This window comes from Stenotrophomonas maltophilia, from assembly GCF_003970865.1.
Taxonomy (GTDB): domain Bacteria; phylum Pseudomonadota; class Gammaproteobacteria; order Xanthomonadales; family Xanthomonadaceae; genus Stenotrophomonas; species Stenotrophomonas maltophilia_AR.
In genome coordinates this window covers 1-54,034 of record NZ_RXLZ01000027.1, presented here as the reverse complement: position 1 = coordinate 54,034, position 54,034 = coordinate 1, and the positions used below count along the sequence as shown (strand labels likewise).

The 54,034-nt window shown below is 66.1% G+C and carries 58 protein-coding genes (1 of these 58 cut by a window edge); 36 read left to right on the top strand and 22 right to left on the bottom strand.

Annotated features, from left to right (window positions below; all coding sequences use genetic code 11):
- The 3 genes in view from pgl to zwf are tightly spaced (each overlapping or abutting the next) and all read right to left on the bottom strand, a layout consistent with a single transcriptional unit that may run on beyond the window.
- Nucleotides 1-493, bottom strand: the 5' portion of a protein-coding gene (pgl, locus tag EKL94_RS10955) for a 6-phosphogluconolactonase (RefSeq protein ID WP_024958624.1). The gene continues 230 nt to the left of window position 1, outside the view; the window shows 493 of its 723 coding nt (coding positions 1-493); its start codon is at nt 491-493; its stop codon lies off the left edge, out of view.
- On the bottom strand, nt 490-1,497 hold the full coding sequence (gene glk, locus EKL94_RS10950; RefSeq protein ID WP_126929119.1) for a glucokinase: 1,008 nt from the start codon (nt 1,495-1,497) through the stop codon (nt 490-492). The genes pgl and glk overlap by 4 nt, the downstream gene beginning before the upstream one ends.
- Nucleotides 1,494-2,930, bottom strand: coding sequence for a glucose-6-phosphate dehydrogenase (zwf, locus tag EKL94_RS10945; RefSeq protein ID WP_010484333.1), 1,437 nt, complete (start codon nt 2,928-2,930; stop codon nt 1,494-1,496). Before zwf ends, glk begins: the two co-directional genes overlap by 4 nt.
- A 352-nt stretch (nt 2,931-3,282) precedes the next feature.
- On the opposite strand from zwf, the gene EKL94_RS10940 reads away from it, so the two are divergent.
- The gene (locus tag EKL94_RS10940) at nt 3,283-4,365 is read left to right on the top strand and encodes an ABC transporter ATP-binding protein (protein WP_126929118.1); all 1,083 of its coding nucleotides are present in this window, start codon (nt 3,283-3,285) and stop codon (nt 4,363-4,365) included.
- Nucleotides 4,366-4,524: 159 nt separating this feature from the next.
- On the opposite strand, the gene ygfZ is transcribed toward EKL94_RS10940, so the two are convergent.
- Entirely contained in the window at nt 4,525-5,400 is an 876-nt protein-coding gene (ygfZ, locus tag EKL94_RS10935) for a CAF17-like 4Fe-4S cluster assembly/insertion protein YgfZ (RefSeq protein ID WP_126929117.1), read from the bottom strand.
- A gap of 39 nt (nt 5,401-5,439) precedes the next feature.
- Between ygfZ and EKL94_RS10930 the strand changes: the two genes are divergently transcribed.
- From EKL94_RS10930 to EKL94_RS10885, 10 genes are all read left to right on the top strand, one after another.
- A complete protein-coding gene (locus EKL94_RS10930) occupies nt 5,440-5,610 on the top strand; it encodes a DUF1674 domain-containing protein (RefSeq protein ID WP_005409075.1) in 171 nt (56 codons plus the stop codon).
- A gap of 56 nt (nt 5,611-5,666) precedes the next feature.
- Nucleotides 5,667-6,059 (top strand): succinate dehydrogenase, cytochrome b556 subunit, encoded by a 393-nt coding sequence (sdhC, locus tag EKL94_RS10925; RefSeq protein WP_024958620.1) that lies wholly within the window; start codon nt 5,667-5,669, stop codon nt 6,057-6,059.
- Complete coding sequence (gene sdhD / locus EKL94_RS10920) at nt 6,056-6,442, top strand: succinate dehydrogenase, hydrophobic membrane anchor protein (RefSeq protein WP_024958619.1); 387 nt, start codon at nt 6,056-6,058, stop codon at nt 6,440-6,442. Before sdhC ends, sdhD begins: the two co-directional genes overlap by 4 nt.
- A gap of 31 nt (nt 6,443-6,473) precedes the next feature.
- Nucleotides 6,474-8,264, top strand: a complete 1,791-nt coding sequence (sdhA, locus tag EKL94_RS10915) for a succinate dehydrogenase flavoprotein subunit (RefSeq protein WP_049434180.1) — start codon at nt 6,474-6,476, stop codon at nt 8,262-8,264.
- Nucleotides 8,265-8,330: 66 nt separating this feature from the next.
- Nucleotides 8,331-9,116, top strand: a complete 786-nt coding sequence (locus tag EKL94_RS10910; protein ID WP_005409079.1) for a succinate dehydrogenase iron-sulfur subunit — start codon at nt 8,331-8,333, stop codon at nt 9,114-9,116.
- Between the two features lie 98 nt (nt 9,117-9,214).
- The gene (locus EKL94_RS10905) at nt 9,215-9,463 is read left to right on the top strand and encodes an FAD assembly factor SdhE (protein WP_126929116.1); all 249 of its coding nucleotides are present in this window, start codon (nt 9,215-9,217) and stop codon (nt 9,461-9,463) included.
- Nucleotides 9,414-9,863, top strand: a complete 450-nt coding sequence (locus tag EKL94_RS10900) for a hypothetical protein (RefSeq protein ID WP_126929115.1) — start codon at nt 9,414-9,416, stop codon at nt 9,861-9,863. The genes EKL94_RS10905 and EKL94_RS10900 overlap by 50 nt, the downstream gene beginning before the upstream one ends.
- 23 nt (nt 9,864-9,886) lie before the next feature.
- Complete coding sequence (locus EKL94_RS10895; RefSeq protein ID WP_126929114.1) at nt 9,887-11,128, top strand: lipoprotein-releasing ABC transporter permease subunit; 1,242 nt, start codon at nt 9,887-9,889, stop codon at nt 11,126-11,128.
- Nucleotides 11,121-11,834 (top strand): lipoprotein-releasing ABC transporter ATP-binding protein LolD, encoded by a 714-nt coding sequence (gene lolD / locus EKL94_RS10890; protein ID WP_126929113.1) that lies wholly within the window; start codon nt 11,121-11,123, stop codon nt 11,832-11,834. The genes EKL94_RS10895 and lolD overlap by 8 nt, the downstream gene beginning before the upstream one ends.
- A gap of 228 nt (nt 11,835-12,062) precedes the next feature.
- Nucleotides 12,063-12,512, top strand: coding sequence for a DUF6491 family protein (locus tag EKL94_RS10885; RefSeq protein ID WP_126929112.1), 450 nt, complete (start codon nt 12,063-12,065; stop codon nt 12,510-12,512).
- A gap of 74 nt (nt 12,513-12,586) precedes the next feature.
- Here EKL94_RS10885 and EKL94_RS10880 read toward each other — a convergent pair whose 3' ends face one another.
- From EKL94_RS10880 to ftsY, 3 genes are all read right to left on the bottom strand, one after another.
- Nucleotides 12,587-12,856 carry an oxidative damage protection protein gene (locus EKL94_RS10880; RefSeq protein ID WP_014036808.1) on the bottom strand — a complete coding sequence of 90 codons (270 nt, stop codon included), beginning with the start codon at nt 12,854-12,856 and terminating at the stop codon, nt 12,587-12,589.
- A gap of 5 nt (nt 12,857-12,861) precedes the next feature.
- The gene (gene mutY / locus EKL94_RS10875; RefSeq protein WP_126929111.1) at nt 12,862-13,986 is read right to left on the bottom strand and encodes an A/G-specific adenine glycosylase; all 1,125 of its coding nucleotides are present in this window, start codon (nt 13,984-13,986) and stop codon (nt 12,862-12,864) included.
- Between the two features lie 120 nt (nt 13,987-14,106).
- Nucleotides 14,107-15,414 carry a signal recognition particle-docking protein FtsY gene (gene ftsY / locus EKL94_RS10870; RefSeq protein WP_126929110.1) on the bottom strand — a complete coding sequence of 436 codons (1,308 nt, stop codon included), beginning with the start codon at nt 15,412-15,414 and terminating at the stop codon, nt 14,107-14,109.
- Between the two features lie 129 nt (nt 15,415-15,543).
- On the opposite strand from ftsY, the gene EKL94_RS10865 reads away from it, so the two are divergent.
- Nucleotides 15,544-15,843 (top strand): hypothetical protein, encoded by a 300-nt coding sequence (locus tag EKL94_RS10865; RefSeq protein WP_126929109.1) that lies wholly within the window; start codon nt 15,544-15,546, stop codon nt 15,841-15,843.
- A 157-nt stretch (nt 15,844-16,000) separates the two neighbouring features.
- On the opposite strand, the gene htpG is transcribed toward EKL94_RS10865, so the two are convergent.
- Nucleotides 16,001-17,890, bottom strand: coding sequence for a molecular chaperone HtpG (gene htpG / locus EKL94_RS10860; RefSeq protein WP_126929108.1), 1,890 nt, complete (start codon nt 17,888-17,890; stop codon nt 16,001-16,003).
- A 727-nt stretch (nt 17,891-18,617) separates the two neighbouring features.
- On the opposite strand from htpG, the gene rsmD reads away from it, so the two are divergent.
- The 6 genes from rsmD to EKL94_RS10825 all read left to right on the top strand — a co-directional run bounded on the left by rsmD (nt 18,618) and on the right by EKL94_RS10825 (nt 23,435).
- Nucleotides 18,618-19,196 (top strand): 16S rRNA (guanine(966)-N(2))-methyltransferase RsmD, encoded by a 579-nt coding sequence (gene rsmD, locus EKL94_RS10850; RefSeq protein WP_126929107.1) that lies wholly within the window; start codon nt 18,618-18,620, stop codon nt 19,194-19,196.
- A gap of 26 nt (nt 19,197-19,222) precedes the next feature.
- Nucleotides 19,223-19,732 (top strand): pantetheine-phosphate adenylyltransferase, encoded by a 510-nt coding sequence (gene coaD, locus EKL94_RS10845; protein WP_008267036.1) that lies wholly within the window; start codon nt 19,223-19,225, stop codon nt 19,730-19,732.
- A 61-nt stretch (nt 19,733-19,793) separates the two neighbouring features.
- A complete protein-coding gene (locus EKL94_RS10840; RefSeq protein ID WP_004153167.1) occupies nt 19,794-20,285 on the top strand; it encodes a hypothetical protein in 492 nt (163 codons plus the stop codon).
- 132 nt (nt 20,286-20,417) lie between these two features.
- Nucleotides 20,418-20,699 carry a YfhL family 4Fe-4S dicluster ferredoxin gene (locus EKL94_RS10835; protein ID WP_004153175.1) on the top strand — a complete coding sequence of 94 codons (282 nt, stop codon included), beginning with the start codon at nt 20,418-20,420 and terminating at the stop codon, nt 20,697-20,699.
- Entirely contained in the window at nt 20,696-22,426 is a 1,731-nt protein-coding gene (ggt, locus tag EKL94_RS10830) for a gamma-glutamyltransferase (protein WP_126929106.1), read from the top strand. Before EKL94_RS10835 ends, ggt begins: the two co-directional genes overlap by 4 nt.
- A gap of 121 nt (nt 22,427-22,547) precedes the next feature.
- Complete coding sequence (locus tag EKL94_RS10825; protein ID WP_019338337.1) at nt 22,548-23,435, top strand: MBL fold metallo-hydrolase; 888 nt, start codon at nt 22,548-22,550, stop codon at nt 23,433-23,435.
- 85 nt (nt 23,436-23,520) lie between these two features.
- On the opposite strand, the gene EKL94_RS10820 is transcribed toward EKL94_RS10825, so the two are convergent.
- On the bottom strand, nt 23,521-23,814 hold the full coding sequence (locus EKL94_RS10820; RefSeq protein ID WP_126929105.1) for a PsiF family protein: 294 nt from the start codon (nt 23,812-23,814) through the stop codon (nt 23,521-23,523).
- A 57-nt stretch (nt 23,815-23,871) separates the two neighbouring features.
- Here EKL94_RS10820 and EKL94_RS10815 point away from each other — a divergent pair, with 57 nt between their 5' ends.
- Nucleotides 23,872-24,306, top strand: coding sequence for an ArsR/SmtB family transcription factor (locus EKL94_RS10815; protein ID WP_260473416.1), 435 nt, complete (start codon nt 23,872-23,874; stop codon nt 24,304-24,306).
- Entirely contained in the window at nt 24,278-24,757 is a 480-nt protein-coding gene (locus EKL94_RS10810) for an SRPBCC family protein (RefSeq protein ID WP_126929104.1), read from the top strand. Before EKL94_RS10815 ends, EKL94_RS10810 begins: the two co-directional genes overlap by 29 nt.
- Before the next feature lie 60 nt (nt 24,758-24,817).
- Here the strand turns inward: EKL94_RS10810 and upp are convergent, their stop codons facing one another.
- Complete coding sequence (upp, locus tag EKL94_RS10805; protein ID WP_126929103.1) at nt 24,818-25,450, bottom strand: uracil phosphoribosyltransferase; 633 nt, start codon at nt 25,448-25,450, stop codon at nt 24,818-24,820.
- Between the two features lie 216 nt (nt 25,451-25,666).
- Between upp and EKL94_RS10800 the strand changes: the two genes are divergently transcribed.
- The 6 genes from EKL94_RS10800 to EKL94_RS10775 all read left to right on the top strand — a co-directional run bounded on the left by EKL94_RS10800 (nt 25,667) and on the right by EKL94_RS10775 (nt 33,642).
- Nucleotides 25,667-28,198 (top strand): TonB-dependent receptor, encoded by a 2,532-nt coding sequence (locus tag EKL94_RS10800; RefSeq protein WP_440087542.1) that lies wholly within the window; start codon nt 25,667-25,669, stop codon nt 28,196-28,198.
- The gene (locus EKL94_RS10795; RefSeq protein WP_126929101.1) at nt 28,198-29,313 is read left to right on the top strand and encodes an NHL repeat-containing protein; all 1,116 of its coding nucleotides are present in this window, start codon (nt 28,198-28,200) and stop codon (nt 29,311-29,313) included. Before EKL94_RS10800 ends, EKL94_RS10795 begins: the two co-directional genes overlap by 1 nt.
- Entirely contained in the window at nt 29,310-30,677 is a 1,368-nt protein-coding gene (locus EKL94_RS10790; protein WP_126929100.1) for a purple acid phosphatase family protein, read from the top strand. Before EKL94_RS10795 ends, EKL94_RS10790 begins: the two co-directional genes overlap by 4 nt.
- 10 nt (nt 30,678-30,687) lie before the next feature.
- On the top strand, nt 30,688-31,302 hold the full coding sequence (locus EKL94_RS10785; protein WP_126929099.1) for an inorganic diphosphatase: 615 nt from the start codon (nt 30,688-30,690) through the stop codon (nt 31,300-31,302).
- An 89-nt stretch (nt 31,303-31,391) separates the two neighbouring features.
- Complete coding sequence (locus EKL94_RS10780; RefSeq protein ID WP_126929098.1) at nt 31,392-32,807, top strand: cryptochrome/photolyase family protein; 1,416 nt, start codon at nt 31,392-31,394, stop codon at nt 32,805-32,807.
- A gap of 139 nt (nt 32,808-32,946) precedes the next feature.
- Nucleotides 32,947-33,642 (top strand): YiaD family glycine zipper/OmpA-like lipoprotein, encoded by a 696-nt coding sequence (locus tag EKL94_RS10775; RefSeq protein WP_008267948.1) that lies wholly within the window; start codon nt 32,947-32,949, stop codon nt 33,640-33,642.
- 198 nt (nt 33,643-33,840) lie between these two features.
- On the opposite strand, the gene EKL94_RS10770 is transcribed toward EKL94_RS10775, so the two are convergent.
- Nucleotides 33,841-34,872: a LysR family transcriptional regulator gene (locus EKL94_RS10770; RefSeq protein WP_005409107.1), complete on the bottom strand. Its 1,032-nt coding sequence runs from the start codon at nt 34,870-34,872 to the stop codon at nt 33,841-33,843.
- Between the two features lie 147 nt (nt 34,873-35,019).
- Here EKL94_RS10770 and EKL94_RS10765 point away from each other — a divergent pair, with 147 nt between their 5' ends.
- From EKL94_RS10765 to EKL94_RS10740, 6 genes are all read left to right on the top strand, one after another.
- Nucleotides 35,020-35,247: a hypothetical protein gene (locus EKL94_RS10765; protein ID WP_012510726.1), complete on the top strand. Its 228-nt coding sequence runs from the start codon at nt 35,020-35,022 to the stop codon at nt 35,245-35,247.
- Nucleotides 35,244-36,014 carry an SDR family NAD(P)-dependent oxidoreductase gene (locus EKL94_RS10760; protein WP_049400332.1) on the top strand — a complete coding sequence of 257 codons (771 nt, stop codon included), beginning with the start codon at nt 35,244-35,246 and terminating at the stop codon, nt 36,012-36,014. The genes EKL94_RS10765 and EKL94_RS10760 overlap by 4 nt, the downstream gene beginning before the upstream one ends.
- 91 nt (nt 36,015-36,105) lie before the next feature.
- Nucleotides 36,106-37,332, top strand: coding sequence for an efflux RND transporter periplasmic adaptor subunit (locus EKL94_RS10755; RefSeq protein WP_126929097.1), 1,227 nt, complete (start codon nt 36,106-36,108; stop codon nt 37,330-37,332).
- 112 nt (nt 37,333-37,444) lie between these two features.
- A complete protein-coding gene (locus EKL94_RS10750) occupies nt 37,445-40,615 on the top strand; it encodes an efflux RND transporter permease subunit (protein ID WP_126929096.1) in 3,171 nt (1,056 codons plus the stop codon).
- 64 nt (nt 40,616-40,679) lie between these two features.
- Complete coding sequence (locus EKL94_RS10745; RefSeq protein ID WP_126929095.1) at nt 40,680-41,417, top strand: SDR family oxidoreductase; 738 nt, start codon at nt 40,680-40,682, stop codon at nt 41,415-41,417.
- On the top strand, nt 41,411-42,832 hold the full coding sequence (locus EKL94_RS10740) for an efflux transporter outer membrane subunit (RefSeq protein ID WP_126929094.1): 1,422 nt from the start codon (nt 41,411-41,413) through the stop codon (nt 42,830-42,832). The genes EKL94_RS10745 and EKL94_RS10740 overlap by 7 nt, the downstream gene beginning before the upstream one ends.
- Nucleotides 42,833-42,873: 41 nt before the next feature.
- Here the strand turns inward: EKL94_RS10740 and EKL94_RS10735 are convergent, their stop codons facing one another.
- Nucleotides 42,874-43,251, bottom strand: coding sequence for a VOC family protein (locus EKL94_RS10735; protein ID WP_126929093.1), 378 nt, complete (start codon nt 43,249-43,251; stop codon nt 42,874-42,876).
- A 140-nt stretch (nt 43,252-43,391) separates the two neighbouring features.
- Between EKL94_RS10735 and EKL94_RS10730 the strand changes: the two genes are divergently transcribed.
- Nucleotides 43,392-43,655 carry a hypothetical protein gene (locus EKL94_RS10730; protein ID WP_126929092.1) on the top strand — a complete coding sequence of 88 codons (264 nt, stop codon included), beginning with the start codon at nt 43,392-43,394 and terminating at the stop codon, nt 43,653-43,655.
- Between the two features lie 19 nt (nt 43,656-43,674).
- Here the strand turns inward: EKL94_RS10730 and EKL94_RS10725 are convergent, their stop codons facing one another.
- The 7 genes from EKL94_RS10725 to EKL94_RS10695 all read right to left on the bottom strand — a co-directional run bounded on the left by EKL94_RS10725 (nt 43,675) and on the right by EKL94_RS10695 (nt 48,193).
- Complete coding sequence (locus EKL94_RS10725; protein ID WP_126929091.1) at nt 43,675-44,529, bottom strand: endonuclease/exonuclease/phosphatase family protein; 855 nt, start codon at nt 44,527-44,529, stop codon at nt 43,675-43,677.
- Between the two features lie 135 nt (nt 44,530-44,664).
- Nucleotides 44,665-44,889: a hypothetical protein gene (locus tag EKL94_RS10720; protein ID WP_260473415.1), complete on the bottom strand. Its 225-nt coding sequence runs from the start codon at nt 44,887-44,889 to the stop codon at nt 44,665-44,667.
- A 43-nt stretch (nt 44,890-44,932) separates the two neighbouring features.
- The gene (locus EKL94_RS10715) at nt 44,933-45,172 is read right to left on the bottom strand and encodes a hypothetical protein (protein ID WP_312023659.1); all 240 of its coding nucleotides are present in this window, start codon (nt 45,170-45,172) and stop codon (nt 44,933-44,935) included.
- Between the two features lie 135 nt (nt 45,173-45,307).
- A complete protein-coding gene (locus tag EKL94_RS10710; RefSeq protein WP_006433851.1) occupies nt 45,308-45,541 on the bottom strand; it encodes a hypothetical protein in 234 nt (77 codons plus the stop codon).
- An 87-nt stretch (nt 45,542-45,628) separates the two neighbouring features.
- Nucleotides 45,629-46,333 carry a PA1136 family autoinducer-binding transcriptional regulator gene (locus EKL94_RS10705; RefSeq protein ID WP_126929088.1) on the bottom strand — a complete coding sequence of 235 codons (705 nt, stop codon included), beginning with the start codon at nt 46,331-46,333 and terminating at the stop codon, nt 45,629-45,631.
- 5 nt (nt 46,334-46,338) lie between these two features.
- Nucleotides 46,339-47,211, bottom strand: a complete 873-nt coding sequence (gene hchA / locus EKL94_RS10700; RefSeq protein WP_126929087.1) for a glyoxalase III HchA — start codon at nt 47,209-47,211, stop codon at nt 46,339-46,341.
- Nucleotides 47,212-47,281: 70 nt separating this feature from the next.
- Nucleotides 47,282-48,193 (bottom strand): AraC family transcriptional regulator, encoded by a 912-nt coding sequence (locus EKL94_RS10695; RefSeq protein ID WP_126929086.1) that lies wholly within the window; start codon nt 48,191-48,193, stop codon nt 47,282-47,284.
- A gap of 119 nt (nt 48,194-48,312) precedes the next feature.
- On the opposite strand from EKL94_RS10695, the gene EKL94_RS10690 reads away from it, so the two are divergent.
- Complete coding sequence (locus tag EKL94_RS10690; RefSeq protein ID WP_126929085.1) at nt 48,313-49,005, top strand: alpha/beta hydrolase; 693 nt, start codon at nt 48,313-48,315, stop codon at nt 49,003-49,005.
- Nucleotides 49,006-49,080: 75 nt separating this feature from the next.
- Here the strand turns inward: EKL94_RS10690 and EKL94_RS10685 are convergent, their stop codons facing one another.
- A complete protein-coding gene (locus EKL94_RS10685) occupies nt 49,081-51,102 on the bottom strand; it encodes an esterase/lipase family protein (RefSeq protein ID WP_126929084.1) in 2,022 nt (673 codons plus the stop codon).
- A 153-nt stretch (nt 51,103-51,255) separates the two neighbouring features.
- Between EKL94_RS10685 and EKL94_RS10680 the strand changes: the two genes are divergently transcribed.
- Nucleotides 51,256-51,717, top strand: coding sequence for a methyltransferase family protein (locus tag EKL94_RS10680; RefSeq protein ID WP_126929083.1), 462 nt, complete (start codon nt 51,256-51,258; stop codon nt 51,715-51,717).
- A gap of 14 nt (nt 51,718-51,731) precedes the next feature.
- Here EKL94_RS10680 and EKL94_RS10675 read toward each other — a convergent pair whose 3' ends face one another.
- A complete protein-coding gene (locus EKL94_RS10675) occupies nt 51,732-52,217 on the bottom strand; it encodes a hypothetical protein (protein ID WP_126929082.1) in 486 nt (161 codons plus the stop codon).
- Nucleotides 52,218-52,308: 91 nt separating this feature from the next.
- Nucleotides 52,309-52,779, bottom strand: a complete 471-nt coding sequence (gene soxR / locus EKL94_RS10670) for a redox-sensitive transcriptional activator SoxR (RefSeq protein ID WP_312023658.1) — start codon at nt 52,777-52,779, stop codon at nt 52,309-52,311.
- A gap of 108 nt (nt 52,780-52,887) precedes the next feature.
- Between soxR and EKL94_RS10665 the strand changes: the two genes are divergently transcribed.
- Nucleotides 52,888-54,034 (top strand): MFS transporter (locus tag EKL94_RS10665; RefSeq protein ID WP_126929080.1); only part of this gene is annotated, 1,147 nt, incomplete at its 3' end.

Below are 54,034 nucleotides of genomic sequence, written 5' to 3'. Positions count from 1 at the left end.
AGGGCAGGGTGCTTTCCAGTGCACGGGCCAGGTCCCTGGAGCCCGGGAACAGCGAGGCGGTGTGGCCATCGTTGCCCATGCCCAGTGCCACCAGGCTCGGCGGCTGGCTGTGCTGGGCCTGCAGGTTGGCGGTGTAGACGCATTCCGGCAGCGGCTTGCCGATGCGCACCAGCGGATCGAAATGCGCACCTTCGGCGCGCTTGAGCAGGTTCTCGCGCACCAGCCAGGCATTGCTGTCGCGGTCCTGCGGCGACAGCCAGCGCTCGTCGGCCAGGCTCACTTCCACCCGGTCCCAGTGCACGTCCAGTTCGGCCAGCGCCTGGTAGACCGGCGCCGGCGTGGTGCCGCCAGACAACAGGATGCGGGCGCGGCCCACTTCGTTGATGTCGTGGTTGAGGGTCTGCGCCATCTCGGCGGCCACCGCCTCGATCCAGCCATCAGCATCGCCGTGGTTGATGAATTCGATGCGATCGTCGTGGAAGGTGGGGCTCATGCGGCAACTCCAGGTGCGTCACGTTCGGCGTCGGCGGCATAGGCGGCGGCGCCCAGCAAGCCGGCGTGGGGATGCATCACGGCCAACGAGGGGACCCGCGCCATGATCGAAGAGAACCGCCCCTTGTGTTCGAAGCGCTGGCGGAAACCGGAGTGCTGCAGCGAATCGAGCATCTTCGGGGTCAGGCCGCCGGTCAGGAATACGCCGTCCCAGGCACCCTGGGTCAGTACCAGGTCGCCAGCGATGGCGCCGAACACCGCGCAGAACACATCTACGGTGCGCATCGCCTGCGGATCACCGTGCAGGGCACGGGCGGTCACGTCCACCGGCTGCAGCTGGCCGGGATCGATACCGGCCATCTCGCACACGGCGCGATGGATGTTGACCAGGCCGGGGCCGCAGATCAGGCGCTCATTGGAGACGCGGCCGAACTGCTCGGAGAGGATTTCCAGGATGCGGATCTCCTCCGGGGTTCCCGGCGGGAAGCTGACATGGCCGCCTTCGGTTTCCAGCGGGTAGCAACGGCCATGACGCAGGATCAGGCCGCCGACACCCAGGCCGGTACCCGGGCCGATCACCGCGTAGTTGCGCGGCTGACCGGGCTTGCCCGGGACCCAGGCGGCGCCGCCGACCTGGACCACGTCATCGGGCTGCAGCAGCGAAATCGCCATTGCCTGTGCGGCGAAGTCGTTGATCAGGTGCAGCTCGTTGAAACCGAGCATCGCTGCGGTGCGGCTGCGCGAGATCACCCACGGATGGTTGGTGATGCGCGCCTCGTCACCGTCAACGCGACCGGCAACCGCGAATACGCCGCGGCTGGCCGTGGCGCCGATCTGTTCCAGGTGGTGGCGCGCTGCATCACCCAGCGACGGGAACTCCGCCACCGCGTACTCGCGGATGCTGTCTTTCTGCAGTGGTGCGTCCTGCGTCGTGTCAGCCAGGGCGAAGCGGGCATTGGTGCCGCCGATGTCGGCGACCAGCACCGGCTGCGGGCTGGCACTCATGCCGACGCTCCGCTGTCCGGCGCGTCCACGCCCTGCGGCAGGAACTCGCCCGCATTGCTCGGACCCCATTGGCCGGCCGGGTAGGGCTCCAGCGGCAGCTTGGCGTCCTTCCATGCGTCAGCGACGCTGTCGATCCAGGCCCACGCTGCGCGCACTTCGTCATCGCGCACGAACAGCGTGTGATTGCCGTTGAAGGCATCCAGGAACAGGCGTTCGTAGGCGATGCGGCGGTGCAGGCCGGTCGGCACCGACAGTTCCAGTTCCAGCGGATGCAGTTCCAGCGCGCCCCATTCCGGGCCGGCCAGGCTGCTCATCAGGCCCAGCTCGATGTTCTCCTGCGGCTGCAGCTGGAACACCAGGCGGTTCGGTGCGGCCTGCGCACGCTGCGGGCGCTCGAACAGCCAGTGGGTGACCGGCTTCAGCGTGACCACCACGCGGGTGGTGCGCTCGGGCAGGCGCTTGCCGGTGACCAGGTGGAACGGCACGCCGCTCCAGCGCCAGTTGTCGATATGCGCGGTGACACCGGCGAAGGTTTCCACGTCGCTGCCTTCCGGCGGCTGGTAGGCCTGGGCCGGCTGGCCGTTGATGGTGCCGGCGGTGTAGCGGCCACGGATGCTGTCACGCGCGGCGTGCTTGGCATCAAGCGGGCGCAGGGCGCGCAGCACCTTGACCTTCTCGTCGCGGATGCGATCTGCTTCCAGCGACGCCGGCGGTTCCATCGCCACCATGCACAGCAGCTGCAGGATGTGGCTCTGCACCATGTCGCGCAGCGCGCCGGAGCGCGCGTAGTAGGCGTCGCGGCCATCCACGCCTTCGCTCTCGGCCACCAGGATGTGCACCGATTCGATGTAATTGCGGTTCCATACCGCTTCCAGCAGCGTGTTGCCGAAGCGCAGCGCGATCAGGTTCTGCACCGCCGCCTTGCCCAGGTAATGGTCGAGACGGAACACGCGGTCCTCGTCGATCCACTGGCCGATGGTGCTGATGATTTCCTCGGCGCTCTCGCTGTCGCTGCCGATCGGCTTCTCCAGCATCAGGCGTGCCGGTGCGGCGAGGGCGCCGCCCTTGGCCAGGCCTTCGCAGGTGGAGATGTACAGGCCCGGCGGGATGGCCAGGTAGCTGACGCACTTGCGGTGCACCAGGTCGGAGACTGCGGCGGCAACCGAGTCGACGTCGCGCAGATCCACCGAACGGTAGTCGATGCGGCGCAGCAGGGCACTGATGTCGTCCTGCGTGGCCATCGGCATGGCCTGCTGCAGGCGCGGCCGCAGGATGTCATGGAAGGCTTCGGTGTCATGCCCGGACAGGGCCAGCGCACGGATGCGGAAGTCCTCCGGCAGCAGGCCGTCGCCAAGCAGGCGAAGCAGCGAAGGGAACAGGTAGCGCTGGGCCAGATCACCTGTGGCACCGAACAGGAAGAGGGTGTCGTGCATCGCTCGAGTTTCAGATCCGGGTGACATCGTTGTCAATCGCTTCATGGCTGGGTTCGGGGGACATCCGCGCAACTGCCTGTCCGAGGTTCGTCGGGGGCGGTCTCCGGGGTACCGGAAGACCGTTCCATTCGAAACCACTGCCTCGGCGGAAGCTTCGTTCAACCGCCGACGCAGATCGGTGCGCACCGATCATCGGATAGTGCCACGTGAAAACGTTTACATGGCAGAATGGGCAACTGTATTCGATTGCAGTGCTCGCCGTCATGCGGCAGGCGCGCAATCATCACTGCCATCGGGAGGGCCGAGGCAGTCCCAAAAGACAGCCCGGCTTCGGGCGGACCGGATAGGTGATATGGCAAAAGTGCAGTTGCAGGGTGTGCGCAAGGTCTATGACAACGGCCAGGTCGCGGTGAAGGACGCCAGCTTCGAGGTCGCCGATGGCGAGCTGATGGTGCTGGTCGGTCCGTCCGGCTGTGGCAAGTCGACCCTGCTGCGGATGGTGGCTGGCCTGGAAGAGATCAGTGGTGGCACGCTGACCATCGGTGACCGCGTGGTCAACGACGTGGCGCCGAAGGATCGCGACATCGCCATGGTGTTCCAGAGCTACGCGCTGTATCCGCACATGACCGTGGCCGAGAACCTGGCCTTCGGCCTGAAGCTGCGCGGCCATGACAAGGCGACCATCGACAAGCGCATCGCCGAAGCAGCGCAGACGCTGGGCCTGACCGAGATGATGGACAAGCTGCCCAAGGCGATGTCCGGCGGCCAGCGCCAGCGTGTTGCGCTGGGCCGGGCGCTGGTGCGCGAGCCGGCGGTGTTCCTGCTCGACGAACCGCTGTCCAATCTGGATGCCAAGCTGCGCCACAGCGTGCGCACCGAGATCGCGCAGCTGCACCGCAAGCTGGGCACCACCATGATCTACGTGACGCACGATCAGGTCGAAGCGATGACCCTGGGTCAGCGCATCGTGGTGCTGAAGGATGGCGTCATCCAGCAGATCGATACGCCGATGGCGCTGTACGACCGCCCGGCCAATCTGTTCGTGGCGGGTTTCCTCGGCAGCCCGGCAATGAACGTGCTGCGTGGCACGCTGCAGGGCGATGCCGGTGGCGTGACCGTGGTCGACGGCGAATGGCGTGCGCCGCTGGGCCAGGCCACGATCGATCCGGCGTGGTTGCAGAAGCCGATCGCGGTGGGCGTGCGCCCGGAGCACCTGCAGCCGGCGGCTGCCGATGATGCGCATGCATTCACCGCGCGCATCGAAGGCATCGAGCCGGTCGGCAACGAGATATTCGTCAATCTGAGCAGCGGCCAGCATGCGCTGACCATGCGCGTGGCGCCGCAGACGCTGCCGGCGGTGGGCGAGCAGATCCGCGTGGCGATCCACCCGCAGGGCCTGCATTTCTTCAGCCCGGAAACCGGCGAGCGCCTGTAAGGGGTAGTGCCGGCCGCTGGCCGGCAACCTCAACCGTGCGTGGTTGCCGGCCAGCGGCTGGCACTACCACTCCTGCGCCGAAGGCGTGCGGACCAACGGTCCGCACCCACCGGGCTGGTCAGAAGATCCACGCCATGCGTGGATGAGAGCCCTTCAGATTCAGCGTGCCAGCCCATCCAGCAACGGCATGCGCTGCGCCACGGCACCACTCACCTGCAGATCCGCATCGCTGGCCTCCAGCGGCAGCACTGCCAGTGCCAGGTCGCCGGCCACGCAGGCAATCGTGCCCAGCGCCGCGCCGTCCTGCTGCACACCATCGCCGGCCTGCGCCGGTGCTGCGGTATGCAGCAGCTGCACCGCGCGCTTGGCCTTGCCGAGGAAGTGGGTGCGGGCAACGATTTCCTGGCCCGGGTAGCAGCCCTTCTTCACGCTGTAGCCGTTCAGGCGGTCCAGGCCCAGCTGCTGCGGGGTCCACACTTCGCGCTGGCTTTCTTCCAGCCGCGGCAGGCCGTAGCGCAGGTCGGCCTGGCGCCAGGCCAGGGCGAAAGCGGCCTCATCGTCTTCACTGCCGGCGGCGAAGGCCTCGGCGGTGCCAATGCGCAGGGTGCGTGGGAGTGCATCGCTGCCCAGATCCAGTTCCCAGCCGTCACCTGCAGTCTGCGCAATCGCGGCGCCGCTGGCGGCCTCGGGCGCGGTAAACGCGCCGGCCGCGGCCAGGTCGCTGCGCACTGCCACCTTCACCTTGCGGCGGAACACGAAGCGCTGCAGTTGCGACGCAATCGCATCGGCATTGCCGTCGGCCAGCACCAGCAGCACGTGGTCTTCGGCCAGCCGCAGCAGCTGGAACACTGCCAGGGTGCGGCCCTTGGCGCTCAACCAGGCGCTCCACTGCCAGTGCAGCAGGGGCAGGGCGGTGACGTCGCTGCTGAACTGGGCGTGGGCGAAAACGGCCGCATCCGCGCCCTGCAGGCTCAGCAACTGGTGGCCGGGCAGGCGCGGATATCCGACGAAAGCAGGGGGCAGGTTGTCAGGCACGTGAACGAGGTCTAAAATTTGTGCGTTGCGAGACCGAACATGATAGGCCAAACAACCCCCACTCCCGACGACGAATCTGAAGCCCCGCTGGTCCCCGCGGCACCCGTGCCCGTGGAACAGGAAAAAGCAGAGGAATTCGGCGGCCGCGGCGGACTTGATCCGGTGCGGTACGGCGATTGGGAGAAAAACGGACGCTGCATCGATTTCTGATCAGCATTGAGCCAACGCGGCCACGTGCCGCCCAGCCGAGACAACGAGCCCAGCGAATGGCGACCAGACAACGCCCACTTTCCCCGCACCTTCAGGTGTATCGCTGGCAGATTCAGATGGCCACCTCGATCCTGCATCGAGCCACTGGCGTCTTTCTGTCTGTTGGTGCCCTCATCATCGCCGCCGGCCTGCTGGCCCTGATGATGGGGCCCGAGTCCTGGAACTGCTTCACCGGCCATGCCGGGGCCTGGTATGGCCGCGTGTTCCTGTTCGCGTGGACATGGTCGTTCGCCTATCACCTGTGCAATGGCATCCGCCATGTGGTGCAGGACTTCGCCATCGGCTTCAGCATCCCCGCCTTCATCCGCAGCAGCTGGCTGTCGGTCATCGGCAGCCTGGTGATCACCCTGCTGGTGTGGGCCTATGTGATGTTCGGAGGTGCCGCGTGAGCAAGTTCCGTACCCCGTTGAAGAGCGTGCGCGGCCTTGGTTCGGCCAAGACCGGCACCGAGCACTTCGTGCACCAGCGCCTGACCGCCGCCGCCCTGGTGGCACTGGGCATCTGGTTCCTGGTCTTCGTGCTGAGCCTGCTGGGCTCGGACTACGCGACCGCTGCCGCTGCCGTGGCCAAGCCGTGGAATGCCGTGCCGCTGATCGGCCTGCTGATCGCCATGTTCTGGCACGCGCAGCTCGGCATGCAGGTCGTGCTGGAAGATTACATCCACGAATCGCTGCTGGCCCTGGTGCTGCAGACCGCGGTGAAGTTCGTCGCCGTGCTCGGCATGATCGTCAGTGTGTTTGCGGTGGGCCGCATCGCCCTCGGCGTTGCCTGAGCCCAGGCACCAACACAGGAATCCAGATTAGATGTCCGCTTACAAGATCACCGAACACAAGTACGACATGGTCGTGGTCGGCGCCGGCGGTGCCGGCCTGCGCGCCACGTTCGGCCTGGCCGCCAAGGGCCTGCAGACCGTGTGCCTGACCAAGGTCTTCCCGACCCGTTCGCATACCGTTGCCGCCCAGGGCGGTATCTCGGCCGCGCTCGCCAACATGGGCGAGGACGACTGGCGTTACCACTTCTTCGACACCATCAAGGGTTCGGACTGGCTGGGCGACCAGGACGCCATCGAATACATGTGCCGTGAGGCCATCCCGGCCATCATCGAGCTCGAACACTACGGCGTGCCGTTCTCGCGCACCGCTGAAGGCAAGATCTACCAGCGTCCGTTCGGTGGCATGACCACCAAGTACGGCGAAGGCCCGGCGGCGCAGCGTACCTGCGCGGCGGCCGACCGTACCGGTCACGCGATGCTGCACACCCTGTACCAGCAGTCGCTGAAGCACGACGCGCGCTTCATGATCGAGTACTTCGCGCTCGACCTGATCTTCGACGATGAAGGCGCCTGCCGCGGCGTGCTGGCCCTGGACATGTCCGACGGCACCCTGCACCTGTTCCGCGCCCAGGGCGTGGTGCTGGCCACCGGCGGCTACGGCCGTGCCTACTTCAGCGCCACCTCGGCGCACACCTGCACCGGCGACGGTGGTGGCCTGGCCATGCGTGCCGGTATCGCCATGCAGGACATGGAGTTCGTGCAGTTCCACCCGACCGGCATCTACGGCGCCGGCTGCCTGATCACCGAGGGTGTCCGCGGTGAAGGTGGCATCCTGCGCAACAGCAGCGGCGAGCGCTTCATGGAGCGCTACGCACCGCACTACAAGGACCTGGCCTCGCGCGACGTGGTCAGCCGTTCGATGACCATCGAGATCCGCGAAGGCCGCGGCGTCGGCGAGCACAAGGATCACATCCTGCTCGACCTGACCCACCTCGGCCCGGGCGTGATCGACGACAAGCTGCCGGGCATCGCCGAGAGCGCCCGCATCTTCGCCGGTGTCGACGTGCACAAACAGCCGATCCCGGTCATCCCGACCGTGCACTACAACATGGGCGGCATCCCGACCAACTACCACGGCGAAGTCGTCCGCAAGGATGGCGACAACCCCGACGCGGTGATCCCGGGCCTGTACGCCATCGGCGAAGCCGCCTGCGTGTCGGTGCACGGTGCCAACCGCCTGGGCTCGAACTCGCTGCTGGATCTGGTGGTGTTCGGTCGTGCGGTGGCCAACCGCTGCGCCGAGACCATCAAGCCGGGCGCGTCGCACAAGCCGCTGGCGTCTGATGCCTGCGACAAGGCACTGGGCCTGCTGGACAAGCTGCGCCACGCCAACGGCGATACCCCGACCTCGGTCATCCGCGATCGCATGCAGCGCACCATGCAGGCCGACGCGGCGGTCTTCCGCACCAGCCAGACGCTGAAGGAAGGCTGCGAGAAGATGGACAAGATCTTCGACTCGTTCCAGGACGTGAAGGTCTCCGACCGTTCGCTGGTGTGGAACTCGGACCTGATCGAGACCTACGAGCTGAACAACCTGCTGCTCAACGCGGTGGCGACGATCAACTCGGCCGAACAGCGCAAGGAAAGCCGCGGCGCGCATGCGCACGAGGACTTCCCGGACCGCGACGACGTCAACTGGCAGAAGCACACCCTGGTCAGCGTCGACGAGAAGGGCAAGTGCAGCTTCGACTACCGTCCGGTGCACATGTACACGTTGACCGACGACGTGTCCGTAGTGCCGCCGAAGCCGCGCGTGTACTGATCCGACCCCGCCTACCATGCAATCCGCGCCTACGGGCGCGGGCCGCCTGAGCCAACGAGAGCAGCCATGGCCGAGTTTTCACTCCCCAAGAATTCCAAGATCACGAAGGGCAAGCACTTCCCCGTCAAGAACGGCGGCAAGAACGTGCGTACCTTCAAGATCTACCGCTGGAGTCCAGACGACGACAGCAACCCGCGCACCGATACCTATGAAGTTGATCTGGACGCCTGTGGCCCGATGGTCCTGGACGCCCTGATCAAGATCAAGAACGAGATCGACCCGACCCTGACCTTCCGCCGCTCCTGCCGCGAAGGTATCTGTGGTTCGTGCGCGATGAACATCGATGGCACCAACACCCTGGCCTGCACCCGAGCCATCTCGGACTGCGGCAAGAAGGAAGTGCCGATCTACCCGCTGCCGCACATGAACGTGGTCAAGGATCTGGTTCCGGACCTGACCCACTTCTACGCGCAGTACGCCTCGATCAAGCCGTGGATCCGCACCCAGACCCCGGCACCGCCGGACCGTGAGCGCCTGCAGTCGCCGGAAGACCGCAAGAAGCTGGACGGCCTGTACGAGTGCATCCTGTGCGCCTGCTGCTCGACCAGCTGCCCGAGCTACTGGTGGAACGGCGAGCGTTACCTGGGCCCGGCGATCCTGCTGCAGGCCTATCGCTGGATCATCGACTCGCGCGATGAGGACACCGGTGCGCGCCTGGACGATCTGGAAGATCCGTTCAAGCTGTACCGCTGCCACACCATCATGAACTGCGCCCGGACCTGCCCGAAGGGCCTGAACCCGGCGCTGGCGATCGCCGAGATCAAGAAGCTGATGATGGAACGCCGCGCCTGATCGGCTCTGGCTGTACCCGGTAGAGCCACGCCATGCGTGGCTGTGCCACCCCAGTAGAGCCACGCCATGCGTGGCTTTGCTGTATCTGGAGAAACACGATGGAAGAAGACGTTCTGCTGAAGAAGCTGCGCTGGCGTTGCCGCCGCGGCATGCGCGAACTGGACCAGCTGTTCGGCCGCTACCTGGACCGTGAGTGGAGCGGTGCGCCGACCGAAGAGCGCGAGGTTTTCCTGTTCCTGCTCGACTGCGAGGACGATAAGTTGTGGCGCTGGTTCATGGGCTATGAGGCCTGCCCACATGCGCACGCGATTCCCCTCATGCAGAAGATCCTCGCCCTCAAGCCTTGAGTGGCGCCCCTCGCGGCTGCAGGCCGCCGCCCAGCTGGCGGTGCTGCTGGCCGCACCCTGGCTGCTGCGCGCATCGGATCTGCCGCCCCGGCTGCTGACGCCCGCAGTGTTGCTGGCCTGGGGCATCGGGTTGGCCGAACTGGCCTGGCGCCAGCGCAGGCCACGCGTGCAGGTGCTTCTGCCGGTACCGCCTGAGCCGCTGCAGGTGGCCGGGCAGGACGTCGATGCACCACAGCTGGTGATGCGCGGGCCCTGGCTGCTGTTGCTCTGGCGTGAGGGCCGGCGCCGCCGGCGCCTGCTGTTCTGGCCCGATGTGCTCGATCCCGGGCAGCGACGTGAACTGCGTCTGGCCGTGGCTGCACGTGCCGTTTCCCGTCGGCGCCGTACGATGGCACCATAAGCTGAATTGACTGGCGTGCCTGCATGTTCAAACCCCTTCCCGTAGCGATTGGTCTGCGTTACCTGCGCGCCAAGCGCCGCAATGGCTTCATCTCCTTCATCTCGATGGCATCGATCCTGGGCATCGCGCTCGGCGTCACGGTGCTGATCACCACGTTGGCGGTGATGAGCGGTTTCCAGAAGGAAATCCGCAGCCGCCTGCTGCAGATGACCGCGCACACCACCATCAGCCGCGACGGCGAGCCGATGCCGGACTGGATGCGTGTGGTCGACGTGGCCAGCAAGGACCCGCGCGTGGCCGGCGCCGCACCGTACATCGAGATCCAGTCGATGATCAGCGGCCCGCGCGTGCAGGGCGCGATCATCCAGGGCATCGACCCGGCCCTGGAGCCGAAGGTGTCGGTGATCGACAAGAAGGTCACCAAGGGCAGCTACGACAGCCTCAAGCCGGGCAGCTTCAACCTGCTGCTGGGCAAGGAACTGGCGATCTGGCTGGGCGTGGACGTGGGCGACCAGGTGCTGGTGACCTTCGCCGAAGTACAGGGTACGCCTGCCGGTGCGGTGCCACGGATGAAACGCTTTACCGTGAGCGGCCTGTTCGAAGCCGGCTACAACGAGGTCGACCGCGGCGTCGGCTTCGCCAACATGAAGGACCTCGAGCGCGTGCTGCGGTCCGATGGTGCTACTGGCGTGCGGTTGAAACTGCACGACATGGACCGTTCGCTGGAAGTGGGCGTGGACCTGGCACAGAACCTCGGCGGCGCCTACCGCGTGAGCGACTGGACCCAGCAGAACGCCAACCTCTACCACTCGCTGCGCATGGAAAAAGTGGTGATGGGCATCCTGTTGTCGCTGATCATCGCCATGGGCGCCTTCAACCTGGTGTCCTCGCAGGTGATGCTGGTCACCGACAAGCAGGCCGACATCGCCATCCTGCGCACGCTCGGCCTGACCCCGGGCGGGGTGATGCAAGTGTTCATGGTGCAGGGCTCGCTGATCGGCATCTTCGGCACCTTGGCCGGGCTGATCGGCGGTATCACCCTGACCCTCAACCTGGAACGCATACTCGGTGCCATCGAGAGCGTGTTCAACGTCAAGCTGATGCCGGAGGATGTCTACTACATCACCGGCCTGCCGACCGACATGCAGACCGGCGACGTGGTGGCGATCACCGTAGTCGCGTTGCTGATGAGCTTCCTGGCCACCCTGTATCCCGCCTGGCGGGCAGCACGCACCCAGCCGGCGGAGGCCCTGCGTTATGAATAAGGTCTTCAACCGCGGCGATGAGGTGATCCGCGCCGAAGCACTGGGCAAGACCTACGCCGAAGGTCGCATGCAGACCCCGGTGTTCGATGGACTTGGCCTGACCGTGACCGCCGGCGAGACGGTGGCGATCATCGGTGCCTCCGGTGCCGGCAAAAGCACGCTGCTGCACCTGCTGGGTGGGCTGGATACTCCGACCGCTGGCGAGGTCTACGTGACCGGCCAGCGCATGTCGACGCTGTCAGATACGGCGCGTGGCCTGCTGCGCAACCAGGCGCTGGGCTTCGTCTACCAGTTCCATCACCTGCTGCCGGAGTTCACGGCGCTGGAAAACGTGATGATGCCGGTGCTTCTGACTGGCACCGCGGTGGCCGAGGCGAGCATCCGGGCCACCACGCTGCTGGAAGCGGTCGGCCTCGGCCATCGCCTGGACCATAAGCCGGGCGAGCTGTCCGGTGGCGAGCGCCAGCGTGCTGCGGTGGCACGAGCACTGGTCAATCACCCGGCCTGCGTGCTCGGTGACGAGCCGACCGGCAACCTGGATGACCGCACGGCGGCCACGGTGTTCGAGCTGATGCTGGAACTGAATCGTGCGCGTCACACCAGCCTGGTGCTGGTCACCCACGACCGCAGCCTGGCGCGTCGCCTGGACCGGGTGCTGGAGCTGCGCGAAGGGCGCCTGCACGCACTGGCCCACGCCGACGTCTGAGGCGCCGGGCCCGCTTTGGTAGAAGCCGACCCTGGTCGGCTGCTCCTGCAGGGCAAACGCCAACCAAGGTTGGTGACTACGGGAATCCGGAGCCTTGGGTCTGCTCTGGTAGAGGTTGACCTTGGTCGACCGCCGACCGCCGACCGGCGCCTGAATGGGGCTGCCGGTCGTCGCGCCGGCGTTGCCAGCCCAGGCGCATGATGGCGACAGTTCCCCGAGGAGATCGCCATGAAGACCCCGATCCTGATGGCCGGACTCTGCCTGGCGCTGGCCGCCTGCGCGACCACCGGCCGGCTCAGCAGCGCCGAGAAGCTTGACCTTTACCGTGCCCACGCCGGTGCGCCGCAGAACGACATGCAGTTCTTCGGCGCCCTCAATGGCTGGACCGAACTGGGCGACAGCGCGCTGGCGGTATGGACGCGTCCCAGTGAAGCCTATCTGCTGGAATTGAGAGGCGCGTGCCAGGACCTGCCATATGCCACAGCCATCGGCCTGACCAGCCAGATGAATCGTGTTTCGGCGCGCTTCGACAAGGTGCTGGTGCGCGACCCCACGGGCGGTCCACGCATGCCGTGCTTCATCGACAGCATCCGCAAGCTGGACGTGAAGGCGCTGCGCACGTCGGAGCAGGAGCTGCGCCAGGCGCAGGTGCAGGAGCGCGAGGAAAACACGAAATAGCGCGGTAGTGCCGGCCGCTGGCCGGCATCGCGCAGATGCCAGGTTGCCGGCCAGCGGCCGGCACTACCTGTGCGTCAGGCTTCCGGGGTGAAGCCTGCCGGCTTTTCCGCGTCCTTCTCGAACAGGAACTTGACCAGTTCGCCTTCAAGGAACGCGCGATGTTCCGGCGTGCGCGGCGACAGGCGGTTTTCGTTGATCAGCATGGTCTGGTGCGCCAGCCATGCGGCCCAGGCCTGCTTGCCGATGTTGTTGAAGATGCGCTGGCCCAGCTCGCCGGGGTAGGGCACGAAGTCCAAACCTTCGGCATCGCGTTGTTCGTACTGGCAGAAGACGGTTCGGGGCATGGCACTCACTCGTGGTTGCGGGGTTTCTTGGTAGTTCGTTTCGGCGTCTTGATCGTGGCGCCGTCGAGCAGTTTGCGGATCGGCGCCGGCAGGCCCAGTGCGGGCAGTTCATCGACGGCGACCCAGCGCAGCGTGGGTTCTTCTACCCGCAGGCCGTGCACCTGCCGCGACAGTACCTGAAGGTGCAGCCTGTAGTGGCTGAAGGTGTGCTGCAGTACCGGCAGCTCTTCGGCATCTTCCAGCGAGCCGTCGACATGGGCATCGAACCAGTCCTGAAGCACGCTGCCGGCGTCGGCCTGCGGCAGCGTCCACAGCTGCGCCCAGATGCCGGTGTCCGGCCGCTTCTGCAGCAGCACGCGCTGCTGGGTGTCGCGCAGCAGCAGGGCCACTGCTTCGCGCTCGGGCAGGGTTTTGCTGGGCTTGTGCGTGGGTAGTTCAGCGGTGCGGCCTTCACGGCGCGCCACGCACGCGTCCTGCAGCGGGCAGATCACGCAGGCGGGTTTGGCGCGGCTGCATACGGTCGCGCCCAGGTCCATCTGCGCCTGGGTGTAATCGGCCATGCGCCCGGCCGGCACCTGCGCCACGTGCGCCTCGGCCATCGCCCACAACTGCTTCTCGATGGCCGGCAGGCCCGGGAAGCCGTCGATGCCGTGGTAGCGGCTGAGCACGCGCTTGACGTTGCCATCGAGGATCGCGAACGGGTCGTTCCAGGCCTGGCTGAGGATCGCGCCAGCGGTGCTGCGGCCGATGCCGGGCAGCGCGTGCAACGCGTCGAAATCACGCGGCAGATCGCCGCCGTGCAGTTCCACGCAGCGCTTTGCAGCGGCATGGAGGTTGCGTGCGCGGGCGTAGTAGCCGAGCCCCGCCCACTGCGCCATCACCGCGTCGTTGCTGGCGGCGGCGAGGTCGGGCAGGGTCGGGAAGTGCTGCAGGAACCGCTGGAAGTACGGGATGACCGTGGTCACCTGGGTCTGCTGCAGCATGATTTCCGACAACCAGACCCGATAGGGGCTGCGCGGATGCTGCCAGGGCAGGTCGTGGCGGCCGTGGTCGTCGAACCAATGCAGCAGGTGGGCGACGAAGTCGTCGGTCTGCGTGGTTCCGGCGCTGGCGTGCGGCTGGCGGGGCATCGGTATTCCGGAGGTGGGCAGCCACCCATGGGGTGGCTCTACTGTGGTGGGTGCCGCCGCGATGAACCCCGCGTGGCCCGGAGCGCAGTAGAGCCACGCCATGCGTGGCTGCACGGTGTATCAGCCGCCCAGCGCTTCGGGCAGCAGGGCGTCGACGAAGGCTTCCGGGTCGAACACGCGCAGGTCTTCCGGGCGCTCGCCGATGCCGGCGAAACGGATCGGAATGCCGAACTCGCGGGCCAGCGCGAACACCACGCCGCCCTTGGCAGTGCCGTCCAGCTTGGTCACCACCAGGCCGGTCACGTTCACCGCAGCGTTGAACTGGCGCAGCTGCGACAGCGCGTTCTGGCCGGTGGTGCCGTCGATCACCATCAGTACTTCGTGCGGTGCAGTGGCGTCGATCTTGCCGAGCACGCGGCGGATCTTGCCCAGCTCGTTCATCAGGCCGGACTGGGTGTGCAGGCGGCCGGCGGTATCGGCGATCAGCACCGAGGTGCCGCGGGCCTTGCCGGCCTGCAGCGCATCGAATGCCACCGAAGCGGCATCGGCGTTCTGCCCTTGGGCGACCACGGCCACGCCGTTGCGCTCGCCCCAGGCCTGGAGCTGTGCGACGGCGGCGGCGCGGAAGGTGTCGCCGGCGGCCAGCATCAGGCTGTGGCCCTCATCCTTGAAGCGCTTGGCCAGCTTGCCGATGGTGGTGGTCTTGCCGACGCCGTTGACGCCGACGGTCAGCACCACGAAGGGCTTGGCGTTGCGGTCGATCACCAGCGGCTTGGCCACCGGCTGCAGGATTGCGATCAGTTCGCTGCGCAGTGCGGCCAGCAGGGCGTTGGCATCGGCGAACTCGCGCGACTTCATGCGCTTGCGCAGGCCCTCGACCAGATCGGTGGTGGCACCCACGCCGACATCGGCGGTGATCAATGCGGTTTCCAGCTCGTCCAGCAGGTCGTCGTCGAGCTTGGGGTTGCGCGAGAACAGGCCGCCAAAACTGCGCGCGATGACGCTGTTGCGCAGGCGCTCGCGCCAGCCGGGCTTGCCGGCAGTTGCAGGCACGGCATCGACCGAGGCGGCGGCCGGCAGGTCGTCGGTGGCCGGTACCGGTGCGGGTGCCGGTTCGATGGCCGGGGTCGCGATGGGGGCGACGTCGATCTGCGCCGCCGGCGCTGGAGCGCTCGGCGCCGGAGCTGCCGGAATCTGTGCTATCGGAGCCGGAACCACCGGAATGGGCTCGACGGCGACCGGAGCGATCGTCGGCGGCTCGACGGTAGCAGGCGCAGCCGGAGGCGCTACTGGGACCGGCTCCTTGTCCTCGGCCGGCGCGGCCGACGGGAACGCCGCCGCCAGCTCTTCAGCCGAGTAGTGCTGGGTCTTGGGAGCCTCCGTTGCGGGGGCATCCTGGGGCTTCTTGCGGCGGAAAAAACTGAGCATTGGCAAAAGGCGCTGAAATCAGAGGGATATGCTACCACTCGGGCCTGTCGGGCCGATGTGGACTCAAGGTCGCGGCCCGCCGGCCGTTAACCGGTCCGGAGGGCTGCGCGGAGCGGCCCGGAGACCGCCATGAACAACGTGATGGGAATCGCCCTCAGCGGGATGCGTGCGGCCCAGCAGGGCGTGCAGGTGGCCGCGCACAACGTGGCCAACCTGGCGACTCCCGATGCCCAGCGCCTGCAGCTGCAGCGTAGTGCTGTGGAGCAGGGCGGGGTGCAGGCCGCGGTGACCCCTGCCGGCGCCGATGTCAGTGCACCACTGGGAGATCTGCTGGCAGCGAAAGCCGAAGTGGTGGCCTTCGCCGCCAATGCCACGGTGATCCGTCGCCAGGACCAGATGCTGGGCTCGCTGCTGGATCGGGAGGTCTGAGCCGCCCGGCTTTGGTGGGTGTCAACCTTGGTTGACACGCTCGCCCCCCTGGTGGGTGCCAACCTTGGTTGGCACGCTTTTTGGGCGCCAACCAAGGTTGGCCTCTACCAGAGCATCGCCGGGTAGACCGGGCCGTGCCCGGCGACCACCCTGTCGATCAGGCCGACAGCTCCAGCAGCAGCTTGTTCAGGCGCGCCACATAGGCGCCCGGGTCCTTCAGGCTGTCGCCGGCGGCCAGCGCGGCCTGGTCGAACAGCACCCGGCCCAGATCGTCGAAGCGCGCGCCATCGGCTTCGGCATCGAGCTTGGCGATCAACGGATGACCCGGGTTGATTTCCAGCACCGGCTTGCTGTCCGGCACCTTCTGCCCGCTGGCTTCCAGGATCTGGCGCATCTGCAGGCCCAGGTCCTGTTCGCCGATGGCCAGCACCGCCGGCGAATCGGTCAGGCGGTGCGACACGCGCACTTCGGCCACGTCATCGCCCAGCACCGTCTTCAGTCGCTCGACCAGGCCCTGCTTGTCCTTCGCTGCCGCTTCCTGCTCCTGCTTGTCCGCTTCGGTTTCCAGCGCGCCCAGGTCCAGGTCGCCACGGGCGATGTCGACAAAGCCCTTGCCGTCGAAATCGGTCAGGTAGCCCATCAGCCACTCGTCGATGCGGTCGGTCAGCAGCAGCACTTCCACGCCCTTCTTGCGGAACACTTCCAGGTGCGGGCTGTTGCGCACCTGGCTGTAGCTCTCGCCGGTCAGGTAATAGATCTTGTCCTGGCCTTCGGTCATGCGGCCGAGGTAATCGGCCAGCGACACGCTCTGTGTATCGCCGTCGCCACGTGTGGAGGCGAAGCGCAGCAGGCCGGCCACCTTCTCGCGGTTGTTGTAGTCCTCGGCCGGGCCTTCCTTCAGCACCTGGCCGAATTCCTTCCAGAACGTGGCGTACTGCTCGGGCTTGTCGGCGGCCAGCTTTTCCAGCATGTCCAGCGAGCGCTTGGTCAGCGCGGCCTTCATCGAGTCGATGACCGGACCGGACTGCAGGATCTCGCGCGAGACGTTCAGCGACAGATCGTTGGAATCGACCACGCCCTTGATGAAGCGCAGGTACAGCGGCAGGAACTGCTCGGCCTGGTCCATCACGAACACGCGCTGCACGTACAGCTTCAAGCCCTTGGGCGCATCGCGGTGATACAGGTCGAACGGCGCGCGGCCGGGCACGTACAGCAGCGAGGTGTACTCCAGCTTGCCTTCAACCTTGTTGTGGCTCCACGCCAGCGGATCGCTGTGGTCGTGTGCCACGTGCTTGTAGAACTCGGTGTACTCGGCGTCGCTGATCTCGGTGCGCGGGCGGGTCCACAGCGCGCTGGCGCGGTTGACGGTTTCCCACTCGCCGGCAGCGCCTTCTTCGCCTTCCTTCGGCATCTGGATCGGCAGGCCGATGTGATCCGAATACTTCTTGAGAATGCTGCGCAGGCGCCAGCCATCGGCGAAGTCGTGCTCGCCATCCTTCAGGTGCAGCACGATGCGGGTGCCGCGTTCGGCCTTGTCGACGGTGGCCACTTCGAAATCGCCTTCGCCGCGCGAGGTCCAGCGCACGCCTTCGCCCGCAGCCAGGCCGGCGCGGCGCGAGGTTACTTCCACTTGGTCTGCAACGATGAAGGCACTGTAGAAGCCGACGCCGAACTGGCCGATCAGCTGCGAGTCCTTCTTCTGGTCGCCGGACAGCTGGCGCAGGAAGTCGCCGGTGCCGGACTTGGCGATGGTGCCGAGGTGGGCGATGGCTTCGGCGCGGCTCATGCCGATGCCGTTGTCTTCGATGGTGATGGTGTGGGCGGTGGGGTCGAAGCTGACGCGCACGCGCAGTTCGCTGTCGCCTTCCAGCAGGGCCGGCTGGGTCAGGGCCTCGAAGCGCAGCTTGTCGGCGGCGTCGGCGGCATTGGAGACCAGCTCGCGGAGGAAGATTTCCTTGTTGGAGTACAGCGAGTGGATCATCAGCTGCAGCAGCTGCTTGACTTCGGTCTGGAAGCCAAGGGTTTCGGTCTGGGTGGTCTCGGTCATCGATAAGGCTCCATGTGCAATGCCGCGCCAGCGCGTGCGGCCTCGCCAAGGGGTATGGCTGATTGTCCCGAAATCAAGGGGTTGGTCGGCAGGGCTTGCAGCCCTGCACCTGCAGAGGCCGAAGCAACATCAGCAACAGCAACAGCGGGCTATCCGTGGGATGGCGGGGCGGTGTGGGTTGGCAGGACACGCCGTAAACCCCCAGGCCGGCCCAGCCGCTAGCGGCTGGGCGTTCGGGCGCTTACGAAGCAGTGCTTCGCAAGCAAAGCGCCCTCACCCCTGGGGGCTCGATGGCGCCATCCATGGCGCCAACGGTCCTGCCAACCCACACCGCCCCGCCTCTGACAGGTTCACTCGGCTGTTGGTGGGTGTCGACCTTGGTCGACACATTTGTCAGATATCCAAATAAATCTGGGGTCAGACCCGTTTTCCGCAGGAAAACGGGTCTGACCCCAAGACAAGAGACGTTCCGACAGATCGCAGGAAATTGTCGAAGGCGGGGTGGGTCAGGTTGTGGGGGTGTCCGCGGCATGGATGCCGCGGCCAAGCCCCCAGGGACGGCTTCACGGCGTCCCCCACAACCTGACCCACCCCGCCAACCCACAGGAAACCAGCTTTTGAAGTTGCTTCGGCCGTTGCTTCGGCTTCTGCGGGTTCCGGGCGCCGCCCGGACGACTACAATCCCGCTCATGCTGAATTTCTCGAACAACCCCCGCCGGGGACGCCGATGAGCGGCCGTGGCGGCAATGACGGTCAGGTCCGCATCATCGGCGGTCGCTGGCGCAATACCCGCCTGCCGGTCCCGACCTTGCCGGGGCTGCGGCCCAGCAGTGACCGCGTGCGCGAGACCCTTTTCAACTGGTTGATGCCCAAACTGGGCGGCGCGCGGGTGCTGGACCTGTTCGCTGGCAGTGGTGCGCTGGGCCTGGAGGCGGTCTCGCGTGGTGCCGCCCACGCCACCCTGGTCGAGCGCGACGCGCAGCTGGGACGCAATCTGACCGCGGCCGTGGCCAAGCTGCAGGCCGCCGACCAGATCACCGTCGTGCAGGCCGATGCCCTGCGCTGGCTGCAAGGGGCGCAGGCGCAGCAGGCCGATCTGGTCTTCATCGACCCGCCGTTTGCCGATGGCCTGTGGCAGGACGTGCTGGCCCAGCTGCCGCGGCATCTGGGCGCCGATGCCTGGCTGTACCTGGAATCGCCGGCCGGGCACGTACCGGTGCTGCCGCCGGACTGGCTGCTGCACCGCGAGGGCGGCACCCGCGAGGTGCGCTTTGCCCTGTACCGCCGTGCCACTGCTACACTTTGACCTCATCTGAACATCTGCAACCGCCCATGACCGTGGCCAATCGCCGCATTGCCGTTTACCCCGGCACGTTCGACCCCATCACCAATGGTCATATCGACCTGGTGAGCCGGGCCGCGCCGCTGTTCGAAAAGGTCGTGGTCGGCGTGGCGCAGAGCCCGTCCAAGGGCCCGGCGCTGCCGCTGGAGCAGCGCGTGCAGCTGGCACGTGGCGCACTGGGCCACCACAGCAACGTCGAGGTCATCGGCTTCGATACCCTGCTGGCCCATTTCGTACGTTCGGTCCAGGGCGGGGTGCTGCTGCGCGGCCTGCGCGCGGTGTCCGACTTCGAGTACGAGTTCCAGATGGCCAGCATGAACCGCCATCTGATTCCCGAGGTCGAGACCCTGTTCCTGACCCCGGCCGAGCAGCACAGCTTCATTTCGTCCTCGCTGGTCCGCGAGATCGCGCGCCTGGGCGGCGACGTGTCCGGTTTCGTGCCGGCCGCGGTGCTCGAAGCCCTGCGCAAGGTCCGCGAAGCGAAGTCGGCACAGTCGTAAGCCCCCGCTGTACCCGCACCCCATTACGTACAACACCACGCACCATTCCGGGAGGAAACCCATGAACACCACCATGCGCGCGATGCTGATCGCTTCGTTGGCCCTGGCCTTCACCGCTTGCAAGAAGGAAGAGGCCGCTCCGGTCGACGAGGCCAAGCAGGCCCTGGTCGCTCCGTCCAAGGACGACGATGCAGGCTGGAAGAAGTACCTGCAGGAAGTGGCGATCCAGAACATGGGCAACATCACCAACAGCCCGTTCCTGTACTACCTCTCGCCGGAATCGGATCCGGACTTCCAGGCCAAGTACGAGCGCCAGACCGAGAGCGCGACCCAGGCCGTGGCCCGTGGCGTGCAGCCGGGCAACATGCTGGCCTTCGGTTCGTCGGCCTCGGGCAAGATGGCGGACATGATCCAGGCCGTGTTCAAGGACGTGTCGCCGGATTCGATGAAGGGCGTGCGCGTCGTCTTCATCGGCCAGTCGGCCGACAACGCCCGCGTGCAGGCTGCGATCCAGCCGACCGGTGCCGAGTACATTTTCGTCGAAGCCAAGTAATACCGAGCCATGGCGGCCATGCTCCGGCATGGCCCGGGCGGCGTCCTGCAAGGGCGCCGCTGATGACCTGACCGGCCCGCGCGCCCGCGCTGGCCGGTCCTTTGTCCCAGGGCGCGGGCGAGGAGTATCGCCGTGTCGCTGAAAATCAACGAGCTCTGCGTCAACTGCGACGTATGCGAGCCGGCCTGCCCGAACCAGGCCATTGCGATGGGTGAAACCATCTACGTGATCGACCCTGCGCGCTGTACCGAATGCGTGGGTCATTTCGACGAGCCACAGTGCGTGGTCGTCTGCCCGGTCGAGTGCATCGACCCGGACCCGGAGATCGTGGAAACGGAAGACCAGCTGCTGGCCAAGCTGCGCCAGCTGCAGCACGATCACCCCGAACTCTACGCGGAGCCCCCATCCGAATGAAGACGCTGATCGTCCGCCCCCTGTTGCTGCTCGGCCTGCTGCTGAGCCCGATTGCCTGGGCCGACAGCCCGGCCCGTGCCGAGCGCCCCGATGGCGCGGCCATTGCCAGCGGCCACGCGCTGGCCACCCAGGCCGGCATCGATATCCTGGCCCAGGGCGGCAACGCCTTCGACGCCGCGGTGGCGGTATCGTCCACGCTGGCGGTGGTCGAGCCGATCAGTTCCGGGCTGGGCGGTGGTGGCTTCTTCCTGCTGCACGACGCGGCCACCGGCAAGGACGTGATGCTGGACGCGCGCGAGACCGCGCCGGCCGCGGCAACTCCGCAGGCCTTCCTCGACAAGCAGGGCAACCTGGATCGTGATCGTTCGGTCAATGGTGCCTGGTCGGCGGGTATTCCCGGCCTGCCCGCAGCGCTGGTCGAGCTGTCGGCCAAGCACGGAAAGCTGCCCCTGTCAGCGTCGCTGCAGCCGGCCATCCGCATCGCGCGCGAAGGCTTCCCGGTGTACGACCGCATGGCCAAGGGCTATGCCTCGCGCCGTGAAGTGATGGAGCGCTATCCCGGCACGCGCGAGGTCTACCTGCGCAACGGCAAGCCGATCGCCAGCGGTGACCTGTTCAAGCAGCCGGAACTGGCGCAGACGCTGGAGCGCCTGGCTGCGGGTGGCTTCGATGGGTTCTACAAGGGCCAGACCGGAAAGCTGCTGCTGGCCGGCGTGAAGCAGGCCGGCGGCAAGTGGACCGCTGAAGAGCTGGCTGGCTATCGCGTGAAGCAGCGCGAACCGATCGTGTTCAACTACAACGGCTGGAAGATCACCACCGCGCCGCCGCCGTCGTCCGGTGGCATCGCGCTGGCCAGCATGCTGCAGATCCTGGAAGGCTGGGACATCAAGAAGATGGACCCGGCGCACCGCACCCACCTGGTGGTGGAATCGATGCGTCGCGCCTACCGCGACCGCACCTTCTTCCTCGGCGATCCGGACTTCGTGCAGATCCCGCAGAAGGTGCTGACCAGCAAGGACTACGCACAGGGCCTGCGGGCGACCATCCATCCGGAGAAGGCCACGCCCAGCGACCTGCTGTCGGGCAACCCGACGCCGCTGGAAGATGACGAGACCACGCACTTCTCGATCATCGACCGTGACGGCAACCGTGTCGGCGCCACCCAGACCGTCAACCTGCTGTATGGCTCGGGGCTGATTCCCAAGGGCACCGGCGTGCTGCTGAACAACGAGATGGACGACTTCGCGCTGAAGCCGGGCACGCCCAATGCGTTCGGCGTGATGGGCTATGAAGCCAATGCGCCGAAGGCGGGCAAGCGCATGCTCAGCTCGATGACGCCGACCTTCATGGAGAACGCCGACAAGGTGGTGGTGCTGGGCACGCCGGGTGGCAGCCGCATCATCACCATGGTGCTGCTTGGCATCCTCGGCTATGACGACGGCCTGGATGCGCAGCAGGTTGCCGCGCTGCCGCGCTACCACCACCAGTGGCTGCCGGACCTGATCGAAGCCGAGGACGATGCGTTCGATGCGGCGACGGTGAAGCAGCTGCAGGCGATGGGTCACAAGATCGACCTGCCGGGCGACGTTGCCGCAGGCGGCCGCGGGTCCAGCCATGTGTGGGGCAACCTGCAGACCGTGGAATGGGACCGCAAGGCGAACACGCTGTTCGGCGGCAGCGACCCGCGCAATCCGGTGGGCAGTGCCCAGGTCGTACCGGCACACTGATCCGCTCGTGCCGGCTGCTGGCCGGCAAACCGGCCGACTACCGAAACCCCGCCTTTGCCGGCGGGGTTTTCTGTTTCCCCTTCTAGCGATTATTTAACGAGCCGGCAACGATAATCGACACATGAAACTCTGGTCTATTCGTGGAAACTCGCAGCGCCTTGATGGCGGCGCGATGTTCGGCAACGCGCCGCGCGCGTTGTGGGAAAAATGGGCGGCACCGGACGAGCTCAATCGCATCGAGCTGGCCTGCCGCGCGCTGCTTGCCAGCCCGCTTGAAGGCAAGACGGTGCTGTTTGAAACCGGTATCGGCGCGTTCTTCGATCCGCGCATGCGCGAGCGCTACGGCGTGCAGGAAAGCCAGCATGTGCTGATCGATTCGCTGCGCGAAGCCGGCTTCGAGCACGAGGATATCGACGTGGTGGTGCTCAGCCACCTGCACTTCGATCATGCCGGTGGCCTGCTGGCGGCATGGAGCGAAGGGCGTGAGCCCGAGCTGCTGTTCCCCAACGCAACCTATGTGGTCGGCGCGCAGCATTGGCAGCGCGCCGTGCAGCCACACCCGCGCGATCGCGCCAGCTTCATTCCGGAACTGCCGGGCCTGCTGCAGGCCAGTGGCCGGCTGGAAGTGGTGGACGGGGAGTACTCGAAGGCGCTCGGCCGCAGCGTACGCTTCAGCTACAGTGACGGGCATACGCCGGGGCTGATGCTGGCCGAGATCGTCGGACACGCGCATGCCGGCGAAAGTGCGCATGGTGGCGTGGTGTTCTGTGCCGACCTGATCCCGGGGCGCTCATGGGTACATGTGCCGATCACCATGGGCTACGACCGCAATGCCGAGCTGCTGATCGACGAGAAGCGGCAGTTCCTTGAAGACAAGCTGGCGCGCAACGTGCGGTTGTTCTTCACCCACGACCCGCAGGTGGCGTTGGCGCAGCTAGGCAGGGATGACAAGGGACGTTTCGTGACCCTGCACGAACAGGGCGAGCTGAAGGCACGCGCCCTGGGGTAATGAAAAGGCCGGGCAATGCCCGGCCTTTTACTGATGACGGTGTATCCACGCCATGCGTGGATGGCGTTTTATCCGGACACGACGATTACGACGCCTTCAGGCAGCTGCTCATGAAGGTCTTGCGCGCATCACCCGCCAGTTTCTTCGCGCCGGCATCGGCGTTGCACTTGCGCATGCGCTCCTGCTGCGGATTGGCCGCCTTGGTCTCGGCGGCGTGGCCGCTGAGGCAGGAGCTCTGTGCAGTCTTGTAGGCATCACCCTTCAAGCCCTTGTTCTTGGCCGAGCAGTCGGCCATGCGCTGCTGCTGCGGAGTGGTGGCATTGGCAGCCAGGGGCAGGCCGACCAGCAGGACGGCGGCCAGCAGGAAAGAGGCTTTCATCGGGAGCTCCAAGGGTGGCGGGTGGGCGGAGCATTCGCTTCCAGCCTGCAAGGCCACGTGAAGAATCACGCCATTGCCGCGCCTGCTTGCGGCAACGTTCAGATCGGCGTATTACTTAGCCATATGGGTAAGTGTGATCCAGCCATTCAAGAGGTCTTCCAGGCACTGGCCGACCCGACCCGTTGCGCGATCGTGGCCGCGTTGGGGCAGGGGCCGCGCACGGTATCGATGCTGGCCGAGCCCTTCGAGATGGCTTTGCCCTCGCTGATGAAACATCTGGCCGTGCTGGAACGCAGTGGCGTGGTGAGCAGCCGCAAGCAGGGGCGCGTACGCACCTGCGAACTGGTGCCGGCGCGGCTGAGGCAGGCCGAACAGTGGCTGGCCGAACAACGTGCCGTATGGGAGGCGCGCGCCGACCGCATGGTCGATTTCGTCGAAACCCTTCACCGACAGGAGCAGGCCCATGGCCGTAGACGCAGGCAACAACCCTGACACCGATCTGGTCATCAGCCGTGTGCTGAACGCACCGCGTGCAGCCTTGTGGCGGGCCTGGACCGACCCGGAACTGCTGCGCCAGTGGTGGTGCCCGAAGCCCTGGACCACCGAGGTGCGTGCATTCGACCTGCGCCCCGGCGGGGCCTTCCACACCTTCATGCAAGGACCGGATGGCGGCAGTAGTGACAACCCGGGCAGCTTCCTGGAGATCGTGCCGCAGCAGCACCTGGTGTTCACCTCGATGCTGGGTGCGGGCTGGCGACCGCAGTCCCCCTGGCTGGGCTTCACCGCCATCATCACCATGGAGGACGAGGGGCAGGGCTGCCGCTACACCGCGCGGGTAATGCACCCGGACAAGGCCCTGCGTGACCAGCATGAGCAGCTGGGCTTCTTCGACGGCTGGAACACCGTCATCGGCCAGCTGGAAGCCTTCGCGGCCGGTCTGTAATGCCGTGCCTGGGGTCAGATCCCTTTCGCTGTGAAAGGGCGCTGACCCCGGTTCGCCGGATCAGCCGACGCGGGTACCGAAGATACGGTCACCGGCATCGCCCAGGCCCGGCAGGATGTAGCCCTTGTCGTTGAGCTGGGCGTCGATGGCCGCGGTGTAGATCTCCACGTCCGGGTGCACGGCCTTGACCGCTTCGATGCCTTCCGGCGCGGCGACCAGGAAGATGCCCTTGATGCGGCGGGCACCGGCACGCTTGAGCATGTCGATGGTGGCGATCAGGGTGCCGCCGGTGGCCAGCATCGGGTCCAGGATCAGCGCGTCGCGCTCTTCCAGGCGGCCGGTCAGGCGCTCGAAGTAAGGCACCGGCTGCAGGGTTTCCTCATCGCGCTGCAGGCCCACTACGCTGACGCGGGCGGCCGGGATCAGCGACAGCACGCCGCTGAGCATGCCCAGGCCGGCGCGCAGGATCGGCACCACGGTGATCTTGGCGCCCGCAATGCGCTGCACGGTGACCGGGCCGGACCAGCCGGGCAGGGTGTGCGGCTCGGTGTCCAGGTCGGCGGTGGCCTCGTAGGCCAGCAGCGTACCCAGCTCGTTGGCCAGTTCGCGGAAATCCTTGGTGCTGAGCGCAGCGTTGCGCATCAGGCCGATCTTGTGCTGCACCAGCGGGTGGCGCACTTCGACGATCTTCATGGTCGGAAGGGGGGAGAAGGAGAGAGGGCGCCATTTTGCCGGATTGGCGGGCCGAACCCAAACCTGGCCCGGGGCGGTGTTACTCGAAATGTGCAGGCGCATGTCACGGCCATGCAACCTTGCGGACATACCGTGCAGACCCATTCTTAACAGGAATGGGGATTCCCAGTGCATATCAAGACTCCGTTGGCCGTTGCCATCACGCTGACCCTGGCAATGGGGGTGGCAGCACCGCTGCAGGCCGCCGGGCAGCAGGCGGTAGCCGCCACCGGCGCCGTGGCGTCCGACGCGGTCGACCTGGACCGCATCGAAGTGCGCGCCCAGCTCGAATCGCAGATCCGCGCGGTCGACCTCAAGCGCAGCAGCGATGCCATCGAGGACGCGGTGTCCTCCGATGCCCTGGGCCAGTACCCGGACAAGAACGTGGCCGAGTCGCTGCAGCGCCTGCCGGGCATCAGCGTGACCCGCGACCAGGGCGAGGGCCGTTTCGTGGTCATCCGCGGCCTGGACGCCAACCTCAACAGCGTCAGCGTGGACGGCATCGCCATCGGCACGCCGGAGGATTCCAGCCGTGCCGCGCCGCTGGACGTGATTCCGTCCGACTCCACCGAGCGTCTGCGCGTGGTCAAGTCGCCGACCCCGGACATGCCCGGCGATGCCATCGGCGGCGCCGTGCTGGTGGAATCGGCCTCGGCCTTCGACCGTGACGGTCGCAGCCTGCGTGGCAAGATCGAAGGCAGCCACCAGCAGCTGTCCGGTGAAACCAGCCCCAAGGCCGCCTTCAACTACAGCGAAGTGTTCAACGACACCTTCGGCGTGGCACTGGGCGTGAACTACCAGAAGCGCACGTTCGAATCGGACAACACCGAAGTGGAGTACGACGATGTAAGCGGCAACAAGGACCTGACCACTACCCGTCCGGGTGATGTCACCGCGATCAACCTGCAGCACCGCAAGTACGAGATCGAGCGCAAGCGCATCGGTGCCAACCTCAACCTCGACTGGCGCCCGAATGAAGACAGCAAGTACTACCTGCGCACGCTGTACAGCCAGTTCGACGATGCGGAGACCCGCCAGCGCGTGATCTTCAATTTCGACGAAGCGAAGATGGTCAGGACCGGCACCGACCAGTACCGCCTGGATGGCATGTCGGAGGATTCCATCGACAAGCGCATGCGCTATCGCACCAAGAAGGAAAACACCTTCGCGGCCAGTCTCGGTGGCGAGAACAAGCTGACCAACGCCGTGGTCGATTACCGGATCGGCTACACCCGTACCGAAGAGCGCGTGAACGACGAGATGGAGGCGCGCTTCAAGCTCAACGGAAAAGCCTTCAACGGCACCCTGGACCAGCGCAGCCGCCTGCCCAGCTACAGCTTCGACAACCCGCAGTGGCTGGACAACAGCAACTACGCGTTCGATCGTTTCGTGCTCTCGCCCAAGCAGGTGAACGACAAGGAACACAGCGCGCAGGTCAACGTGCGTTTCGACGGCGACAGCAGCAGCATCAAGTTCGGCCTGCTGGGCCGCTGGCGCGACCGCGACGTGAATGTGGACGAGCGCGAACTGCGTGTCGGCCCGAAGGTGGCGCTGTCGAGCTGGAGCACCTCCTCGCCCGAACACCGCCACGGCAATATGGGTGACGGCATGGATTCGGCCGCGATGCGCGCCTTCTGGGCGGCCAATGGCGGCCAGTACAGCGCCCGTCCGCAGGACGCCGGTGGCAACGCGATGACATCGCTGGAAGAAGATTACGTGGCCAGCGAAGACATCTTCGCAAGTTATGCGATGGGCACCTGGGATGTGGGCGCGCTGCGCATCATCGGCGGTGTGCGCGTGGAAAACACCCAGTTCAAGGCGGTCGGCAACCAGGTGGACGTGGCCGCCAACGGTCGCAGCTTCACCGTCACTCCGCGGGTGGCCAACAGCAGCTATACAAACGTGCTGCCGGGCCTGCACCTGCGCTATGACGCGGCCGATGACTGGGTGCTGCGTGCCTCGGCCAACAAGACCGTGTCGCGGCCGTCGTTCGGTGACATCTCGCCGCGCGTGGGCTACAGCCGAGGTGATGGGGACGTGCGCCTGGGCAATCCGGAACTGGACCCGTACGAGTCGAAGAACATCGACCTGTCGGTGGAAAAGTACATTGGCAGCACCGGCATCGTCTCGCTGGGCCTGTTCCACAAGTCGATCGATGGCTACATCGTGGAGACCGTGCGCACCAATGATCCGGCCTACGGCGGCCTGGACGTGACCCAGCCGATCAACGGGCGCAAGGCCACCGTGCGTGGCGCGGAATTCAACTGGCAGCAGCAGCTGGCCTTCCTGCCCTCCGGTCTGGATGGGCTGCTGGTTGGTGCCAGTGGTACCTGGCTGGATACCAAATTCGATGCCGGCATCAAGGACCGTGCAGGCGAGGATTTCACGCTGCCGCGCGCCTCCAAGCATGTCTACAGTGCACACATCGGCTATGAAAAATACGGTGTGAGCACGCGCCTGGCGGCGGTATACCGCAGCGAGTACCTGGACAGCATCGGCAAGGGCCGTGCGTTCGACATCTATGTTGCACCCAACACCCAGCTCGATTTTTCGCTGGACTACAAGTTCACCCCGCGCGTGAGCATGTACTTCGAAGCGCAGAACCTGCTGGACAAGCCGCTGGAGCTGTACCAGGGCACGCGTTCGCGCACCCTGCAGATGGAAGAGTACGGCCGCACCTATGCGCTGGGCCTGAAGGTGGCACTGTGATGGGGCGTGGCATTGCCGTTCTGGCCGCCGCGCTGGCGCTAGCACTGGCTGCCGGCTGCACGCCGGCCACCGGCAACGATCCGGTTGCGGGAGCGGCCGCGCCGGCCGCCAGTGGCGAGCGCGTGGTGACCACCATCGCCGAAGCCTTCCTTTCGCCGATGACCCCGGCTGACAACATCGACTCGCCGGCGGCCTGGCGCGCTCCGGATGGCATGCTGTGGCTGATCGCCACCGCAAAGGCAACCGACAAGCTGGTGGTCTACGACGGCAGCACCGGCCAGCACCTGCGTGACGTCGGCAGCAGCGGCACCGCACCGGGGCAGTTCGACCGCCCAAACGGCATCGCGGTGATCGACGATCTGCTGTGGATCGTGGAGCGCGACAATCATCGCGTGCAGGTGTTGAGCCTGCCGGACTTCGCGCCGCTGGCGACGTTCGCTGCGGACGACCTGCGCAAGCCGTATGGGCTGTGGGTCGACCGCCGTGCCGATGGCTACAGCGTCTACGTCACCGACTCCTGGGACAACGGCGAGGATGCGCAGGGGCGTGACATCCTGCCGCCGCTGGCCGAGCTGGACAAGCGCGTGCGCCAGTACCACGTGACCCGCAATGGTGCGAAGGTCGAGGCGAAGCTGGTGGCCAGCCTCGGTGATACCACCGAGGCGGGAGCGCTGCGCGTGGTCGAGTCGATCTGGGGCGACCCGGACAACGACCGTCTACTGATCGCCGAAGAGGACGAGAGCTACGCCAGCGAGTTCAAGGTCTACACCCTGGCGGGCCGCTTCACCGGCACCACCTTTGGTCGCGACGTGTTCAAGGCGCAGGCTGAAGGCGTGACTCTGCGTACCTGCGGCAAGGACGGCTGGTGGATCACCACCGAACAGGGCAAGCAGCGCAGCGTGTTCCACCTGTTCGACCGGCACACGCTGAAGCCGGTCGGTGCGTTCCAGGGCAATACCGTGGCCAACACCGATGGCATCTGGATGATGCAGCAACCCAGCGCGCGCTTCCCGCACGGTGCGCTGTATGCCGTGCATGACGACCAGGGCGTGGTGGCGTTCGACTGGGAGAGCATCGCCAAGCAGTTGGCGCTGCCGCTGGAGTGTGGCGCATGAGCGGGCACTGCGTGATGCGTGCGCTGGCGCTGGGCCTGCTGCTGGCGTTGCCGTCGCTGTCGTTCGCAGCGGTCGAACCGAACGCCCAGGTGCCGGCGGGCAGCCGCCACTACGCAGCGACGGCGGTGCCGGATCGCATCGTCGCCTCGCCAGCTGTCGATCCCAGCCATGGGTTCGCCGTGGCCTGGCGTACCGACGGCAGCGTGCAGGCACCGCTGCTGGAGATTGCCCTCGCCGGGGATTCGCCGGCCATCGAGGGCATCCGCCAGGTGCGTGCGACGACCCGCGCGCTGCAGACCGAGAACGGTCTGTCGCACCACCATCGTGCAGATATCGATGGCCTGCAGCCGGATAGCCAGTACGTCTACCGCGTGCAGGGCAATGGCAGCTGGAGCGCCTGGAACCAGTTGCGCACGCTGGCCGCGGCCGACCAGCCGCTGACCCTGCTGTACTTCGGTGATACCCAGAACAAGAACGTCAGCCATGTCAGCCGGGTGGTGCGTGCCGCGCAGAAGGCCGCACCGCAGGCACGCATGAGCCTGTTTGCCGGCGACCTGGTCAGCGGCGGTGACAACATGGATGACAGCGAGTGGGGCGAGTGGTTTGCTGCGACCAGCTGGCTGGCGCAGGAAACCCTGGTAGCCCCGGCGATCGGCAACCACGAGTATTTCGAGGAATTCGAGGACACCCCGCAGGAACGCCGCGTGCTGGGCAAGCATTGGCCGGTGACGTTTGCGCTGCCGGGCAATGGCGCAAACGCCGCGCAGCAGACCAGCTACTGGTTCGATGCGCAGGGCGTGCGCGTGGCCGTGGTCGATGGCACTTCGGCACTCGACCTGGGCACCGCCAAGGCACAGGCGCAGTGGCTGGACAAGGTGCTGACCGGCAATCCGCAGCCGTGGACCATCGTGCTGCTGCACCAGCCGTTCTACTCGCCGCGCGAAGGTCGCGAGAACGCCGCGTTGCGTGACGTGCTGCTGCCGGTGGTACGCCGCCACAACGTCGACCTGGTGTTGCAGGGTCACGACCACACCTATGGCCGCCGTGGTGAAGGGCAGGCCGCGACGCCGCAGTATGTGGTTACCGTGGCGGGGCCGAAGCAGTATCGCCTTTCCGACGAGGCGCGCAGGACGATGGACCCGGTGGCCGAAGACACCCAGCTGTTCCAGGTGTTGAACATCGATCCGCAGCACCTGCGCTATGAAGCACGCACCGTGACCGGCCGTCTCTACGACGCCTTCGAACTGCGCCGCGATGCCAACGGTGGCAAGCAGCGCACGGAGCTGACCGAAGGCCGCATCACGCCACGCGACTGCCCGCGTGCACAGACCGCCAAGGGTCGTGCCGACCGCTGCTGGGAATGAGGACGCGCCGATGACCACGCCCCATCGCATCCTTCCTCTCGCTGCCATCGGCGCCGCCCTGCTGTTGCTGGCCAGTGCAGTGACCGCCGCCGATTCCGTGCTGCATCCGTTCCTCGTGGCACAGCCGAAGCAGGCGCCGCAGGAGGTGAATCTGGCGGTGGAGATTCCGGCCGGCAGCTTCACCAAGTACGAGATCAAGGAAGACGGTCTCGTGCATGTGGATCGTTTCCAGTCGATGCCGATCGCCTATCCGGCCAACTATGGCTCGATGCCGCGCACCCTGGCCGGTGACAACGATCCGCTGGATGCACTGGTGCTGACCCGCGAACCGCTGCATCCGGGCGTGATCGTGCGCTTCCGGCCGATCGGCTACCTGAAGATGATCGATGGCGGCGAGCACGACGAGAAGATCATCGGCGTGCCGACCGACAAGGTTGACCCGACCTACGCCAATATCCGCGATCTGAAGGATCTGCCGGAGGTCGAGCGCCAGCGTATCGAGGCGTTTTTCCGGGTCTACAAGGACCTGCCGGCCGGGCGCAATCCGGTGCAGCTCAATGGCTGGGGCAATGCCGCCGAGGCGCGTGCACTGGTCAGCGAAGCGATGAAGCGCTTCGAAAAGTAGATCCACGCCATGCGTGGATGGCCGCCTGCGCGCATCTCCTTCACCGCCGCTGGCTATCATGTCCGCCTTCCACAACGAAGGCGGTGCATGTGTCGGTAGCGTTGGTATGGTTCCGCCGTGATCTGCGGCTGCAGGACAATCCGGCCCTGCAGGCCGCGCTGGACGCGGGTCACGACGTGGTGCCGGTCTACGTCCACGCGCCGCACGAGGAGGGCGAGTGGGTGCCCGGCGCGGCCTCCGATGTGTGGCGCCACCGTTCACTGGCTGCGCTGGATGCCGATCTGCGTGCACGCGGTTCGTCGCTGGTGCTGTGCAGTGGTGACAGCCTGTCGGCCCTGCAGTTGCTGATCGAGCAGACCGGAGCCGAGGCGGTGTACTGGAACCGCAAGTACGAGCCGGCCACCCAGCCGCGGGATGCCACCATCAAGCGCACGCTGCGCGAGCAGGGCATCGACGCGCAGAGCTGCAATGGCAGCCTGTTGTTCGAGCCTTGGGACATCGCGACCCAGCAGGGCCAGCCGTATAAGGTATTCACCCCGTACTGGCGCAACATACTCAGTCATTGGCGCCTGCCTGCGCTGCAGGCCGCACCGAAGGCACTGGTGGCGCACGCGGTCGACGGCCTCGCACTGGATGATCTCCAGCTGGCACCGACGCTGGACTGGGACACCGGCTTCTGGGAGCACTGGCAGCCAGGCGAAGCCGGTGCGCTGGAAGCGCTCTCCGTGTTCGAGGACGGTGCGCTGCGCGGTTACCGCGAGCAGCGTGACCTGCCGGATCGCGTGGGCACCTCGCGGCTGTCGCCGCACCTGCATTTCGGCGAGATCGCGCCGTGGCGCATTGCCCATGCGTTGGAAGGCCTGCGCAGTGCCGGTACCGACGCCGACATCGACGGCTATCTGCGCCAGCTCGGCTGGCGTGATTTCGCCTACCACCTGCTGCATCACTTCCCGAAGACGCCGACCGACAACCTCAACCCGCGCTTTGACCGTTTCCCGTGGGCCACACCGAGTGCCGCGCAGCTGCATGACTGGCAGCGCGGCAACACCGGCGTACCGATCGTCGATGCCGGCCTGCGCGAGCTGTGGCACACCGGCTACATGCACAACCGGGTGCGGATGATCGTGGCCAGCTATCTGTGCAAGCACCTGCGCGCACACTGGCTGCATGGCGCACGCTGGTTCTGGGACACCCTGGTCGATGCCGACCTGGCCAACAACACGATGGGCTGGCAATGGGTGGCCGGGACCGGTGCCGATGCCGCGCCGTACTTCCGCGTGTTCAACCCGGTCACCCAGGCCGAGAAGTTCGACCCGCAGGCCCGCTACATCAGCCGCTGGGTGCCCGAACTGGCGGCGCTGCCGGTGAAGGCGCGCTTCGCGCCGTGGCAGCATCCGCTGCTGCTGGCGGCGCATGCCCCGGGCTATCCGCGTACGCCGCTGGTGGATCTGGCGGTTGGCCGCGATGCCGCACTGGCTGCCTACCGGCAGTCGGGAGCGGGCTAAAGTGCGGGCTCAGCGATCCGGTCAGTTAGCTGAACGCGGCCCTGTCGGCGTGCCCGATCATCATTCCGGCATCGCATCGGGCTGTTTATTCTCTTTGCGCCCGCAGGCCGCCGGCCGACCGGAAACCAAGGAGAACCTCATGATCCGCAACACCACCCGCAACGTCGCACTGGCCCTGATGAGTGCGGCCGTCCTGTCGGCCTGCGCCACCGGCGGCTCCTACGTACAGAGTGACCAGTACGGCAACCCGACCGAGCAGCAGAACCGCACCGGCCGCAACGCCCTGATCGGCACCGCCATCGGCGTGGCCGCCGGCCTGCTGACCGGCGACAGCGCCACCGAGCGCCGTCAGCATGCCCTGATCGGTGCCGGTATCGGCGCGCTCAGCGGCGCTGCGGTCGGCCAGTACCAGGATCGCCAGGAACGCGCACTGCGCGAGCGCACCGCCAACACCGGCATCGATGTGCAGCGCCAGGGCGACAACATCATGCTGAACCTGCCGGACGGCATCACCTTCGACTTCGGCAAGGCGACCCTGAAGCCGCAGTTCTACGGTTCGCTCAACGGCGTGGCCGGCACCCTGCGTGACTACAACCAGACCATGATCGAAGTGGTCGGCCACACCGACAGCATCGGCAGCGACGCGGTCAACAACCGTCTGTCGAAGGAACGTGCCGACTCGGTCGCGCAGTACCTGATCGGCCAGGGCGTGCAGAGCGTGCGTATCGAAACGCTGGGCGCCGGCAAGTCGTACCCGATTGCAGACAACAGCACCGACGCCGGCCGCGCCAAGAACCGCCGCGTCGAGATTCGGGTGATTCCGCTCAAGCAGTAACGCGTAGCGTTAATGCTTGAGCCGGTCCGGCCATCGGCCGGAGCGAAAATGCCGCCCTTGCAGGCGGCATTTTTGTAGGTGCCGAGCTTGCTCGGCACGCCGATAGCGCTCCCGGTCGCGGCTTCTCCGAACGGCGCCGACCAAGGTCGGCGCCGTTCCAAAAGCCAAGTCGAGCAAGCTCGACTCTACAAAACCCGGTTACGCCGCCGAAGCGGCCACCTTCTCCAGGATCCGCTTGCCGCTGCTTTCCAGCGCCGCGTCTTCCTTTTCCTTCTGCTGCTGCGCCAGCTTCGCACCCGGGCACTGCGCCAGCATGTAGTTGGCGTCGAAGTTGAGCTTCTCGACCAGGAAGTCGACGAACGCACGCACCTTCGGCGAGACCAGGCGGCCGCCGGCGAACACGGCGTTGAAGTCCACTTCCGGGCCGGTCCAGCCGGCCAGCACGCGGCGCACCATGCCCGATTCAACGAATGGCTTGGCCATCACGTCGCCGGTCAGCAGCAGGCCTTCGCCACACACCAGCGCGCCATTGAGCGCGGACATGTCGTTGGCGGTCATCAGCGGGGTGACCGGGAAGTCACGCAGCTCGCCGCCGTTCTCGCCCAGCTGCCAGGTGAAGCGCGGCGAGTTGCCGGTATGGTACGGCTTGCGCATCGCCAGGATGCGATGGAACTGCAGCTCTTCCGGGTGCAGCGGCTCGCCATAGCGCTCGATGTAGGCCGGGCTGGCGAACACCTGCGTGCGCAGGCTGCCGAGCTTGCGCGCGACCAGATTGGAATCGGGCAGGGCACCCACGCGCAGCGCCAGATCAGCTTCGCCGGCGATCAGGTCCAGCTTCTCGTTGCCCATATGCATGTCCAGGCGGATCTCTGGATACTGCGCATGGAACTGGCCCAGCAGCGGCGCAATCCAGGTGATGCCGATCGAGTAAGGCACAGTGAAGCGCAGCCAGCCACGCGGGCCGGACTGCAGCTGGCTCACTGCGCTCTCGGCTTCTTCAAGCTCACGTGCGATGCGCTGGCAATGTTCGTGATAGATCGAACCCGCTTCGGTCAGGCCGAGGCGGCGCGTGGTCCGGTGCAGCAGGCGCGCACCCAGGCGCGTTTCCAGCTCCTGCACTTTGCGGCTGACCGTGGTCTTGGGCAGGCCGAGCGATTTTGCAGCGGCAATGAAACTGCCTTGCTCGACCACTTTGACGAAGATCAGCGTCTCGTTGAGATCATGGGACATGGTCTGGGATCCTGGACGTCGGGGATGGGACAATCGTGACAGAACGATTGGACCGGGAGCGGGATGATTATTCCCCTTAATCAGGACTAATCAAGTAAAGGTTTGAGGTCTATCGTGGCGCCATTCGTTATTTGGAGCCCGTCCGCCATGAGCCTGCGCAACATTCTTGCCCGTCTCCGGAACGCCGGCCAGAGCACCCTGGACCTGGCAATGACCGTTGAAGTCCGCCCGAGTTCCTTGGTACACAAGGACTTTCGTGAGTTTACCGCGCCCATGCGTCAGCAGCGTGGCGGTGCCATCCGCCTGGTCCCGCACAAGGGTGACCGTCTGCGTCGAATCGGAACTATCCCGGATTTGGGAGGAAATGTCCCGTGAATGGGATGCTGACGCCCGAAGTCCTGGTTCTCGGCGGCACCGGTGCCGTCGGCCAGGGCGTGGTTGGCGCATTGCTGGAAGCCGGCAGCCCGGTGCTGGTGGTCGGTCGCGATCCGGGCCGGCTGGCGGCGCTGCATGAGCAGTTCGCCGACGAGCCGGGACTGGAGACGCTGCTGGGTTCGCTCAGCGATGACGGCTCGGCGCGCGCACTGGCCGAACGCATCGCGCATCGCCCGCGTCCGCTGGCCGCGGTGATCGCCGCAATGGGCGGCCCTTACCGTCGCGGCCGGGTGACCGACCGCAACGGCGATGAACTGCTGGGTGCGATGCAGGCCGACCTGATGCCGCACGTGCACGCAGTGCGTCATCTGCTGCCGCTGCTGCAGGACAACGTGCATGCGCGCCGCTACGTGATGATCGGCAGCCCGGCCAACGCCAAGCCATGGGCAGGCTACGGCGAGACCTCGATCACCACTGCCGCGCTGCGCATGTATGCGCAGGTAGTACACCAGGAAGCGCAGGCGCTGGGCGTGCGCGCGCAGATGCTGGAAGTCTGCAGCCCGGTGTGCACCCCGGCCAACGCGGCCAATGCCTGCATCGAGTGGCCCAGCTCGCTGCTGGTCGGCCGCCGTGTGGTCTCCCTGCTTGATGGCTGCCGCGACAACCGCGCCATCGTCCGCTGCGACAGCAGTGATGCCGAATTGCCGCGCGGCCTGCTGCACCTGGACGTTCCTCCCCTCTGGCGCGATACCGCAGGCGTCGCTTGACCTCGACCATGGTTGAGGTCGCAGGATACGCCGCCTGTTTTTGCAACACGTTCTCATCTAGCTGTACCACCCCTCCGTACGGATGCATGCCATGACTTCCCCCAATTCCACCCCACATCGTTTCGGCCATCGCATTGCGATGGCCGGCGTGTCGATCCTCGCCGCAGCCGTGCTGGCGGCCTGCAGCGGCGGCCACGCCGAAGAAGCCGGTGCCCCGCCGCCGCCGCAGGTCAGCGCTGCACCGGTGCTGGTCAAGCAGGTCAGCCAGTGGGACGAGTTCAGCGGCCGCGTCGAAGCGGTACAGAGCGTTGAACTGCGCCCGCGCGTGTCCGGCTACATCGACAAGGTCAACTACGTCGAAGGCCAGGAAGTGAAGAAGGGCGAAGTGCTCTTCACCATCGACGCGCGCAGTTACCAGGCCGAGTACGATCGCGCCGCTGCCGAACTGGCCCGCGCCCGCACCCAGGCCACGCTGGCCCGCAGTGAATCCGAGCGTGCCAAGCGCCTGTCCGAGCAGCAGGCCATTTCCACCGAGACGGCCGAGCAGCGTCGCGCTGCGGCCGATCAGTCCGGTGCCGCCGTGCAGGCGGCGCAGGCTGCGCTGGATGCGGCCCGCCTCAACCTGGAGTTCACCAAGGTGCGTGCGCCGATCGACGGCCGTGCCGGTCGCGCGATGGTCACCGCCGGCAACCTGGTCACCGCCGGCGACAGCGCCAGCGTGCTGACCACGCTGGTCTCGCTGGATACCGTCTTCGTCTACTTCGATGCCGATGAAAGCACCTTCCTGCGCTACGCACAGATGGCACGCAAGGGTGAACGCCCGAGCGAGCGTGACAGCGATCTGCCGGTGAAGGTCGGCCTGTCCGGCGAAGAGGGCTACCCGCATTCGGGCAAGGTCGACTTCCTCGACAACCAGGTGGCCCGCAGCACCGGCACCATCCGCGTCCGCGCGCTGCTGGACAATGCCGATCGCCAGTTCACGCCGGGTCTGTTCGCCCGCGTGCAACTGCTTGGCAGCGGTCAGTTCCAGGCCCTGCTGATCGACGAGAAGGCCGTTCTGACCGACCAGGATCGCAAGTACGTGTACGTGGTCGACAAGGATGGCAAGGCCCAGCGCCGTGACATCCAGCTCGGTCGCACCGCCGATGGCCTGCGCATTGTCGAGCACGGCCTGGCCGCGGGCGACAAGGTGATCATCGACGGCGTGCAGAAGGTCTTCATGCCGGGCATGCCGGTGCAGGCCAAGGCCGTGGCGATGCAGCCGCAGGCTGCGCCGCCGGCACCGGGCCGTGATGCGACTGCCGCACTGAACCACTGATCCGCGTCCCCGCTTAGCTGCCGGCGCCAGCGGCAGCCGTTCCTGCCTTCGTCAAAATGACGAGGGGCAGGGCGGCTGTTGCCCGCCGAACGCCTTTCCCAGGAATTCCTCCATGGACTTTTCCCGTTTCTTCATCGACAGGCCGATCTTCGCGGCGGTGCTGTCGATCGTGATCTTCGCCGCAGGCCTGATCACGATTCCAATCCTGCCGATCAGTGAGTACCCGGAAGTGGTGCCGCCGTCGGTGGTCGTGCGTACGGTATATCCAGGCGCCAACCCCAAGGTCATTGCCGAGACCGTCGCCACGCCGCTTGAAGAGGCGATCAACGGCGTCGAAGGCATGATGTACCTGAAGTCGGTTGCCGGCTCGGACGGCGTGCTGCAGATGACCGTCACCTTCCGCCCGGGCACCGACCCGGACGCGGCGGCGGTGAAGGTGCAGAACCGCGTGGCGCAGGCGCAGGCGCGCCTGCCCGAGGACGTACGCCGGCAGGGTGTGACCACGCAGAAGCAGTCGCCGACCTTCCTGATGGTGGTTCACCTGACCTCGCCGAACGGCAAGTACGACACGCTGTACCTGCGCAACTACGCCCGCCTGCACGTCAAGGATGCGCTGGCGCGTATTCCGGGCGTGGGCGACGCGCAGATCTTCGGTGGTGGTGACTACGCCATGCGCGCCTGGCTGGACCCGGACAAGGTGGCCTCGCGCGGCCTGACCGCCAGTGACGTGGTGCGCGCCATGCGCGAGCAGAACGTGCAGGTCTCGGCCGGTCAGCTCGGTGCCGAACCGCTGCCGAACAGCCAGTTCCTGACCCTGATCAATGCCCAGGGCCGCCTGAAGACCGAAAAGGAGTTCGGCGACATCGTGCTCAAGAGCGGTGTTGATGGCGAGATCGTGCGCCTGGCCGACGTTGCCCGCCTTGAACTGGGCGCCGGTGACTACACCCTGCGCTCGCAGCTGGACGGCAAGAACGCGGTCGGTATCGGTATCTTCCAGTCGCCCGGTGCCAATGCGCTGGAGATCCGTGACCAGGTCATCTCGACGATGGACGAGATGCAGAAGACCATGCCGGCCGACGTGAAGTACGAAGCCGTGTATGACACCACCATCTTCGTGCGCGACTCGATCAAGGCCGTGGTCTCCACGCTGCTGGAAGCCATTGCGCTGGTGGTGCTGGTGGTGATCCTGTTCCTGCAGACCTGGCGTGCCTCGATCATCCCGTTGATCGCGGTGCCGGTGTCGGTGGTGGGTACCTTTGCTGCGCTGTACCTGCTGGGCTTCTCGATCAACACGCTGAGCCTGTTCGGCCTGGTGCTGGCGATCGGCATCGTGGTCGACGACGCGATCGTGGTAGTGGAGAACGTCGAACGCAACATCGAGGAAGGGTTGTCGCCCACCGCTGCGGCTCACCAGGCCATGCGTGAGGTGTCCGGCCCGATCATTGCGATCGCGCTGGTGCTGTGTGCCGTGTTCGTGCCGATGGCGTTCCTGTCCGGTGTCACCGGCCAGTTCTACAAGCAGTTCGCGGTCACCATCGCCATCTCCACGGTGATCTCGGCGATCAACTCGCTGACCCTGTCGCCGGCCCTGGCCGCGCGCCTGCTGAAGGCCCATGGTGCCCCGAAGGATGGCCCGAGCCGTCTGATCGACCGCCTGTTCGGCTGGGTGTTCCGTCCGTTCAACCGCTTCTTCAAGTCCAGCTCGGAGAAGTACGAGCGTGGCGTCGCCCGCATCCTCGGCCGTCGTGGTGCAGTGTTCGTGGTCTACGCGATCCTGCTGGTCGGTACCGGCGTGATCTTCAAGCTGGTGCCGCCGGGCTTCATCCCGACCCAGGACAAGCTGTACCTGATCGCCGGTGTGAAACTGCCTGAAGGTTCGTCGATCGCACGTACCGATGAAATGCTGCGCAAGGTCGCCAAGATCGCCCAGGAAACCGATGGCGTCGCCCACACCATCTCGTTCCCGGGCCTGAATGCACTGCAGTTCACCAACACGCCGAACACCGGTGTGGCGTTCATTCCGCTCAAGCCGTTCGCCGAGCGCCATGGCCGTACCGCCGCGCAGATCAACGCCGAGATCAACCAGAAGATCGCCGGCCTGCAGGAAGGCTTTGCCTTCGCGATGATGCCGCCGCCGATCCTCGGCCTGGGCAACGGCAACGGCTACCAGATGTTCATCGAGGACCGTGGCAACCTGGGTTATGGCGCGCTGCAGAATGCCGTGCAGGCGATGCAGGGTACCGTTGCGCAGACGCCGGGCATGGCCTTCCCGATTTCCAGCTACCAGGCCAATGTGCCGCAGCTGGATGCCGAGGTGGACCGCGTCAAGGCCAAGGCACAGGGCGTGCAGCTCACCGAACTGTTCGACACGCTGCAGACGTACCTCGGTTCGGCCTACGTCAACGACTTCAACCAGTTCGGCCGTACCTGGCAGGTGATCGCCCAGGCAGACGGTCCGTACCGCGAGACGGTCGAGGACATCGGCAAGCTGCGTACCCGCAACGACCGCGGCGAGATGGTGCCGATCGGTTCGATGGTCACCATCAAGCAGACCTTCGGCCCGGACCCGGTGCTGCGCTTCAATGGCTATCCGGCAGCGGACCTGGCCGGTGAAGCCGACCCGCGCCTGCTGTCTTCGGCCGAGGCGATGAACAAGCTGACCGAGATCGCCGGCAAGGTGTTGCCGGTGGGCATGACCACCGAATGGACCGACCTGAGCTACCAGCAGGCGACCCAGGGCAAGGCAGCCTTCATCGTGTTCCCGGTGGCGATCATGCTGGCCTTCCTGGTGCTGGCCGCGCTGTACGAGAGCTGGTCGCTGCCGCTGGCGGTGATCCTGATCGTGCCGATGACCCTGCTGTCCGCATTGTTCGGCGTGTGGTTGACCGGTGGTGACAACAACGTGTTCGTGCAGGTCGGCCTGGTGGTGCTGATGGGCCTGGCGTGCAAGAACGCGATCCTGATCGTCGAATTCGCCAGAGAGCTGGAGATGGGCGGCAAGGGCATCGTTGAAGCTGCGCTGGAAGCCTGCCGCCTGCGCCTGCGTCCGATCGTGATGACCTCCATCGCGTTCATTGCCGGCACCGTACCGCTGGTGCTGTCGCACGGTGCAGGTGCCGAGGTGCGCTCGGTGACCGGTATCACCGTGTTCGCCGGCATGCTGGGCGTGACCCTGTTCGGCCTGTTCCTCACGCCGGTGTTCTACGTGGCACTGCGCAAGTTCGTCACCCGCAACGGTGGTGGCCAGCTGGTGCAGCACGGCGAGCCGACCATCCACCACTGACATGGAACCCCGTCGCCGCCGGCCACTGGCCGGCGGCGGCTTCCCCCTCACAAGGCAAGAATCCATGAACACCCATCAGAACAAGATCGCGCTGGTCACCGGCGCCACCCGCGGCATCGGCGCCGAGACCGTGCGCCAGCTGGCCCAGGCCGGCGTGCACACGCTGCTGGCCGGCCGCAAGCGCGAGACCGCCGTCGAGCAGGCGCTGAAGCTGCAGGCCGAGGGCTTGCCGGTGGAAGCCATCCAGCTGGACGTGACCGACGCGGCCAGCATCGCCGAAGCGGTCGAGCAGGTGCGCCAGCGCCACGGTCGACTGGATATCCTGGTCAACAACGCCGGCATCATGATCGAGAACCCGGCGCAGGCGCCGTCGGAACAGTCGCTGGATACCTGGAAGCGCACCTTCGACACCAACGTGTACGCGCTGGTTGCGGTGACCCAGGCCTTCCTGCCACTGGTCAGGCAGGCCAAGTCCGGGCGCATCGTCAACGTGTCGAGCATGCTCGGCTCGCAGACCCTGCACGCTGATCCGACCTCGGGCATCTATGATTTCAAGATCCCCGCGTACAACGCCTCCAAGGCAGCGGTGAACAGCTGGACGCTGGCGCTGGCGCATGAACTGCGCAGCACCCAGATCAAGGTCAACACCGTGCATCCGGGCTACGTGAAAACCGACATGAACGGCGGCCACGGCGAGATTGAAATCAGCGAAGGCGCGCGCTCCAGCGTGCAGATGGCGCTGATCGGCCATGAAGGTCCGAACGGCAGCTTCACCTACCTGGGCGAGGTGCTGCCATGGTGATCCGCACGTTGGCGATGGCCGTCTCCAGCCTGGTGCTGGCAGGCTGTGTCAGCGTCGGCCCCAACTACAAGGCCCCGGTGCAGGAACCTGTCGTGCTGCAAGGAGCGCAGCAGCCAGTGTTCAGCACCACCTCGCCGGTGGCCAGCTGGTGGGCGCAGTTCGATGATCCGGTGCTGGAACAGCTGGTACACGGCGCACTGTCGGACAACCTGGACCTGCGCGTGGCCGTGGCCCGTGTCAGCCAGGCCCGTGCGGTGTTCGTCGAGAGCCGCTTCGACCAGGCACCGCACGTTACCGCGGGCGGCCGCTACGATCGCCGCAAGCAACCCGATCCGCAGCTGGGTGGGCAGCGGGTGTTCAGTGAAAGCTACCAGCTCGGCTTCGATGCGGGCTGGGAGCTGGATCTGTTCGGCCGCAAGCGCCGTGCTGCAGAAGCCGCGCGCGCCGACCTCGACGCCGAGCAGGCCAACCTGGCCGACGCGCAGGTACTGATTGCCGCCGAAGTGGCGCGTAACTACTTCGAGCTGCGCGGCACGCAGAAGCGCATCGCCGTGGCCCAGCACACCCTGGTCAATCTGCGCGAGACGCAGAAGCTGACCGAGGCGCGCTGGGAGCTGGGCGCTGGCAGTGAGCTGGACGTGCAGAGCAGCCGTGCGCGACTGAAGGCGATCGAGGCCGATATCCCGCTGCTGGAAGTGGCCGAAACGCAGTCGCGCAATCGTCTGGCGGTTCTGCTGGGCCAGCGTCCGGAAACGCTGACCGCCATGCTTGCGCCGCATGAAGTGCCGGCATTCGCCAAGGCGCTGCCGCTGGGCGATACCCGCGAGCTGCTGCGCCAACGCGCCGACGTGCGCGTGGCCGAGCGTCGCCTGGCCGCTGCCACTGCACGGGTGGGCGTGGCCACCGCGGATCTGTTCCCGCGGCTGTCGCTGTCCGGTTTCGTCGGCTTCCTCGGCGGCGATGCCAGCGGCCTGGTCAACGGCAACAACAAGGCCTGGTCGCTGACGCCGTCGCTGAGCTGGGCGGCCTTCGATTTCGGCACCGTGCGTGCACGCCTGCGTGCCAGCAAGGCCGAAGCCGAGGGTGTGGCTGCACAGTATGAGCAGACGGTGCTGCTGGCACTGGAAGACACCGAGAACGCGCTGACCCGCTATTCCAAGCAGCAGGCGCGGCTGGCGATCGTGGTCGAGCAGGCGCAGGCGGCACGCCGCGCTGAGTCGCTGGCGCAGATCCGCTACCGCGAGGGCTCGGAGGACTTCCTGACCCTGCTGGATGCGCAGCGCACGCAGCTGGCCGCCGATGATGCGTTGGCGGCCGCCGAGTCCGAGGTCAACGTCAGCGTGGTGGGTGTGTACAAGGCGCTGGGTGGTTGGGGTCAATCACCGCAGCCGCCGAGTGTGGCGCAGGTGCAGTAACCGCAGGGGACGGAAGCAGTGGCTTCCGTCCCTTTCTTCTTTCAGGGCCAGTGATTGGCCGGTACCTCGCGCTCGCGCATGCGCACGATGCAGAAGCGATGGCCGGTGGGTGCTTCCATCACCCACCAGCGTTTGACGAAGCCTATCCTCCGCGCGCCGAGCTTCTCCAGGCGGACGGCCTCGGCGTAGATGTCGTCGCTCTCGATGTCCAGGTGCACCCGTGAAGGGTGTGCGACACGTTGCACTTCCACGTTCAGGCCCGCGGGTGCGCCCTGCAGGTCGGCGTACTCGGCGCCGTCCTTGGCACGGGCGGGCTGCGCCTGCAGGCCAAGCGCGGCGGCCCAGAAGCGGGCGCCTTCGTCGGCGGGAATGCCCTCGCAATCGATGATGAAACCGGCCAGGCGACTCTGGTGTGCCATGACGTTCTCCACAGTTCGGGAACGGGGGCAGAGTAGCGCGGCATGTGCTGTGGACGTTGTCACAGTCGTGACGTTTCTGACTCTGCCGGACGCCGTGTCCGCCGTGTAACTAGTGGGGCAGATTCCAGGGAGTACAGACGATGAGCGATGACAGGCGGGATACCCAGCGCATGCTGTTTGGCGACCCGGGGCCATCCGGTGCGGGCCTTTCGGTGGCGGTCGTTGTGCTGCTGGTGCTGGCGACGATGGCTGCTGCGATCGGTTTCCTGCGACTGCCCGATCCGATGCTGGGGCTCGGGCTGATCGGTGTTGCCGTGTTCCTTGCTGTCGGTGCCCGCATCTGCCAGGCGCGCAACCAGCACCAGGCGTTGTACCGGCTGTTGTCGCGGCAGCCGCCGCCGTAGCCACGGCTGCCGCGGAGATTCAGTGCTTCGGCCAGTCCAGCTCGACCACCAGCGGGAAATGATCCGACGGCAGCACGCCGTCGATGCGACGATCATCGGTAAGGAAGCTGCGCGCATGGAAACCACGTACCAGCACCCAGTCCAGCTGCACGGTGGCCTTGCCGGTGAAGTCGTGGAAGGTCAGGCGTGGTCCCTGCGGTGCCTTCACCTGGGTACGGGTGTCCTGCAGCAGGCGGGTGAACGCCTTGTAGGTGTCTCCACCGGGCTCGCTGTTGAAGTCACCGGTCAACACCACCGGCAGGTCGGCCGGAAGGGCTTCCAGGCGCCTGCCGATCAGCTCGGCACCCTTCACCCGGCGCGGTTCGTCCTCGTCGCGGTAGGGCAGGTGGGTATTCATGAAGTAGAAACGACGGCCATCGTCCAGGCGCCGGAACAGGGCCCAGGTGACCATGCGTGGGTACAGGTTGCCCCAGGTGATGCTGCCGGGTACATCGGGCGTATCGGACAACCAGAAGTTGCCGGATTCCTCGATGGCCAGCACCTTGCTGTCGTAGAACACGCCCATGTGTTCGTCACCGCTTCCACCGCGGCGGCCTTCGCCGAACCAGCGGTAGCCGGGCAGGTGCCCGGACAGGAAGTCGGCCTGTTCCTTCACCAGTTCCTGGGTGCCGATCACGGCCGGGTGTGCATCGAGGATGACCTTGACCATGGCATCGCGACGGTCCGGCCAGCGCTTGCCCGGTTCGGTATCGGCCGGGGTGCGAACATTGAACGACATCACTTTCAGTGGCGCCGGTGCAGCAGCCCAGGCGACGGCAGGCAGAGCAAGCGCCAGCAGCGCGCACAGCGCAGGGCGATGGAAGCGCGACAACATCGTGGAATCCCTCCATTCCATGAAAACGGTTTCATGGAGCATGCCATGGAAGGTGGGGGCAGCGGTATGCCGGGACGGGCGGCTCCAAGGGCCGGGCGGACGGCGTGCGACCGCCCGGCAGATGCCACTTGGCGATCAGGGGTCGTACATCATCCCGTTCTCGTCGCGGTTGTAGTGATCGCTGGCCACGCGGGTGCCATCGTCATAGATCACGTACAGCGTGCAACGCTGGTGGATGCCGAAGCCGGCACGGAAGGGCACGCACTCTTCCTGCAGGCCGACTTCTTCGGCTGCATTTGCCGGCGCTGAAGGCACCAGGGCAGCAAGTGCAACTACTGTAGCGAAGGAAAAAGCGGTCATTCGATTGTGCAGCGTCATTGATCACACTCCTTGTCTATGAGGATTACATCAGATACGGATTGCCGTATTCGTCGATCCAGTACTCGGTGAGGAAAATGTCGCCGTCCGCATCGGGCATGGTCACGATGCAATGCTGGTGGATCCGGTAGCGCTCCACTTCAAAGGGTTCGCAGCGGGTTACACTGCCGGGTGGGCTGGTTACCCCGGCGTTGGCGTTGCCGCTCGACATCATTCCGGCGAAGGCCACGGCCAGTGCAGCCATCGAGGCCAGGTGCAGTTTCATGGGCATCATCCTTGTGTCTGCAATCGCGCATCTGCGCGGTGTCGTGCAACTACCCCCGATAGAGCATGCGATCGAGCGGCAGCTGCTGCATGCGCGCCGGCCCGGCGGGGCGGTCCGGCGCAGTCCCCACCCGGCTCAGTCGCGCAGGTAAGGGTTGCCGTACTCGTCGATCCAGTACTCGGCGGTGTAGACGTTGCCGAATTCATCGGTGTAGGTTTCCGTGCAGTGGTGGTGGACACGATTGCGGTCCACATTCACTGGCACACAGGAAACATTCTCTCTCGGGACCCCTGTGTTGGCGTCCGCCACCGGAGCCAGGGTTGCAGTTGCCACCACCAACGCGGCCATCGCGGCCAGTTGCAGTTTCATAAGCATCATCCTTGCTTTCTGCAATCGCGCACATGCGCAAGGCGTGTGTAACATGCGAACCAGACTGCCGGAAGTGTCTTGCCCGGATCAGTCCTCGATCTCGCCGCGCCGACTGGCAGCGCGTACCGCCTGCGCGGTGGTTGCCACCCCCAGGCGCTGGCGCGCGCGACGCAGGTGATTTTCCACTGTACGGGCGGAAAGCCCCAGCGTGGCCGCGATCTCCGCCTGGCGACGGCCGGCGGCGACCCAGCGCAGCACCTCGCGCTCGCGCGTGCTCAACGCACTTCCGGAAAGCTCGGTGGGTGTCTCTGCAAGCCGGCGTGCGGCACGGAATGCTGCAGCTGCAGCAGCATCCAGCAGCAGTCGCGCGCTGGCCGATGCATCGATCGCTGTCCCGGCAAAACTGATCGCGCCTTCCAGACCGGTGGTGCCGAACACCGGCACCTGCAGACCGTGCAGGCCTTCACCACGTGGCTGCTTCACCACCTGATAGCGTTCGCCGCGAACCCCCTGGCGCTTGCTCCAGAAGAACGGCGCGTCACTGTCCAGTACGTGGCGATTGACCGGGCAGGCGTGCAGGTAGCGCGCGAGGTCGGTATTGCTGCCGTCGCCGAACCAGTCGCCCTCGATCCAGTACACGCGCTGGGTACCGCGCTCCAACCCCGTGCCGGTGGCGAACACCAGCACGCGGTCGTAGCCGAGCGGTGCAGAGATGCCGCGTAGTACCGCGCCCACCGCACTCAGTGAGCGGGCGCGTTCCAGTTCCAGCAACGCCTGCACCAATTCGCTCATCCGGGTCAGCGCCCGGCCAGGGCGTCAAGCAGCGCGCGCGCGGCCAGCTTGCCCAGCGCATTACCGGCCAGCGGGCTGTCGCCGGTCAGCAGCAGGCGGTCCTGCAGCACGCTGCCATCGATGCCGTCATTGACGATCTGCACGCCCTGCTGCGCCAGGCGCTCACCGAAGAACCACGGCAGCTGCCCGGGCATGTAGCCGATCTCCGGCGTCTGCCGGTCCATCGCATCGGGGAAGGCACAGATGCGGTAGCCGCGGAACAACGAACCACCATCGGCCTCGTCGACGCCTGCGGCCAGCAATGCGGCCGGGCCGTGGCAAAGGGTGATGATGTGGCGTTGCTCGGCCATCGCCCAGTGCAGGGCCGCCTTTACCGCGCGACTCTGCGGCAGTCCGATAAGGGCGCCATGGCCGCCGGGAATGAACACGGCAGCATAATCCGATGCGGCATCGAGGCCTGCCACCACCTCATCCAACGGCAGAGGCTTGCGGAAGCGGGCTTCGTAGCGGTCGTACAGTCCGCCGATCTCCGTGTCCTCACGCGGGAACGCCCACCACTCGAATTTGGCGGCGTTGCCGGACAGCGTGGCCACATCGATGTCGAAGCCGGCCTTGTCCAGGTGGTACATCGGCAGCAGGGTTTCCACCGGATGGTTGCCGGTGGAGAACAGGTGGCCGTTGGCAGTGGGCAGATAGCGCTCGTCCGCAGCGATCATCAGCACCTTCCAGCGGCCATCGCGGCGCGCGTCGGGGTAGTCGGCACCGGACAGGTTGCTCTTGGCCGAGGTGAACTGTGACAGCGAGTACGGCGACGGGAAGAAGGCGTCGCGCTCGGCCGGGTCGGGGCTGGGGTGGCGGCTGGGCTCTTGCGTGTTCATGCGGACCTCCAGTGGGGTAGTGGAGCCAGCATAGAAGGGCTGATGCGTACGTGCGATGAGGGTTTTCCCCTCATTCGCGCGACGCTGCCATCTGTTGGCGCCAGGCATTCGGGCTCATGCCGAAGGCGCGGCGGAACGCACGGCTGAATGCCGGTTCGGAGAGATACCCGACGTCTCCGGCGATCTGCGAAACCCGCCGGTTTCCGCTGCGCAGCAGCTCCGCTGCCAGCTGCAGCCGCGATCCAGCGAGATAGCGCATCGGTGACATGCCGGTGGCCAGGCTGAACCGTTGCGCGAAATTCGAGCGCGATTGATTCAGGCTTGCGGCCAGAGACTCGACCGTCCACGCCTGTGCGGGGTGTGCCTGCATCAACGCCAGTGCCCGCCCGATCAATGGGTCGGCCAGCGCGTGCAGACGCTGGCAGTTGTGTGGGCTGGAGGTTCCCAGCCAGTAGCGCAGCGTCCAGACAAACAACAGGTCGAGCAGGCGTGACAGCATCAGTCCACTGCCCAGCGTGGGTCGGGCCGCTTCAACCTGGATCGCGCCCAGCGTTACCGCCACCCAATCGGCTGAGCTGGCGGGAAATCCGTTCGGCATCCGGTCCACCCCGGGGACATGCAGCCAGCCGGGCAGGGCATCAAGCAGCAATTGGCTGCCTGGGCCATCAAATCCAAAGGATGCCGTGGTCAGATGGGCAGGCTGCAGCGCGTCGCCGGCGCAGTCGATGCGATGTGTCCGGCCATGCGGCATCAACAGCAGCTCGCCGGTCTGCAGTGGCACCACCGCGGCATCTGCATGCAGGCGTGCCGTGCCCTGTTCGATGAAGTGGAAGCAGCCGCGTCCCTCGGCAATGATGCGGGATTCACCGGGCCGCACGACGTGGCGGGTGATGTCGCCGCCGTGCATGCGCGAGGACTGGAAGATCGCAAACAAGGCGTCGGAGCCGGCCTGAAGTGATTCGGTGGTGTGGAGCCTTGGCATGGTTTTCAGGAGTCCGTGCATCGCCGCTGGCAGGGGCGATCCGTAGTCTGGTCGGGTGGCTTCAGGCAGCGCTGGTGGCTGTCAGGCAACGATCCCATCCAAGTGAGGAGTTCTGCAAGATGAGCAAGCCAAGCATCATTCTGGTTCATGGTTTCTGGGGCGGCGCCGCGCATTGGGCCAAGGTGATCCTGGAGCTCGATCGCCGGGGTTTCCACGACCTGCATGCCGTGGAACTGCCGTTGACGTCGCTGGCCGACGACGCAGAGCGGACCCGGCGCATGATCCGCCAGATCCCGGGGCCGGTGCTGCTGGTCGGTCATTCCTATGGTGGCGCGGTGATCTCCGAAGCCGGAAACGAACCCAACGTGACCGGCCTGGTCTTCATCGCCGCGTTCGCGCCGGATGCGGGCGAGAGTCCCGGCGGCATTACCCAGCAGCAGCTGCCGCAGGCGGCGGCCAATCTGGCGCCGGACAGCGACGGCTACCTGTGGCTGCAGCCCGGCAAATTCCACGAGAGTTTCTGCCAGGACCTGCAGGCCGACGAGGCGAGGGTGATGGCGGTCACCCAGAAGGCGCCGCTGGCGAGCACGTTCGGTGATGCCGTCAGTGACCCGGCGTGGCGGCACAAGCCGAGCTGGTACCAGGTCTCCAGCGCGGACCACATGATCCACCCTGACAACCAGCGGCGCATGGCGGCGCGCATGCAGCCACGTGCCAGCATCACGCTGGATGCCAGTCATGCATCGCTGGCGTCGCAGCCGGTAGCGGTGGCCCAGCTGATCACCGACGCTGCGTCCGACGGACAAGGCTGAGTATCCCGGTCCTGCCGCAGTGGCGGTGTCCCGGCCGGCCAGAGCGCCGCTGCCGTGATGCCGCCACGCTGCGCGTTACTTGTTCTGCCGGTCGTGCTCCTGCATGTCTTCATGCAGGATCCGCCGTAGTTCGACGATGGCCGGCGTGGCTTCCTGCACGCTGTGCCCGGACACGATCACCTTCTCCGAATCCGCGTGCGGCAGGTGCGAGCTCCAGTAGGGCACCAGCCCGTCGTCGGTCTTTTCCAGCGGACCATCGGCCTTGGCGCGCGCGATGATCGAGTGGTAGTGCACCTTCGGTGACATCGGCAGGTCGGCCACGGCGCGGACGAAGGGATCGTCCTTGTCCAGATTCTGGATGCTGTTCATCTGGTAGCCGTGCTTGCCGTCGTTGCGATCGATCTGGCCGTCGTTGGCGATGGTGGCGACGTCTTCCAGCACGGTCAGCGGCAACCGCACCAGGCGACCGATCCAGCGGCCCAGGCGGGTGCCCGCCACATCGGTGCCGCGGTGTGGCGTGGCGATGAATACCACGCGCGATACTTCCGGCTCCGGCAGGAAGGTCAGCACCGGTGCGCCCTTGGTTCGCAGCAGTTCACGCTGTGCCGGCGACATCTGCGCAGTCTCCAGCAGGGTGTCGACCAGATGATCGCCGGAAGAGGAGATCATCAGCCGCGCGATCACGCCACCCATGCTGTGCCCGACCAGCACCATGTCATGCGAAGCCTGCGCCTTGCCGCTGGGGTCGAAATGCTTGAACACCTCATCCAGCGTGTGGCGCATCGAATCGTGGCTCATCGCGATGGGCATGTTGGTCGGGTAGTAGAACTGCCAGACCTGGAAGTCCTGGCGGATCTCGTCGTCGCGCATCAGCTCGTTGGCGACGTTGACCCAGGCTTCCGGACTGCTGGCCAGGCCATGGATCATCAGCAGCACGCGGCGGTTCGGGTCGTAGGGCTGCATCATGTACAGATGCGGTGTGTCGATGCCGCCCTTGCCACCAAACAGCGAACGCAGCGATTGGTGGCTGAAATTGGAGCGCGCCAGCCACAATGCGTAGCCTGCGGTGAAGTTCGCGGCCAATGGCACCTGCTGTCCATGCAGGGTGACTTCCGTGACCTGGTAGGGATCGTGGATCTCCAGTTCCGGCTCGTCGTCGTGCAGTACTTCCCACAGGTTCTTTCCGGAGAAGCGCAGCAGCACCGTCATCGATGGCGACGGCATCTCGCTCCAGCTCTGCGTGACCGGTGTGGTGGCCTGCGTTGTGGGTGTTGTGGCCGGCGTCGTGGCGGCCGTGGTGGCGGCCGGGTCTTCCATCACGGCCACCAGTTCGGCACCGAAGCCATCGCGGCGATGCACGCTGCGCAGCGTGCCGGTGAACGACAGCGAGGCCGCCGGTACCAGTTCGGTGGGCGTGCGCGTATCCAGCGGTGATGCCTCGCCTGAAGGCGCCAGTACGAAGGTCCAGCGGCCCAGCTGGAAATGGCTGGCTTCAGCATGCACGCGCCCGGTGGCATAGGCGTTGTACAACTGCACCGAGGCTTCCTGCACGGCCAGGTTGTAGTAGTCGCGCACCTGGGTCTGGCGGTCTTCGAAACCGCGCTGGTTGGCCGTGCGCTCGGTGAAGAACAGGTAGGCGTAGGCCTGCCGTGCGACCTGCATCCACGCGTCCAGGCGCGGCTGGAAGTCGGCATCCAGTTCGGTGATCGCGCTCTTGGCGCGGCCTGATGTGGAGTACTCGCGCTTGGGCGCGGGCAGGGTCATCGCATACTGTAGCCACAGCTCGGCCAGGCTTGAGCGCTTGTCCTCCTCGCGTACCACGATGCTGCCTTCCATGGCCTCGATGCAGGGCAGGCCGGGCTTGGCGCAGACGCCTTCGTCGAGGCCGGCCACGCGCAGTGTCTCCATTGTGGCCGAACTGAGCTTGCCGGTGGTCAGGATGTCGCCGCGTTTCAGGGCGATGTACTGGCCGGGCGTGACCGAGGCCACCTGCACCGACGGCCCGAACTGGCGCAACGTGGCGCAGCCGCCCAGGGTGAGCAGCACGGTGATGATGAGGGTCGTGCGGCCGATGAAGCCCAAGCCCGTGGTTGCCATACGATCCTCCTGCGCGGTGGCGCCACTCTAGCGGTCGGCATGTCAAAGCGGAAGATACCGGGCGGTCGGTTTGGAGCGCGGAAGTGCCGCCAACCGGGCGATTCAGGCATTTCCGTGTGACACTGGGGTGAACAGGATGAATGCAGGGCTGCGATGGGATGGCTTGAGACCCGTGTTCCTCCGCCTCTTGTGATGCTGTTGTGCGCCGCCATCGGCTATATGGGCAGCCGATGGCAGCCGGGCGGGGCGTTGCAGCTACCCATGCCGGAGTTGCTTGCGGGTCTGGTGATGGCCTTCGGCGTGGTATTGAACCTGCTGCCGAAGCTGGCATTCCGGCGCGTGGGCACCACGGTCAACCCCCTGCGGCCGGCGACGTCGAGCGTGCTGGTCACGCACGGCGTGTACCGCTACACGCGCAACCCGATGTATCTGGGCCAGGCCACTGTCCTGGCAGGCGCCATGTTGTACCTGCAGAACCTGGCCGCACTGCTGGCCGTGCCGCTGTTCGTGCTGTACATCAACCGATGGCAGATCGTGCCGGAAGAGCAGGCACTGTCGGCCCGCTTTCCCGAGGCATACGCAGCCTTCCGCCAGCGGGTACGGCGCTGGCTCTAGCGCGGGTCAGGCAGTCACGGTGTGATCTGGCACTTCACGGCAGCGGAATAACCTTCGTAATCGTCACCGGCAATCACGTGCAGGGTGTGGCGCTTGTCGATGCGCTTCACGTAGGACGGTGCTTCGGTGTTGGCGTATTCGTTGACGGTGGTCACCGACCAGGTCTTGGCCAGGCGCTTGGGGTCGACACCGTTCAAGTAGACGAAGATGCTTTTCTCGCCCTCGGCGACATTCACATCGGCATGGGTGACGGTACCGCCGAACAGGGCGACTGGCGTGGTTTCCGGCTCGAACGTGCCACCAGGCTTCCTGGCCAGGCCGGCTGCCTGCAGGGCATCGATGGCCTCGGCCTCGCTGAAGTTCGAACCTGCCTTGCAGGCCAGCAGGGCTTCGAGCGTTGCGGTGCCGGGCGGCGCGATGGCGGGTGCGGCCGCGTGCGCAGCCGGGGCCGCGGCGAAAGCAGCCAGGAGCAGGGCAGAGGTGATGATCACGGTTCTCATCGCAGATCCTTCTGTAGGAAGTGGGCAGTAACGGACGGAGGATGCCGCCTCATTGTGCGATGTTTCAGTCAGTGCCGCGTGCAGCCATGGATCAGGGCCCGCCGCGGCTGCCGTCGTCTGATTCAAGCAATACGGCGCCGTCGCCGCGTTGTGACAACTGGTCGCCAGGATTTCGCAATGGACAGTCCTTCAGTGACAGGCAACCACAGCCGATGCAGCCGTCGAGCTGGTCCCGCAGCTGGACCAGGCTGCGGATGCGCTCGTTCAGCATGTCACGCCAGTTGCTGGACAGCCTTGCCCAGTCCTTTGAACTGGGCGCCCGTTCGGCCGGAAGATCATCCAGCGCGACCTTGATCGTGGCCAAAGGAACGCCTGCCCGCTGTGCGACCTTGATCACGGCAATACGTCGCAGCACGTCGCGGCGGTAGCGGCGCTGGTTGCCGTTGTTGCGCCAGCCATGGATCAGCCCCTTGGCTTCGTAGAAGTGCACGGTGGCAATGCTGACCCCGCTGCGACGCGCGACTTCGCCCACGGAAAGCGGAACGCTGACATCGATCTTCATGGCCGGGTTCCTTGACCTCATCAATACATGAGGTTTTATAAGGCAGTTCCCCTTTTTCCTGCATGTGAATCCTGGGCTGCAGGTCATGAATCATAGGTTTGAACGAAAATGGAACAGCAAGGCATCGTCGTCCCCGGCACCCGCTGGGGCGATCTCCTGTCCGGCCGCAATGCAGTGCGCTCACTTGCCCTGGCGGGCGGGGTCGCACTGCATGCGGTCAATGTCTACATCGCCACCACCATGTTGCCAACCGTGGTGGAGGACATCGGCGGCCTGGATCTCTACGCATGGAACACCACGCTCTTCGTGGTCGCGTCCATCCTGGGGTCGGCACTGTCGATCAAGCTGCTTGAACGTGCCGGGCCTCGTGGAAGCTACGCACTGGCGGCGCTCATTTTCGCAGCCGGTGCGGTGATCTGCGCGCTCGCGACCTCGATGCCGATGATGCTGGTGGGACGGCTGGTGCAGGGTGTCGGCGGTGGCTTCCTGTTCGCGCTGGCCTACGCCATGATCCGGCTCGCGTTCGAAGAGCCGCTCTGGCCCCGCGCGATGGCCCTGGTTTCGGGGATGTGGGGCGTGGCGACGTTGATCGGGCCCGCAGTGGGCGGCGTGTTCGCCGAATGGGGCGTATGGCGGGCCGCGTTCTGGTCGGTCACCGCGGTTGCCCTATTGTTCGCGCTGCTGGCGTCGAAGGTCCTTCCGCAGAGGGAGGCATCGTCTTCAGCGACCGCCAGGCCTTCGGTCCCGTGGCTGCAGATCCTGCTGCTGACCCTGGCCGTCATCAGCGTCTCCCTTGGCAGTACATCCTCGAGCGCAGTCAACAACTTCATCGGCATCGCGATGGCCGTGTTCCTCGCAGTGGTGCTGGTGAGGATCGAGTCCCGCGCGAAGCAGACGCTGCTTCCCGCCGGTGCTCTGCGGTTCCGCTCGCCGCTGGCCGCGCTGTATGGACTGATGTCGCTGCTGGTGTTGATGATCACCAGCGGCGAGGTCTTCGTGCCACTGTTCCTGCAGGTGCTGCATCAGCAATCACCGCTTGCTGCGGGCTACCTCGCGGCGTTGATGGCGGCCGGTTGGACGCTCGGCTCGTTGGTCGGCTCCGGTTTCAACGGGCGTGGCGTTGACCGGGCGTTGATGATCGGCCCGGCGCTGGGGTGGGTGGGCATGATAGGGCGGGCGCTCCGGGGGCCGGCTCGGGGCACGGGTCTGTGGTTGCAGATGGTGCCGATCTCGGGGGCGCGCCCCCTCGTGGGGG

What these genes read in the sequence shown, in the direction of transcription:
- glk (WP_126929119.1), bottom strand. Translation starts at nt 1,497, where the DNA reads ATGAGTGCCAGCCCGCAGCCGGTGCTGGTCGCCGACATCGGCGGCACC.
- zwf (WP_010484333.1), bottom strand. Translation starts at nt 2,930, where the DNA reads ATGCACGACACCCTCTTCCTGTTCGGTGCCACAGGTGATCTGGCCCAG.
- EKL94_RS10940 (WP_126929118.1), top strand. Translation starts at nt 3,283, where the DNA reads ATGGCAAAAGTGCAGTTGCAGGGTGTGCGCAAGGTCTATGACAACGGC.
- EKL94_RS10930 (WP_005409075.1), top strand. Translation starts at nt 5,440, where the DNA reads ATGATAGGCCAAACAACCCCCACTCCCGACGACGAATCTGAAGCCCCG.
- sdhC (WP_024958620.1), top strand. Translation starts at nt 5,667, where the DNA reads ATGGCGACCAGACAACGCCCACTTTCCCCGCACCTTCAGGTGTATCGC.
- sdhA (WP_049434180.1), top strand. Translation starts at nt 6,474, where the DNA reads ATGTCCGCTTACAAGATCACCGAACACAAGTACGACATGGTCGTGGTC.
- EKL94_RS10910 (WP_005409079.1), top strand. Translation starts at nt 8,331, where the DNA reads ATGGCCGAGTTTTCACTCCCCAAGAATTCCAAGATCACGAAGGGCAAG.
- EKL94_RS10905 (WP_126929116.1), top strand. Translation starts at nt 9,215, where the DNA reads ATGGAAGAAGACGTTCTGCTGAAGAAGCTGCGCTGGCGTTGCCGCCGC.
- EKL94_RS10900 (WP_126929115.1), top strand. Translation starts at nt 9,414, where the DNA reads ATGCGCACGCGATTCCCCTCATGCAGAAGATCCTCGCCCTCAAGCCTT.
- EKL94_RS10895 (WP_126929114.1), top strand. Translation starts at nt 9,887, where the DNA reads ATGTTCAAACCCCTTCCCGTAGCGATTGGTCTGCGTTACCTGCGCGCC.
- lolD (WP_126929113.1), top strand. Translation starts at nt 11,121, where the DNA reads ATGAATAAGGTCTTCAACCGCGGCGATGAGGTGATCCGCGCCGAAGCA.
- EKL94_RS10885 (WP_126929112.1), top strand. Translation starts at nt 12,063, where the DNA reads ATGAAGACCCCGATCCTGATGGCCGGACTCTGCCTGGCGCTGGCCGCC.
- EKL94_RS10880 (WP_014036808.1), bottom strand. Translation starts at nt 12,856, where the DNA reads ATGCCCCGAACCGTCTTCTGCCAGTACGAACAACGCGATGCCGAAGGT.
- mutY (WP_126929111.1), bottom strand. Translation starts at nt 13,986, where the DNA reads ATGCCCCGCCAGCCGCACGCCAGCGCCGGAACCACGCAGACCGACGAC.
- ftsY (WP_126929110.1), bottom strand. Translation starts at nt 15,414, where the DNA reads ATGCTCAGTTTTTTCCGCCGCAAGAAGCCCCAGGATGCCCCCGCAACG.
- EKL94_RS10865 (WP_126929109.1), top strand. Translation starts at nt 15,544, where the DNA reads ATGAACAACGTGATGGGAATCGCCCTCAGCGGGATGCGTGCGGCCCAG.
- htpG (WP_126929108.1), bottom strand. Translation starts at nt 17,890, where the DNA reads ATGACCGAGACCACCCAGACCGAAACCCTTGGCTTCCAGACCGAAGTC.
- rsmD (WP_126929107.1), top strand. Translation starts at nt 18,618, where the DNA reads ATGAGCGGCCGTGGCGGCAATGACGGTCAGGTCCGCATCATCGGCGGT.
- coaD (WP_008267036.1), top strand. Translation starts at nt 19,223, where the DNA reads ATGACCGTGGCCAATCGCCGCATTGCCGTTTACCCCGGCACGTTCGAC.
- EKL94_RS10840 (WP_004153167.1), top strand. Translation starts at nt 19,794, where the DNA reads ATGAACACCACCATGCGCGCGATGCTGATCGCTTCGTTGGCCCTGGCC.
- ggt (WP_126929106.1), top strand. Translation starts at nt 20,696, where the DNA reads ATGAAGACGCTGATCGTCCGCCCCCTGTTGCTGCTCGGCCTGCTGCTG.
- EKL94_RS10825 (WP_019338337.1), top strand. Translation starts at nt 22,548, where the DNA reads ATGAAACTCTGGTCTATTCGTGGAAACTCGCAGCGCCTTGATGGCGGC.
- EKL94_RS10820 (WP_126929105.1), bottom strand. Translation starts at nt 23,814, where the DNA reads ATGAAAGCCTCTTTCCTGCTGGCCGCCGTCCTGCTGGTCGGCCTGCCC.
- EKL94_RS10810 (WP_126929104.1), top strand. Translation starts at nt 24,278, where the DNA reads ATGGCCGTAGACGCAGGCAACAACCCTGACACCGATCTGGTCATCAGC.
- upp (WP_126929103.1), bottom strand. Translation starts at nt 25,450, where the DNA reads ATGAAGATCGTCGAAGTGCGCCACCCGCTGGTGCAGCACAAGATCGGC.
- EKL94_RS10800 (WP_440087542.1), top strand. Translation starts at nt 25,667, where the DNA reads ATGGGGGTGGCAGCACCGCTGCAGGCCGCCGGGCAGCAGGCGGTAGCC.
- EKL94_RS10795 (WP_126929101.1), top strand. Translation starts at nt 28,198, where the DNA reads ATGGGGCGTGGCATTGCCGTTCTGGCCGCCGCGCTGGCGCTAGCACTG.
- EKL94_RS10790 (WP_126929100.1), top strand. Translation starts at nt 29,310, where the DNA reads ATGAGCGGGCACTGCGTGATGCGTGCGCTGGCGCTGGGCCTGCTGCTG.
- EKL94_RS10785 (WP_126929099.1), top strand. Translation starts at nt 30,688, where the DNA reads ATGACCACGCCCCATCGCATCCTTCCTCTCGCTGCCATCGGCGCCGCC.
- EKL94_RS10775 (WP_008267948.1), top strand. Translation starts at nt 32,947, where the DNA reads ATGATCCGCAACACCACCCGCAACGTCGCACTGGCCCTGATGAGTGCG.
- EKL94_RS10770 (WP_005409107.1), bottom strand. Translation starts at nt 34,872, where the DNA reads ATGTCCCATGATCTCAACGAGACGCTGATCTTCGTCAAAGTGGTCGAG.
- EKL94_RS10765 (WP_012510726.1), top strand. Translation starts at nt 35,020, where the DNA reads ATGAGCCTGCGCAACATTCTTGCCCGTCTCCGGAACGCCGGCCAGAGC.
- EKL94_RS10755 (WP_126929097.1), top strand. Translation starts at nt 36,106, where the DNA reads ATGACTTCCCCCAATTCCACCCCACATCGTTTCGGCCATCGCATTGCG.
- EKL94_RS10750 (WP_126929096.1), top strand. Translation starts at nt 37,445, where the DNA reads ATGGACTTTTCCCGTTTCTTCATCGACAGGCCGATCTTCGCGGCGGTG.
- EKL94_RS10745 (WP_126929095.1), top strand. Translation starts at nt 40,680, where the DNA reads ATGAACACCCATCAGAACAAGATCGCGCTGGTCACCGGCGCCACCCGC.
- EKL94_RS10740 (WP_126929094.1), top strand. Translation starts at nt 41,411, where the DNA reads ATGGTGATCCGCACGTTGGCGATGGCCGTCTCCAGCCTGGTGCTGGCA.
- EKL94_RS10735 (WP_126929093.1), bottom strand. Translation starts at nt 43,251, where the DNA reads ATGGCACACCAGAGTCGCCTGGCCGGTTTCATCATCGATTGCGAGGGC.
- EKL94_RS10730 (WP_126929092.1), top strand. Translation starts at nt 43,392, where the DNA reads ATGAGCGATGACAGGCGGGATACCCAGCGCATGCTGTTTGGCGACCCG.
- EKL94_RS10725 (WP_126929091.1), bottom strand. Translation starts at nt 44,529, where the DNA reads ATGTTGTCGCGCTTCCATCGCCCTGCGCTGTGCGCGCTGCTGGCGCTT.
- EKL94_RS10720 (WP_260473415.1), bottom strand. Translation starts at nt 44,889, where the DNA reads ATGACCGCTTTTTCCTTCGCTACAGTAGTTGCACTTGCTGCCCTGGTG.
- EKL94_RS10715 (WP_312023659.1), bottom strand. Translation starts at nt 45,172, where the DNA reads ATGAAACTGCACCTGGCCTCGATGGCTGCACTGGCCGTGGCCTTCGCC.
- EKL94_RS10710 (WP_006433851.1), bottom strand. Translation starts at nt 45,541, where the DNA reads ATGAAACTGCAACTGGCCGCGATGGCCGCGTTGGTGGTGGCAACTGCA.
- EKL94_RS10705 (WP_126929088.1), bottom strand. Translation starts at nt 46,333, where the DNA reads ATGAGCGAATTGGTGCAGGCGTTGCTGGAACTGGAACGCGCCCGCTCA.
- hchA (WP_126929087.1), bottom strand. Translation starts at nt 47,211, where the DNA reads ATGAACACGCAAGAGCCCAGCCGCCACCCCAGCCCCGACCCGGCCGAG.
- EKL94_RS10695 (WP_126929086.1), bottom strand. Translation starts at nt 48,193, where the DNA reads ATGCCAAGGCTCCACACCACCGAATCACTTCAGGCCGGCTCCGACGCC.
- EKL94_RS10690 (WP_126929085.1), top strand. Translation starts at nt 48,313, where the DNA reads ATGAGCAAGCCAAGCATCATTCTGGTTCATGGTTTCTGGGGCGGCGCC.
- EKL94_RS10685 (WP_126929084.1), bottom strand. Translation starts at nt 51,102, where the DNA reads ATGGCAACCACGGGCTTGGGCTTCATCGGCCGCACGACCCTCATCATC.
- EKL94_RS10680 (WP_126929083.1), top strand. Translation starts at nt 51,256, where the DNA reads ATGGGATGGCTTGAGACCCGTGTTCCTCCGCCTCTTGTGATGCTGTTG.
- EKL94_RS10675 (WP_126929082.1), bottom strand. Translation starts at nt 52,217, where the DNA reads ATGAGAACCGTGATCATCACCTCTGCCCTGCTCCTGGCTGCTTTCGCC.
- soxR (WP_312023658.1), bottom strand. Translation starts at nt 52,779, where the DNA reads ATGAAGATCGATGTCAGCGTTCCGCTTTCCGTGGGCGAAGTCGCGCGT.